The organism is Microcoleus sp. PH2017_12_PCY_D_A (genome assembly GCF_020738565.1).
GTDB lineage: Bacteria > Cyanobacteriota > Cyanobacteriia > Cyanobacteriales > Microcoleaceae > Microcoleus.
In genome coordinates this window covers 1-57,671 of the sequence record NZ_JAEQCI010000038.1, presented here as the reverse complement: position 1 = coordinate 57,671, position 57,671 = coordinate 1, and the positions used below count along the sequence as shown (strand labels likewise).

The window sequence follows — 57,671 nt, the reverse complement described above, 5'->3', positions numbered from 1 at the left end:
AATGGCCCGCCAGCGCTACCTTAATACGGCGTGAGAAAATACATTCGACGTTGAAATGGATCGCGCCAGTCTTGGACTCCACTTTCCTCCAAGGGGTGATGATGACCTTGCCAAAGCCTTCTGCATCGATGATGGTCTGCAATGCGTGGATGATGCACTGTTTGACTTCGACCATTGCTGAGTGATGGGGAATACGACATTGAGCAAGAGCCTTGGGGCAGAGTTCCAATTTATTATCGTTCCAGGTCATTTGGACTTGCGCTTTTCCCTTGCAGGGATGAACGTGAATCGTGGCTGACCGTATATCTCCTTCTTCCCACCTGCTTAGGCGGTCAAGAATGAGTTGTAGGAACTGACATGGCGTTATCTCCATAGGGCACAACCTCACTTTTTGCGTAGGCGGGGAACGCTTCTCGTATACCTATCTTAGCACTGCCATCCAGAGTTGTCAAGACTTATTGTAAAATATTTTTGCAATCTAAGATAGTTATAACCATCTTTCAATGACATGAACAGAGCGTCAATCCCATAGATACTACTACAGGACTTACGCACTAACAACGTAATGATGTCATTCTGAGGCTTAGCGAAGAATCTCAAACCCTTGCAGCAACGTTACAGTGCGTAAGTCCTGCACTAATGATGCATATTATGATGACCCAGTTTTCCTACCAGGCTCTAGTCTAAGTCATAAGTCTTTTGCCTTGTGTTGCTTTCACGCACTTGTCGGGTGAGTTAATCGAGCGAGGTTGGTTTTCCAAGCCTTTTGTCAATAGACTCTCCAATAATTCTTGTGGGGCAGACAGGATACCTGCCTTTGACTGGCTTTTCTGGAGAGGTCTAATTATTATGCCAAATAAGACTATCGTTTCACGCTTTCCGGATTTTGCAAAATGAGTATGTTTAATTATCTTAGGTACGGCATCCACTCATGACGATCGAGCATATGTCTGTTAGGATTGGGGCAGATGGCAAATGAATCTGTCTTATCAAGATCGTCAAAACTTACAGTTGCTACGCTCAAAGGCTAGCTATATGGTGTAAACTCTTGTGGGCTTAGCACACAGCTAGCCGCAACGACCCAAGCTTGACCTCTGAAGTGCAAGCAGGACAACTAGCACCTCGCAGCAAGTCAGCTTTATTGCGAGTGTATTGGTTTCAGAAAAAAAAGGAGGGTAAATAATCTCAATGGCACGCCCAAAACGCACTCGTTCTGAAGATACCGCGTCCCAGTCGAAATTTGTTCAGGTTGTGGAAGGCTATCTTACCAAAGCAAACTGGACAAAGCAGCAATTTATGGCTGAAATCCAGGTTGGAGAAGCTCAGTTCTATCGGTGGGCGAGGGGCGAAAACGTTCCGTCAAAAGCAATTGTTAATCGTATTGCAGTATTTTTAGGTCGTCGCTTAGATGAAGTCTATCAGAATCTTCCTCATAATCCCTTTCCAGTTTCTGATACGATTGATGGCTTGTTGAATGAACTGCTTGAAGCGGCAGGCTACAGCGCCAGTATTCGGGGAAAGGGAGTTGATTCTAGCTGGCAAGAAATAGCTCATAATCGCTCATGGAAACTTGGGTACACTCTTGTTTATCCAAATTGGGCAGAGCCTCCGGAAAGGTATGGAGAAAAGCCTATTGGTATTGCCATTGACTGCGCTGAAAGAGTAGGTGATTTGCTTGGGATAGACACAGAATGGCAATACTTAACTTGGCAAGAAATGCCTCTTGCAATTGCTGAACGTAAAGTTCATGGGATTGCCCCTTTCATGCTGGCTGCACCAGGCAGATTTTTTGATTACCGCTTATCTGATCCGTGGTATTCAGGGGGAAAACTTAAACTGACCGCAGTTACTCTACCAATAGAAATTGATGCAGACTTTCTAGAAGATTTACCACATAAACGTGTTCGGTTGGTTTACATAGAAAATGAGATCGGAGATTGGGTAGTCAGTATGCTCGGTAATTCTTACGAGCGAGAGGCATTTGCAGACAAAGCAAAAGCTTTTAGTTATATGAAAGCCTTTGAGTCCAAGGAAAGTGATGTGATTCCTATTCTATGCTCTGACCACGTTCTTTGTAAAAGTGTAGCTGATGAGAATAACTGGCAAGTTCTCAACATAAGATGTGTGAAGGATTTGGAATTGTATCCAGCATTTGCTTTTCACCCAAATGAAGAACAATTAACCGCCTCTGTTAATGCTGTTTTGAAGTTGGTTAATCAAGTTTCATAAATCATCAGTGCAAGGAGCTAGTCAAATTGTGAAAATTTCATTTAGTCTGTTAGCAGAACAAATAATTAATGACGAAGAACGAATTCTCAAAGAATTGGCGGTGGAAAAATCTCTGTGTGATATTACAAGTAATATTGAGGGCTTAAAGCAATTTGCTGAAGCTTTTCACTTTATCCGCTATGACTTCTGCCACCTCAACTTTATTGTGGGTGAGCGGTGCTGCACCAATGAATTTTTGTGGGAGGGAATAGCGAAAAATCTGTACGAAGAATTGGGCGGAAAAAGTGGGCAGAGCCACAACCAGTTGTACCGAGATTTTTTAGCTTCCGTTGGCGCTCGGGAAGAAGATTCTCTAAAGGAACCTGCATTTGCCTCCCTGTTTAATCGGGCGCTGCAAACCTACTGTCGGCAAGCGCCCGTTGCAGAAGCCCTGTTTACTATCGCAATCTATGAAGCTTTTGACATCCCCGACTACCAACTACTACTACGGGTTGTGAAACAAGCAGATGTCTCACAGCAAGGGCTACGTTTCTTTCAGCTTCATGCTGTCGCCAACCACTTTGAAATGTTTGAAGATGTTGTAGCTTGGCTTAGAAAACAAGAAGGTGGAGAAAGTGCCTTCAATCGGGCAAAAGAATTTGTTTTTCAGACACAAACCGAAATGTGGCGTGGATTAATAGCGCACTTACAAGAACAAACAACCGATTGCTGTGTTTAAAACTTTTGATTTTTTTTGGAGGAACGCAATGGGCATTAAAACACTTAGAAATCGCTGGTTTACGATCGCCATTTCACTAGCAATAGTCTTCTTGGTCAGCTTGGCTTCATGCACAAAAAATTCTGCACAACAAACCAGTCCAAATACCACCAGCACGTCAACCTTGGGGCAAATCGCAGCCAGTAGCAAAATCAAAGTCGCCTATCTCGTCTTTCCGCCAACCATCACCAAAAACCAAACCACTGGAGAATTGGGCGGGCATTTAGTGGATACCATCAAAGAAATTGCGCGGCTCAACAACTGGACTCCCGAATTCATCGAAACCGACTGGTCGGGCTTTGCTACCGGGCTGGACTCCCGTCGGTTTGATGTTTCGATCGTCCCCACCTTCGTCACCGTCCCCAGAGCCTTATCCGTCTACTTCACCAATCCCCTCTTCTACGCAGGCAACAGCGCCATCACTAAAGCCGACGAAACCCGCTTCACAACCCTGGAAAGCATCGACCAACCCGGAGTCACCGTTGCTGTCACCCAAGGCGAAGCAGGCGACGAATATGCCAAAGCCAACTTCAAGAAAGCCAAAATCACCCGCTTCTCTGGTGGCGACCAATCCCTTGCCTTCCAAGCTGTTGTGGCAGGTCGCGCCAATATTGCCCTCGGTGATGCCTACGTGACCTCCCAATTCGCCAAAGCCAACCCCCAAGTCAAAGACCTTTTTGCCAAAGCCCCCTACAATCTCACTCCTGTCTCCTGGGCAGTGCGTAAGGGCGACACTGAAATGTTGAACTTCCTCAACAGCAGCCTGGAATCCCTGGATTACCAAGGTCGCCTCCGGGAGTGGGAACAAAAAGCAGGCGCAAACTGGCTCCACATTAAAAAAGTCTGGGAATTTACTAAATCGTAATTCATCAATGAACTGGAACTTTTCCATCATCTGGAATAACCTTTTACCCCTATGCTTTGCCTTACTAACCACGATCGGGATTAGTCTTGGTAGTATTGCTCTTGGAACGATCGTCGGCGTGTTAGTCGGGGTGCTTTCCCTCACATCCTCCCGACTCATTTCTGGGTTCGCCAAATTCTTCATCGAACTTTTCCTCGCACTCCCCGCCTTAGTCCTACTCGTTTGGCTTTACTACAGTCTGCCTCTACTCATCCCCGGCTTTATCCTGGACGGGCAAAGCTGTGCCGTGTTGGGGCTAGGTTTGAGCCTCGCTGCCTTTGTTGCAGATATCATCCGGGGTGGGATTAACTCCATCCCGCCCGGAGAAATTGAGGTTGCCTATTGCACGGGAATGACTCGCTTAGAAACGATTCGCTATATCCTGATTCCCCAAGTTTTTCGCAAATCCTGGCTGCCCCTCATGGGACAGTACATCACTACCTACAAATTCTCCACCCTGGCATCGGTCATTGCCGTACCAGAAATCCTTCATACCGCCAATTCAATCATCGCTCAAACCTACCGCCCGATCGAGATTTATTCAACGGTTGCCGTGATGTTCATCGCTACCGTTGTTCCCCTCAACCTCCTACTAAGACGGGTACAGCAAGTCAAAGAACTGGGTGGTACGGAGACAATATAAGCAAGCTCTCAATCCTACAATGCAAAGTTCATTCCTAAGCATCGAAAATCTGGGCAAACGGTTTAATAATGCCAATATTCTAGAGAATGTCAGCTTCTCGCTAGAAAAAGGTGAGAGTATGCTGATTCAAGGCAAAAGTGGCTGCGGGAAAACTACCCTGTTGCGCTGCATTGCGTTGCTCGAAGCGATCGATCGAGGTCGAATTATCTTCAATGAAAGAGTCGTTTCCCAAGCAGGTCATCTCGATCGTGCGAACAGTCGGCTAGAAATTGGCATGGTTTTTCAACAACTATACCTCTGGTCGCACATGACTGTTCTAGAAAACGTAGCACTACCCCTTTGGTTGCGTAACGGTAAACGTAAAAAGCTAGCAGATGAGGTTGCCAAGCATCAGCTAGCCCAGCTTGGGATTGAAGATAAAGCGAATGAGTACCCCAATCAACTATCAGGAGGACAACGGCAACGGGCAGCATTTGCCCGTGCGCTGGTACACTCTCCTCAACTCCTGCTACTCGATGAAATTACAGCAAATTTAGATCCTGAAACAGCTTATAAAGTTGTAGGCATTGTTGAAAAAATTATTGAAGCAGGTACATCTGTCATTTGGGTGACGCATTCCGAGCTACCTTCTGCGATCTGGTCTTATGTTCTGCGTTTTGGCGATCGCACCTGGCTCAAAGAGAAATATAATTAGGGATTAGTTGGAGAAAGCGAATTGAGTCAAAGCATAATGACAGAAATTTTTGAGAGAGAGCCAGAAATTAAAGACTACATTATTCAAGCATCTTTGAACTCGGAAAATATGTGAGTGTCGCTATTTCGGACTCTCAACTTGAAGACTGCATAACCCACTCCAGCAATTCGATCTCCTGGCAGTTCTCCCCCTATGAGTTGTTCGATAATGGGTTGAATATCATTGCGAATGCTGCGGTATTTTTTTGCAAGAGTGCGTAAATTGCGATTGAAGGTTGGCGAAACTATAACTTGAATTAAGGGCAAGTCAGTCATTCTCAATTCCTTCCCACATTTGAGCAACCGGAATGGTTTGCCCACTCATGGCTTCGTGCCAAGCTTGCCGAAAATCTTGTAGAAGCGCTGCTTTAGATTCGCCCTCCCCGTCAATTTCTGAGGGTTCTGAAATACTAAAAGAATTAGCAGCAGGCATCTCTTGGATTTCTGCTGAGAAAACCTCTGGCAGATTATTTTGCGAAATGATTACCCCCTGATGTTGCTTTTGGCTTAGAAACTCTATAAAACTCGCAACCAATGCCAGATGTTCTGGAGAAAGTCGATCGATGGCTCGATCGATTTGATGTCGAAGTGCCACTACATTCATAATGCCATCAGACCTGTTAATTTTACCTTCATTTTAACGTAAACCCGCCCCGCCTTGAATATCGCTCTTCCCTCTGCTTTCTCTGGCACTGATGCAGTTCAAAACTCTTCTCCTCCCTTCTGTGGCACAATCATAAATAAGATCAAACCCTGAAGCCACCATGACCGCAAACCTACCGCCCCAATACGACCCCAAAGCCACCGAAACCAAGTGGCAAAAATACTGGGAAGACAACCAAACCTTCAAAGCCGATCCAGAAGCAGGCGGCGAACCCTACTGCGTCGTCATTCCGCCGCCCAACGTGACCGGCAGCCTCCACATGGGACACGCCTTTGAAGAAACCCTAATTGATGTCCTCGTCCGCTATCACCGCATGACTGGACGCAATACCCTGTGGTTGCCGGGAACGGATCATGCTAGTATCGCAGTTCAAACTATTCTCGAAAAACAACTCAAAGCACAAGGCAAAACTCGCCACGATTTAGGTAGAGAAAAATTCCTAGAACGGGCTTGGGAATGGAAAGCTGAGTCTGGCAATACTATTACTAATCAATTACGCAGTTTGGGCGTGTCTGTTGATTGGTCGCGGGAACGCTTTACGATGGATGAAGGCTTATCCGCTGCGGTTTTAGAAGCCTTTGTCCGCCTCTACGATGAGGGGCTGATTTATCGCGGCAATTACTTGGTGAATTGGTGTCCGGCGAGTCAGTCTGCTGTGTCGGATTTGGAGGTTGACCAGCAGGAAGTTGAGGGCCATTTGTGGCATTTCCGCTATCCTTTGACGGATGGTTCTGGTTATTTGGAGGTGGCGACGACTCGGCCGGAGACGATGCTGGGCGATACTGGCGTTGCGGTGAATCCAGAGGACGATCGCTACAAGCATCTTATCGGTAAAACTGTCACTTTGCCAATTGTCGATCGCGAAATTCCAATTTTTGCCGATGAATTAGTTGACGCGACTTTTGGAACAGGCTGTGTCAAGGTGACTCCCGCCCACGATCCGAATGACTTCGAGATGGGTAAGCGCCACAATTTGCCGTTTATCAACATCATGAACAAGGACGGCACTTTAAATGAAAATGCCGGAGAGTTCCAAGGACAAGACCGATTTGTTGCCCGAAAGAATGTCGTAAAACGTTTAGAAATAGACGGCGTCTTAGTTAAAATTGAAGATTACAAACATACAGTTCCCTACAGCGAACGCGGCAAAGTTCCCGTCGAACCGTTGCTATCTACGCAATGGTTTGTGAAGATAGAACCGCTTTCTGGGCGCGCTTTGGAAGCCTTAGATCAAAACAATTCACCTGTCTTTGTTCCTGAGAGATGGACAAAGGTTTATCGCGATTGGTTGGTGAAGCTGAAAGATTGGTGTATTTCCCGACAATTGTGGTGGGGACACCAAATCCCGGCTTGGTATGCTGTTAGCGAAACTCACGGCGAAATTACTGATACAACGCCGTTTGTGGTGGCGAAAACTGAAGCTGAAGCTAGGGAAAAAGCTACTGCTAAATTTGGTGAGGATGTCCAGCTAGCAAGAGATCCAGATGTATTGGATACTTGGTTTTCCTCGGGGTTGTGGCCTTTCTCAACTTTGGGCTGGCCGGACGAAACTAAGGATTTGGATTTTTACTATCCGACAACTACTTTGGTTACGGGTTTTGATATCATCTTTTTCTGGGTTGCGAGAATGACGATGATGGCAGGACATTTTACTGGAAAGATGCCTTTTGAGACTGTTTACATTCACGGTTTGGTGTTGGATGAAAATGGTCACAAAATGTCTAAGAGTAAAAATAACGGTATTGACCCGCTGCTGTTGATTGGCAAGTACGGGACTGATGCTTTGCGCTACACTTTGGTTAAGGAAGTGATTGGGGCCGGGCAGAATATTCGCATGGAGTACGATCGCAAAACTGATGAATCTAAATCAGTCGAGACTTCGCGGAATTTCACTAATAAGTTGTGGAATGCGGCCCGGTTTGTGATGATGAATCTGGAAGGACAAACTCCTCAGCAGTTGGGTAAACCTCTCACTCAGGTTCGTAGTGAGGACTTTAGTCCGCAGGGGGAGAGGACTGAAGTCCTTACTACAAACCAGGTTCGTAGTGAGGACTTTAGTCCGCAGGGGGAGAGGACTGAAGTCCTTACTACGAACCTTACTACAAACCTTAGCGATCGCTGGATTCTTTCTCGCTATTATCAAGTTGTACAACAAAGTCGCACTTGTTTAGAAAATTACGGTTTGGGGGAAGCGGCGAAGGGACTTTACGAGTTTATTTGGGGCGATTTTTGCGACTGGTATATTGAGTTAGTCAAGTCTCGCTTACAACAAGATGCTGAACCCAATTCTAAGAAAGTTGCACAGCAAACTTTTGCTTTTGTGTTGGAAGGAATTCTGAAATTGCTGCATCCTTTTATGCCGCACATTACTGAGGAGATTTGGCACACTCTGACTCAAACGGGCGAGGATGAATGTCTGGCTTTGCAAGCTTATCCTGAACCAGAACCATCGCTGATAAATCCTGAATTAGAACAGCAGTTTGAGTTGTTGTTCGGGACAATTCGCACTATTCGCAATTTGCGGGCGGATTCGGATATCAAACCGAGTGTGAAGGTGACGGTGATTTTGCAAAGCGACAATGAAAAAGAACGCCAAATTCTCTTGGATGGAGGCGTTTACATTCAGGATTTGGCTAAAGTCGAAAATCTGACGGTGACAGCTAGTTTAGATGCAGAACCAACCCTTGATAAGGGGGGGTCAATTGCTGGGGTTGTCGGTACTGTCCAAGTCTTGATTCCTCTGGCTGGTGTGGTCGATTTGGTGGCTTTGCGCGGTAAGTTGGAGAAGAAGCTGGCTAAGGTGGAAGCTGAAATTAAGCATACGGCGGCGCGTTTGACTAATCAGAAGTTTGTGGATAAGGCTACTCCTGATGTGGTTCAGGGGGCGAGGGATGCTTTGGCTGAATCCGAAAAACAAGCTGAGATTTTGCGCGATCGGCTAAAGTTGTTTTAAGGAGTAATTAGTCATTAGTCATTAGTCATTAGTCATTAGTCGCGGGTGGGGTGAGAAACCGGGTTTCTACGAAATTTTGTGTTTAGTCACGATAAATCTCGAAAGAAACCCGGTTTCTGAGGTTATTGCCGAAATTACCAATTACCAATTACCAATTATCAATTACCAATTACCCCCATGTTATATTTAGCCCAAGTACAAAAGAAGGAAATTTCAGGTGAGATAAGTCTGCAATTGCTGGCTTGTCAAAATTCTGATGATACTTGGGCTATGCTTTTTCAAGAAACTGTTTTGACGCTACCGCCAGATTTCGATCGAAATGTTTTAAATGAAGGGATGCTAGTCTTAGCACATCTTGGCGAAAATAGCAAGGTTTTGCACATTCAATCAGCTACAAACTGGGTGCTAGAATTAGTTCAGAAGTATTTAACAACGGGCTTTACTCCCGATTTTTTGCAGCAAGAAGCCCAGAAGGCGGAAGGGTGGCGGCAGTCTCTCACTTTGCAAAGTCAAGAGTTGTCTCGCCGATCGATCGAAGTTGAAGCCCGCCGGGAACAAATTCAAAATTTAGAGGCAAAACTCCAGCAGGAAAAGGAATTGCTGGAAAGTACGATCGCCCAATTGAAAAATTCACCACAACTACCGGAATAAAATTGGTTTGATCGTTCGGACTTTAGTCGTCATAAAATCAGAGGACTAAAGTCCGAACGATCAAACACCTTTATTACGGGTAATTTGCTGGACATGATATAGTTTGTAACCTCACAAATACCCCTTACCCGTTGCTGAATCGCCAGCCAAATTGCCCGCTGCTAAAGCACTTTTGACTTCAACCAAGCGGCGGGGAGACACAGCAGTTTCTGAGAATTGGTAACATAAGCCCGCTTCTGAAACACATCGTACTGATTGCGTTCGATCGCATTTAATATCTTACTGTACAGCATTGTCGCAGCCCAAACTGTCCAGCGGATATCGGGACTGAGCACTTTAATTCCCGGTTCCGCGCTGGCGTACAATTTGCGAGCTCGCTGAATTTGAAAGCGCATCAATTCCCGCCAGCGGTTGTCAATTACACCGTTGAATAAGTCTTCCTCAGTGTAGTTAAACAAGGCTAAGTCTTCTAGGGGAATGTAAATGCGGCCGCGGCGGGCGTCTTCTCCCACATCGCGCAGAATGTTAGTTAACTGCTTGGCAATACCGAGAGATATGGCTTCTTCTTTGGGAATTCTATTCCCCCAGTGCCAATTCCAGTTAGCAGCGGAGTTGGATTCGTCTACGCCCATGACAGACATTGACATCATCCCGACAGTGCCGGCTACTCGGTAACAGTAAAGATTGAGCTCTTCAAAAGTTTCGTAACGGCTGCGGTACAAGTCCATTTGCTGGCCCGCAATCATTTCGCGAAACGGTTGAATGTCGATCGGGAAACGAGACAGCGTATCCACCAAAGCCACGTCATAATCATCGTGGGGATGGCCCGCAAACACAGATTCTAGGCGTTTTTCCCACAAATTTAGCGTTTCAGGGGTCGTAGCCTCAGAACCAGGCCCGTCTACGAGTTCGTCGGTGCGGCGGCACCAGACGTAAATCGCCCAGATTGCCCGACGCTTGGCTTCGGGCATGAGTTGAGTGCCTAAATAAAAATTTTTGGCATAACTCGCTGTGATTTGGCGGCACAGTTCGTAGGATTCATCCAAAGAGGCCAGAGTTCTCATGCACTGGAGTTTTGACAGTTGCAGCATCCGAGAATAAGAAATTTAAAGATTAGAACTGACATTCCCCCGTTTAGAAAACGGGAGATTCTTTTACGTCTTGAGGACTTACGCATCTGAACAAAGAAACTGGGTTTTTGAACCGAGATTGAGGGTTCTAAGCAAATATTTTGGCTAAAAACCCGGTTTCCGGTCGTCCGTGCGTCTGTCCCAGTCTTTATGAAAAATTCTTAATTTTTCATTTTTTATTGGCCGTTGAAATAGCCTGCGCTGTCAGCTTACCAGAAAGCACCGCACCTTCCATACTCGCAAGATAACGCTGCATTGTATAATCCCCCGTTAGATAGAAATTTCTAATCGGAGTTGTTTGGGTGGGACGGCACTCTTGGCGGCCTGGAGTGGCTTTGTAGACGGAACGTGGGGTTTTGACTACGTGATATTTGAGTAGTTTTGCGGGTTCTGGGATTTGGTCGGGAAAGAGTTTTTCTAACTCGGCCATTGTGGCTGCGACGATATCTGCGTCAGATTTGCCGATCCAGTCTTTGGCGGGTGCGAGTACGAGTTCCAGCATGGATTTGTCGGGGTTGGCATATTCCCGGCAGGTGTTGCTCATGTCGGCGTAAACGCTTAGCAAGGGCGATCGCGAGAACAGCAAGTGGTCGATATCTGTGAGCTTGCGATCGAACCACAAGTGTACATTAATCACCGGTACTCCCTCCAAACCTTCGAGCTTTTTGAAATAATCCATTTCGCCCCAAGGTTTCGGCATCATCAACTTCAGCGGGTCAACCGGCATCGCCGAAACGTAAAGATCTGCCGTCAGAACTTCTGACTGTGCTCCCTTGACGCCACCAATCTGGAAACCGCGCACCGTGTTGTCATCTTCGAGCAAAAACTCTCTGATGGGTGCATTCAGCCGGACTTCGCCACCGCGTTCAGTTATGTAGTCTACCATCGGCTGACACAACCTCTCCGTAGGGGAACCGTCTAAAAAGGCCATTTTCGAGCCTTTTGTCTCTTGCAAGAAGCGGTTGAGGGCTGTCAGCAGAATGGTTGCAGATATTTCGTGGGGGTCGATAAAATTCAGCGCCTTGGACATGGCGATGAATACTTCTTTTTCGACTCTGGGGGGGACATTTTGCTTTTTCAGCCAGTCGGAAAACGAGTATTTGTCCATTTCTTCGACGTATTTCTGGCCTTGAAGTATCGCCGGAACCAAACCGATGCCGAAACTGATTTTTTCAGCCCAGGTGAGCATATCGTTGTTTCTGAGGATAGCCACAAGACCGTTGAAGGGGGCGGGAATATTGGGAAAGTCAAACCTGGAATAAGTTCCGGGGGTTTCTGGCTGATTGAAAATCATCGAGTGCTCTTTCCATTGCAGCCTGTCTTCAATGTCGAGTTCTTTGAAGAGTTGCAGCATATTGGGGTATGCACCGAAGAAGATGTGGAGGCCGGTTTCGTACCAGTCGCCGTCTGCATCTTTCCAGGCGGCGACTTTACCGCCGAGTACGTCCCGACTTTCTAGGAGGATGGGGGTATGACCCGCATCGGTGAGATATTTTGCACAGGATAACCCTGCTAGGCCGGCTCCGGCGATCGCAACTCGCATTTAATACTACTGCCCTCTGTTCGCTTCGCCTTAATTATACGTTACAACTCGTTACATTTTCCACGAAATGTCTGGGGATGTGGTTGTGTCCGTTGGTGTTGGGCCCGAGTCCGACAGGGACTGAAAGTCCCTGTCTCATAGCGCAAGTCCTCTCAAAGAGGACTCAAGAGTTTATTACCCGAAAGCCCGCCAGGGACTGAAAGTCCCTGTCTCATAGGGCAAGTCCTCTCAAAGAGGACTGAAAAATGTATTAGTCCTCAGTCCTCTTTGAGAGGACTTTTGCTTTGAGGCAGGGGTTTAAACCCCTGCCGGACTCAGGGAACTGCGGGCAATATCGTTATTCAGCAGTCAGCAATGTCCTGTTTTAAAAGACTGAATACTTCAAGTATTTGAGAAAAATTTAGCAAGCTTTGCTATCATAAATAAAAAGCAAATTTAATAATTTAGTTAAGTTTATGGTACAAACAATTCAAGCTAGAAATGTCGCGCTGACAGATTTGGAAAGCCAATTCAAAATAGAGTGGGTTGAGGACGATCGGTTCTTTCGCGAGTGGCAAGACGATCTGCCAGAAATTAGCGCTTATGAAAAACAGCGGCTGGACAGAGTGAAAGCAAGTTACAGGAATTTGCTCAAACATCCGCCACTTCTAGAAAATACAGTCAAAATGGTGGTGCTGTCTCCGTTTTTGGATTTGGCAGATTTTTATCTCGAACCTTTTCACGTCTCTTCGGAAAAATCTGTTGAAATTATTGACGAAGATGAAGGACTACTTGTGAGGGGACAGTTGGATGTTTTGGCTTTGTGTCGGGAGTTGTGGGTAGTAGTTATCGAATCTAAAAAAGCGGCGTTTTCTTTGGAGGTAGGGATTCCGCAGTTATTGGCTTATATGTTAGCTAGCGTGACGGGCGATCGACCTGCTTACGGCTTGTTAACGAATGGTTCTAATTTTTTGTTTGTCAAGTTAGTTAAGGGGGAAACACCGCAGTACGCTTTTTCTCGCTGGTTTTCTATGTTCAATCCGGGAAACGATTTGTACGCGGTATTGAGTATTTTAAAGCGCCTCGGTGAGTTGAGTGTTGGTAATCTGGTTTAGTGGGGGAATCAGAAACCGGGTTTTTTTACGAAAATCTTTGGTTTTCACCCACAAACTCGGTAAAAAACCCGGTTTCTCGGCCGCGCAACTGCGGGTCAGAAACCGGGTTTTTTCCGACAATCTTTCGCTGTCACCGACTGATTCGGAAAAAAACCCGGTTTCTTTGCCACCAATAGTAACCATCGAATTTTTGCCATTCAAGTTTGTACTGAAAACTCTTCTGGATCGACTCCCCAATTAGTCCAGCGAATTGCTTCCCGTGCTGAGTTAATATCCGGCGGCACTCGCAAAGCGTGAATAAATCCGGTGCTGGGACAAGTCATCTTTAACAGATAAATTGGCTCTACGTCAAAGTTTGTATCAATTTTTAATAAGGTGTATTCCTGCCAAGTATCTAATTCAACTGCTGCTAATTCGCGGGCTATGCGATCGTATCCAATTCCTTGAATTAGCACTCGCCGCAGTTCGGCGTTTTCTTCTTCTAAAAGCCATTGAGGCTGCCATTCGCGGGGGTGCAGTTTTCCGTATTTTTCGGGTAAGGTGACGCCGTGATAGGAGTAGATGCTGTATCCGTCGGCAAATTGAATTGCGGGCCCTCCTTCGGCGTGGAGGCGGTGTTGGGAGTCGAAAGATAGGATGCGGGGGCGATCGCACACAATACAAATTTTTTCATAGGGAAAAATCCAGCCGCATTGCGTTGTAAAAGATTGAAGTGCTTGCCACTTTATGGGGTTGTGTTTACACTTTAATACGGAAAAGCAGAAGTCACAATCTGCCGCAAATTCTGCCCATACTATAGAATCTAGAGGCGCATAATTTTCTTCGTCACTGAAAAATTCTACATGACCAATACTTGTTTCTAATAGTTTCTTAAAAATATCAGAAAAGTTATTCCATGCTTCCGGGTAAAACGTGCCAGATAACTCATCTGAAAGCTGTTCGCTTATATTTTCCCAAGTTTCATTGTACAGTTGCTCTGCAAATTGCTTAAAAAGGTTGACTCCGAATTCCTCGTATAACTGAGGAAGTGATTCGCAGCCAATAACAAGATTAGCAGCTTCGTAGGGGCTGCCACAAAAAAGAATTTCCGGTTCTTTTTCGTCAATTGCGAGGTAAGCTTGTTTAACTGCTTCTGCTGATTTGTCGCGATCGATCGGCTCAGTGGAGTACATGATTTGCCTCCACTTTACATCATAAACTTCCATTAAATCTTCTTGTTCGGGAGTAAGTGTTTCAATCATCGTTCTTCTCTCAATTCGATCGACCCCTGCACGCAGCAATTCAGTCATTGCTTTGTAAAATTATAGTTGAAAGCTACGACGAGCGCAATTGCATATTTTTAAGTGCGATCGCTCCCTAGTTTTCCAGTCGCTAAACTTACAAATAAATCACAACAATTCCTCTCGTTCTTCATATTCTCCCTGTTCTCCACGCACTAAAGGCTCATCGCGAAAACATCCTAAAGTTCTCTCAAAAAAACCGGGCGGCCAGCCTAAATCTTCCGGTGTTTTAGCCTCAGTTGCTGGTGCTACGGGCTGGAAAACTACAATAACTTCCAAATCTGTATCTTTGATACCACCGGGGATTTGCAAATGCAACATCCCGTCGGAACCAACTCGCGATCGCACTTTAATACTTTGCATAACTCTTGCCTCCTTAAGTTTGTCGTGAAATTTAATCTTGTTCAGGCGTCAGCTTTGGAATAATCATTCCAACTCAGCTAACAAATCAAGCACATCGTCATAATCATAAGGCGGACGCTTCCTGATAGCCAAGACCGCGATTTGTTGAAATTCATCATCAACAGCGTAAATGATTCTCCACAAATCAACTCTAATTCGCCTGGGTTCCCAATTCGCGTTTGCATAAAACCGAAGCATAATGCTGTTGTCAGGACGTGGATTTTCACCCAGCGCCTCAATTATTGTCTTAATTCGCTGGCGAATAACTCCTGGTAAGTTTCGCCTCTCCTCGTGAGCAGATGCCAATAGCCGAACTCGATACATCTAATAACCTCAATCTTCATCCCATTCATCTTTAACGGCTTCCCAATCAAGCCAACCCGCCTTTTCTGGACTACCACCGACTTTTTGCAATTGATCCATTGCCGTTTTAAAAATCTGTTCGTCTTCCCGATCTTCGATCCAGTCCAGCAAAGCTTCCCAAGCTGATATGCTCAACTGTGCGGCTTTCTTTTTGCCGTTACCATCCACCACAAATTCAACTGATTTTAATATTTCTTTGAGCCTCGTCATTTTTTCTGACCAGTTTTAGCTATATTTGTTTTCTATTATAGTCTCTGATTGATGGGGATTGGTGTATCTCATTACTCTTCCACGCGCACCCGGGTGGGGCCAAAAGCAATTAATCGCGCTGGGATATTTCGCAAAATAGGCAACTGCAAGAACGCTGGAGGTGTAAACTGTCTATTAGTATCCAACGCTCCTTTAATAATTTGCTCTTGCATCAAGGACTGAAATCCTTGAATAATGCGCGTCGGCCATTCCCGCTGTCGCTGCACCTCTGCCAAATCCCACAGGTGCAAGCTATGATTTTTCAGGGACGTACTGAGTACGTTAGCCGCAACGACAGCATCTTGAATGGCATAGTTAATTCCCACACCGCCTATGGGTGACATGACATGGGCGGCATCCCCAATTAACAGCAATCCGGGACGGTACCAGCGGGGAAGACGGCTCGATTCTACTGATAGAAATGATATTTGCGACCAATCTTTGATTAGCTCGACTCTATCTGCAAATTCCGGTGCTAATTGGGCAACGGATTTTTGCAAATTTTCTATGCCTGAATCGCGCAATTTCTGATAGCTGCCTTTGAGAATTACATAACCTAGCTGCCAGTAATCCAAGCGGTCAATAACCACTAATAAATGACCTCCGGCAGCTCGCCCTACCACCCCTAAATCTTTGGCATCGCCCGGATGGCGCGGCAAACGGAACCACAGAACGTCCATCGGCGGGGAAGTTTTTATCGGTTCAAAACCTGCTAATTGGCGCAGGCGGGAAAAGCGACCGTCGGCACCGACAGTCAGGACCGATCGCACTTCATGACATCCCCCATGTCCGCGATAGCGAATTCCGCACACTGCCCCATTTTCTACAATTATTTCTTGGACGTTAGCTCCCATTACTAGCCCAAAATTGGGGTAGCGCTGGGCTTCGGCGGTGATGAATTCCAGAAACTTAACTTGGGGAAGAATCGTAATGTAAGGGTATTTGGTTTTCAGGCTGCTCAAATCAACGAGGGCCGCAGTATTTCCCCCAGCTTGGATGGTGAGGCGGCGCATTTTTGTATGGGGCAATTCCAGTAATTTGTCGGCTAGTCCCAATTGCTCCATAATTTCCATTACTGATGGATGCAGGGTATCGCCGCGAAATTCTCGATCGAAATCTTTGTGTACTTCTAGCAGCATTACGGGAATGTTTTTCCGCACTAAAAGCAATGCTAAAACAGCGCCAGCGGGCCCGCCTCCTACTATGCAGCAGCTTGTTTCCTGCGAGTCAATGACAGAATGAGTTGTAGTGAATTCTGAATTCTCAACCGAGTTGACAGCCATATGTTTCTGCTCCCGCTTGATGAATAAGTTTGCTAATTACTTACATTGTATGGCTTTGTTAGAGAATGGGAGTTATATCCTGTGCGATCGTTCGATCGTTTGGACTTCAGTCCGCAGGCTGTTACGGACCCAAGTCCAAACGATCGAACCGTTTGGGCCGCGAGTGAGAGAACCCCCCGCAGCCCCGTGGCTCGACGCGGTACAATAAATGCGATCGAACTTAACGCTTATATTGAAAAAGCTACACACAACGCCACAGGAGACAACGGACGTATGGGAAAAGTAGTTGGCATTGACCTCGGAACGACAAACTCAGTAGTAGCCGTCATGGAAGGCGGCAAACCGGTTGTGATTGCCAGCGCAGAAGGGATGCGGACAACTCCTTCGGTGGTGGCTTTCACAAAAGAAGGAGAACGCCTTGTCGGACAGATGGCCAGACGCCAAACTGTTCTCAACCCCCAAAACACCTTTTACGCTGTCAAGCGGTACATCGGACGCAAGTATACCGAACTGACTCCAGAAGCAAAGCGCGTCCCTTACACAACTCGCCGCGACGACAACGGAAACATCAAAATCAAATGTCCCCGCCTGAAAAAAGATTTCGCCCCAGAGGAAATTTCGGCGATGGTGTTGCGGAAGTTGGCCGATGAAGCCAGCCGCTACCTCGGACAAGAAGTCACGGGGGCTGTAATTACTGTTCCTGCTTATTTTAACGATTCGCAGCGACAGGCGACGCGGGATGCTGGCAGAATTGCCGGACTTGATGTTAAACGGATTTTAAATGAACCGACGGCGGCTTCTTTGGCCTACGGTTTGGAAAGACGAGAAAGTCAAACAATCTTAGTTTTTGATTTGGGCGGCGGTACTTTTGATGTATCTATCTTAGATGTTGGAGATGGAGTATTTGAAGTTAAGGCAACTAGCGGCGATACTCAGTTGGGTGGTAATGATTTTGACTCTAAAATTGTTGATTGGTTGGCTGAACAATTCTTAGAGAAAGAAGGCGTGGATTTGCGAAAAAACCGCCAAGCTTTGCAGCGCTTGATTGAAGCGGCAGAAAAAGCGAAGATTGAGCTTTCGGGAGTTGGCGTCACCGAGATTAATTTACCGTTTATCGATGCGAATGAAGATGGGCCTTTGCATTTGGAAACGCGCTTGACTCGCGGTCAATTTGAGGGGCTGTGCAGCGATTTGGTGCAGCGGATGCGCCGTCCGGTGAAACAAGCTTTGGCTGATGCCAATATGAGTCCTTATCGGATTGATGAAGTTGTGTTGGTCGGCGGTTCGACTCGCATTCCTTTGGTGCAGCAAATTGTTCGCAGTTTGATTGATAAAGAACCGAATCAAAATGTGAATCCCGATGAGGTTGTGGCGGTGGGTGCTGCTATTCAGGCGGGGATTTTGGGCGGGGATGTCCGGGACGTGCTGCTGTTGGATGTGACGCCGCTGTCGCTGGGTTTGGAAACGATCGGCGGGGTGATGAAAAAACTGATTCCGAGGAATACTACTATTCCTGTTAGGCGATCGGACATTTTTTCGACTGCTGAAAACAACCAAACTGTGGTAGAACTTCACGTGATCCAAGGGGAACGGGAATTAGGCAAGGATAATAAGTCTTTGGGACGGTTTAAATTAACTGGAATTCCGCCGGCACCGCGAGGGATTCCGCAGGTACAAGTGGCTTTTGATATTGATGCTAACGGGATGCTGTTGGTGACTGCTTTGGACAAAACAACGGGCAGGGAACAAAGCATTACTGTGCAAGGTGCTTCGACGCTGAGCCAGCAGGAAGTGAATCAAATGATTCGCGATGCGGAACAGTTTGCTCAAGCTGATAAGTTGCAGCGGGAAAGGGTGGAAAAACGCAATCGCGCTGAGGCTTTGGCTTATCAAGCTGAGCGGCAGTTGCGGGAGGTTGCCCTCGATCGCGGAATGCAGTTTGCTCAAAGAAGCCGACAGCGCATTGAAACGTTAATTCGGGAATTGCGAGATAGTTTGGAACGCAAGGATGAGCGCGGAGTTGACCAAGTTGGCTCGGATTTGCAGGATGCTCTTTATGATTTGAGCCGGGAAGTTGCAGCCTTTGCTCAGGATGACGATGATGATGATTTCTTTGAGTCTGTGAAGCGGACTTTTACGGGCGACGGTAACAAGCGACGCAGCGATGACAATAGCTATTATCAAAATGCTAGGCCGTACAGGCGATCGACTGTCGATCCAATTCCCGATCGCCCTTACGATCGCTCTTACGATCGCGATCGGATGCCAGATCGCGATCGCTCCTACGATCGCGATCGCTCCTACGATCGCACACCCGATCGCAGAACCAACAGTAACCGCCCGACTCGCCCCTATCAAAATCAAAGCGACGACTGGGATGATGACGACGATTGGCTGTAATTAATCATTAGTCATTAGTCTTTAGTTTGAAAGTATAAGCAGGATGACTAATGACTAATGACTGATAGCTGATGACTAATGACTAATAACTAATGACTAATGACTAATAATGCAAAACTTTCGTAATTACTATCAAATACTGGGAGTACCCAGAGATGCTACGGCTGACGAGATAAAAAAAGCCTATCGACGACTCGCGAGACAGTTGCACCCTGACGTGAATCCGGGGGATAAATCTGCTGAAGATAGGTTTAAAGATATTAATGAAGCTTACGATATTCTTTCCGATGTCGAAAAGCGCGCTCAATACGACCAGTTTAGTAAATTCTGGAAACAAAAGGGATTTCAAGGCAAACAAGGCGTAAAACTTCCGAATTTTACAAGTTGGGGAAACAGTAAAAATAGCCGCAAAAAACCTGCCGAAGATATCGATTTTAGCGATTACTCAGATTTTAATAAATTTCTCGATCAAGTGCTCGGAAGGCGCCGGGAAGTGAGGATGGCGACAGAGAACGATGCACCGCGAGTTCCCGCTTCGGAACCGTGGCATACGGGTTCTAAGAAAACGAGTTATGTTGCTAATTCTCGGGAAGAGAGAAGGGATTTGGACGATCGCGAAATTCGACGCGAAACTCGCGAAATGGACGATCGCGAAATAAGAAGAGACATTGATGCTAGACTGACTCTGCCCTTGGAAAGAGCTTATTCCGGCGGTACCGAGCGCATCCGGTTAGATGACGGGCGGTGGATCGAGGTAAATATGCCGGGGGCGATGGTATCGGGCCAGCGAATTCGCCTGCGAAATCAAGGTATTGGCGGCGGCGATTTGTACTTGAAAATCACCGTTTCTCCCCATCCATTTTTCCGCTTAGAAATGTCGGATATTTGCTGCGAATTGCCGCTGACGCCCTGCGAAGCGGTGCTTGGTGGAGATATTGAAGTACCGACTCTAGACGGCTTGGTGAAGATGAAACTGCCGCCTGGAGTCACGTCTGGGAAGCGGTTGCGGCTGGCGAATAAGGGCTATCCGACGGTCAATGGCGATCGGGGCGATCAGCTAGTAGAAATTATGGTGTTAATTCCCAAGGAAATTAGTGACGAAGAACGGGAATTGTACGAGAAGTTGCGAGAAGTTGAGTCTTTTAAACCACGTCAAGATTTGTCTGTTTATTGGTAGGGTGCGCACTGCGCACCTTACCAATAAACAATAAACAACAAATTACCCATTACCCATTACCTATATGTTTACATTCATCAATCCTAAAACTGATTTTGCCTTCAAAAAGATATTTGGCTCTCAAAATAGCAAAGACATTCTCATTAGTTTTTTGAATGCCTTGCTGTATGACAATCAGCCCACCATCGAAAGTTTAGAAATCGTCGATCCTTATTCATTGCCCCTAATTCGAGGTCTTAAGGATACTTACTTAGATATTAGAGCCAACTTAAATGACGGCACAACTGTCATTATCGAGATGCAGGTTTTGAACGTAGAGGCTTTTGAAAAGCGAATTTTGTACAATGCAGCAAAAGCTTATTCCACTCAATTAGAAACAGCCGATCAATATGTAATGTTGAATCCAGTGATTGCCTTGACAATCACTGATTTTGAAATGTTTGAGGATTTTGACAAAGTAACTTCGCGGTTTGTTCTGAAAGAAGTAGAATTTTTAAGTGATTATCCTATTTACGATATCGAATTAGTTTTTGTTGAGTTACCCAAGTTTAAAAAAAGTCTTGAGGAGTTAGAAACTTTGACAGACAAATGGCTTTATTTTCTCAAAACAGCCAGAGACTTAAACACAGTACCTCAAACAATGGAAGTTGTGCCAGAAATCAATAAAGCATTTGCAATAGCAAGTAGAGCTACTTTGAATCGCGACGAGTTAAGTGACTTGCTAAAACAGGAGATTTATATCCAAGATCGGCGAGGTGCAATATCTAAAGCAGTGCGAATAGGAACAGAAAAAGGCAGAGAAGAAGGCAGAGAAGAAGGCAGAGAAGAAGGCAGAGAAGAAGGCAGAGAAGAAGGAATCAAAGTAGGACAAATAGCACTGATTGTTCGTATGTTGGAACGTCGGGTAGGTGCTATCACTCCCGAAGTTCAAAGTCAAATCGGGGAATTGTCGATCGCCAAATTAGAAGATTTAGGAGAAGCTTTGCTCAATTTCACCCAAATCTCAGATTTAACAGCGTGGCTGGAAACACCAGATTTAGCCGCCCAATAGCCGTTAGGGCGGCCCTCGAAGAGGATCGCACTTTCAGCAATCCCGGATAACATAAGTAAAATTACTGTTGCAATTATTCCTGAACTAGCCGAAGATTAACAACAAGCTAATTTTCCCACAATCAGGAGCAGTCTGCAGCAATGACTCAAATGCCGCCTCAATGCAACAACCTGCAAGAGCAAGTTGACTCTCTACTGCAACTGCTGCGTCAGGAATCGTCTTTGCGACAACAAGATATCACGGCGGTACAAGCTTCTCTGAAAAAGGCAATTTCTCCCGAGTTTGAGATTGTGTTTGCGGGCGCTTTCAGTGCGGGAAAATCGATGCTGATTAATGCTTTGCTGGAGCGAGAATTGCTATACAGTGCGGAAGGACACGCAACGGGTACTGAGTGCTATATCGCCTATGCTGAATCTGCTGATAAAGAGCGCGTTGTTCTCACTTTTTTGAGCGAAGTTGAGATTAAATCTCAAGCGTATGCTCTTTGCACTCAGTTGAATTTAACTACTGAAATCGATGTTAATCAAACAGATGTAGCGACGAATTTATCTAAGGGATGTCAGACAATTATTCAACTAGAAGGTGGAGAAAATAAATCGGAGCGAGCTAAAAAAGCTAAGGCTTTGATACTGTTGCTAGAAGGGTTTGCAGCGAATCGCGAGCGCATCCAAACTGTCGCAAATGCCACATATTCGATGGCACAGTTTAACTTTTCCAATCTCAAGGAAGCTGCTAGTTATGCGCGGCGCGGTAGCAACAGTGCTGTACTCAAGCGAGTTGAATATTATTGTTGTCATCCGCTGCTGCAAGATGGCAATATTATTATTGATACGCCGGGAATTGATGCGCCTGTCAAACAGGATGCGGAATTGACCTATGATAAGATTGAAAGCCCGGATACTTCGGCGGTTGTCTGCGTTTTGAAGGCTGCGTCGTCTGGGGAAATGACGACGGAAGAGACGGAGTTGATGGAGAAAACGCGATCGAATCCCGGAATTCGCGATCGGCTGTTTTACATTTTCAACCGCATTGACGAAACTTGGTACAACGCGCAACTGATCCAGCGCTTGGAAAATCTGATTAATTCCGACTTTCGCGACACCGCCAGAGTCTATAAAACCAGCGGGTTGCTGGGATTTTACGGGAGTTTGATAAAAGGGACAACGGGGCGCGATCGTTTTGGTTTGGATAGCATATTTGTCGAAAGTCGCGATCGGGTAGATGCGAGTGATGGCGCGATCGCAAACAGTGAAAAAACACCGCAATTCGTCAGCGAATTCAACCGCTACTGCGCGAATTCCGGGAAACTATCTCCCAGCAAATTTCGGATTTCAGTTAACAGCTACGAAACGCCAAGTCAAAACTACGTGCGGATTCTGGCGGAACAAGGTCAACCGTTAATTCAGCAATTAATTCAAGATAGCGGCATCGAAGATTTCCGTACAGGTATTACCGATTATCTCACCAAAGAAAAGCGCCCGCAACTGTTCAGAAATCTCGCTGACGATTTAGAAGATTTGTGCATTCAACTGCGGAAACAGTACCAAACAATTCAGCGGAATTTAGACAGCCAGCCCCGCGAAATAGAAGCGATGAAAGCGCAGGAACTTTTGCGCTTAAATCAAGAATTGCAGCAAGTCGGACAGGAATTTCGCGAACATATCGCCACAGAAATCAATGAAATGATTATGAATAAATGCGATATTTTCGATACAGATTTTCGCCAACTGCAATCTCGGATGATTCGCCGCTTGGATGAATTGTTAGACGGATTTTCGGTTGAGGCGGCTTACGGACGCACTTTGATGACTCATCCCCGCAATGCTACTGCACCTTTAATTGCGGTTTTAGTTGAAGCGCTTTATTATTTAGCGAATCAGTTGGAAGATATTTTAGTAGAGGCTACTAAGTCACTGGTTGAGAATTATTTCCAGTATTTAAAAGACAGTGTTCGCAAGTCGGAATACTATCGATTGCTTTATCGGTTGTTGGGGAATGACGGGGGAATTGAACAGCAGTTACAGGAGTTGTCACAGCAGGTTTCTCGTGCTTTGGTGAATGCGGCGGGCGTGGAGTGCGATCGCTACGTGCGAGAAAGTCCCCGTTTTTACGACGAAGGGACGTTTTCGATTTACCAATTCCGGGAAACATTGCAGCAAACATCCCAAGGTTTTGACTGCGAAAACATGGTGGACGCGCAACCAGCAATTCGGCAATTATTGAGGCTAGATTTCGAGCCGAAAGTGTCTAAAACTATTCGGCAAACTTTCCGCCAAACTGTGAATCAAACGCTGAAAGAGCATTTGTTACCGATGGCGGAACAGCAAGCTGATGATATTTTGCAGAAATACAGTCAAGCCCGCGATTATTTGGAGCAAACTTTGGCGCAGGAAGCTGAGGATAAGATTGCTAAGAATCTGCGGCTGCAAGCTGAGAATGAAGAGAAGATTCAAGAGTACGATCGGGCGGTTTCCGGGATTAATAGCTGTTTGCAGGCGATGAAGTTGCACGAGCATTTGTTGCCTGTAATTGGAGATAATAATAGCGTGGTTGTGGATTGTGAATGATTGAAATTAAGGCGATTGAAAATCGCGTCTACACAGGCAAAACCCGCCGACCCGGGTTGAAGAGATTCTTATTCCGCGGAGGCGGACATTGTTTGTATAGGAAACCGGGCGATTGGAAATCGCGGCTACACAGACAAAACCCGGATGGTGCGCGGGTTGAAGACATTCTTAGTCCGCGCACCATCCGGACATCGTTTGTATAGCCGCGGTTTCTAACCGCCGGGATTCTTGCCAAAACAGAGATGCTACTCTAAAATAGTTAGGATAACATTTGAAAAGACTTAAAGATTAATATCGAAGATAAATTTGATTTTCACAACTGCGGTAATGATGATGCTTTATCTTTTAGTCATGCAATGCTTAAAATAGAAAAACTTAAGGAAACAGTAAATAGAGTTTTGCCTGAAAATGGGTTAGGACAAACACTCAATCAGTTCTTAAGCCAGCAAGCCCTAAATATTGATGTAGCTTTAACTACCGATCAAACACGTCGTTTATATGAGAACTGGTTTGGTGAAGGTATAGATTGTGAAATTCTCAGAGTGGGTGCTCAGGGCTGGAAGAAAGGAAAGATTAAACTCAAACTCAATGTCACTATAGAGTTTTGCCCAGACGAACCTGAAGTAGAAGAAACACCAGAAAACGACGAGTCAGAAGCTAGCCAACCAGAATCCCCCCTCGATGATTTGCGCCGCCAACTACTAAACCCTGAAAATCAACCGAACAATTCATGAGTAAAACCCCCAGTAGGGTGCGCAATGCGCTAAACCCTGAAAATCAACCGAACAATTCATGAGTAAAACCCCCAGTAGGGTGCGCAATGCGCACCGGTGCGCATTGCGCACCCTACATAATCTGGAAAATTAGCAGATAATAAAGCAAAACAAGATGAGCAAAACCCCCAGAATTCCCATCCCCCCAGAAGTCAGAAAATACGTATTCACTCGCAATAAATACCAGTGCCAAAGCTGCGGCCAAACCAAACTAGAAGCAGAACTGTCGATCGATCATATCATCCCCCTAGCCCGCGGCGGCAGCAACGACATCAGCAACCTGCAAACCCTCTGCCGCACCTGCAACCAACAGAAAACCGACAAATTAGACCCGCGCTTTAAGCGACACTTTGACCTGTGATATTTAGTTCGATAGAAATACAAATTACTGTTTGTAGTGCGGACTTCAGTCCGTTAGATCGAAATTTTTGCCCAATGCGGACTAAAGTCCTCACTACAAACCTCAATTATCTGTTTGTAGCGCGGACTTCAGTCCGTTCTGAGAAATTTTGACCCAATGCGGACTAAAGTCCTCACTACAAACCTTATAAATTCTACCATCGATAATACCGATAAGGATCGTCCCCATTCTCAAAATCCGTCTTGTAATCCGGGTGATAAAACTCCTGGCTCGAACCGTTAAATACAGCACCATCCGCCCTAAAACTCGCCCCTAAATTAGCCAAAATCTGAGCATTTGCCCGAGTTTGCCGCCAGCGAGTAAAACGCAAATAAGTCTTAGCATCAGCATTCAAACTATCCGGGTCAATTTGAGAGAAAATCGCCACCCCCTTACCTACAGCAACCCGGCTTAACAAACCGTCAGCACCGATTTCTCCCCCAGACTTAATCAACCAAGTATCATAAAAAGAGCGCGATCGCAAATCCGAACCGCTAAGCCCCTTCACCTCATCCCAACCCGGCACCGCCAGCGAACCTCCGAAATCCTTCGCCTGCTGCAAACCCACGCCTAAACCCGCAACAGGTACTTGACGCGGCAAGAAAAACGCATTCCCCCCACCATTCAAATAAGCGCGCAAATCTGCATCTTTCAGATTCGCTTCGGCACCCACAACCGCCAAACCAACATCCTGAGAAAGCACACTAGCCCGCTGATAAATTACCCCCAAACTGTCCAACTTCTTGGCATCCTTGTCTCCCCCAATTAAAACCACTTTATTCGGCTTTCCAACCACCGGAGAATTCATCCCGTAACTCACAATTTGTTGGACTAACTGCGCCGCCCCACCATCTACAGAATAATGGTCTTCCACATCCAACTCGTTTAAAATCAGTCGCCCTTTTCCATAATCCAATTCCATCAGCGGCGAATAAGCTAAATCAAACTCAGATTCCAAAATTGGCCGCCAACCGCTGCGGTGCGGCTTCTCCATTGAAGCGCTGCTGACTGCGCCGCGATTTCCCCAATGCCAGCCGTACCAAGGCATATTTGCCGGACTCAATCTTGACCCAGTTTGAGTTGTATCTGGATAAGCTTCAACCAGCGTGCTTTCCCCCATCCAATCCCGCAAATCTTCACCGTCTAAACCGCTAATTGCTGGATGGTTGCTATCTACTGGATAGGCGCGGCGGCTGACGTGTTCGGCCACCCGCAAACCCATGTTTTTTAGCCATTCCCGGCGCTGAGCAAATACCATTGCTTTGCCGCCGTTTCGCACGAAATTTTCTAAATTTCCGGGAAAATTTTGCCCGCTAGAAAAGGCTTCCCGACCGATAATTAATAGCGATGAAACTTGGGAACCGTTCCAAGGCACCAGACTATAACCTAGCTGCTTTAACATGGCTGATGTTTTGCCAACAGGATCGAAGATTGTCAGCGTATCCTTGATTTTGGCTTGATTGGCAAATACCCGGAAAGCAAATGTATCGGAATGCGGCCGATCGCCAATTCGTGCAGTTAAACTAATTTCGCCGTCAGCTTTGCTAGAAATTGTATTTGGCAATTTCACGTCAATTGGGAAAAATAGCGTGCCTGCCGTCTCAATTTTCCCCTTCTTCTCGCCAGTGCCGACCTCTTCTCCCCCGACCATAACTCGCCAATTTAATGCAAAATCCTGCGACCCTCTGGTATCGTTAATTAATACTATTTGCTTAGCCAATTTTCCGCCTGCAAAAAAGCTGCGATCTTTCGCAGCAAAAGCCTGATTAGAACCAGCAATCCAAGCCAAAGTCGGGCCGTTATTATTGATAATTGCCTCCCCTGCCGGATAAATTTTGTAAGCTTCGGGCTGCAAATGATTCATCAGATTCTTCGACACTTGCTTCAAATAAACGCCCCGGCGACCCGATTGAAATCCCCCAATATCCACCTTAGTTCTGCCAGCATCCGAAACATCCCAACCGTGTCCTTGCTGCCAAGGAATCATCCCTCCAGACATTCCAAAAGTCCGCCAAGTCCGCCAAGTATTTGTACTAAATAACTGCTGCAACTTTTGAAAAGCTGGGGCAAAATCTAAATCCTTGCTCATATGCCAGCTTTTATACTGCATATCCTTGACAAATTGCTCGCGAACTTTATTTCTATAACCCGGAGTTTCTAACTCGTAAGCCTGTTTTCCCAAGTAAATTGCTGCAAATTCAGTCATCCAAGGTTCGCTAACAATCACTTTATCAAAACCTTGGCGGTTTCGCATCATTGTCGCGTGCAGGGGCGTGCCAAATTCTACCACCATATAGGGCATTTCTCCGGTTTTGCTCCACTCGGAAATCCACTCTTCCCTTTCTTGCAACGGTATCACATTTAAATAAGAGTTCAGCGAATAAACATCGCCAAAAGTGCCGCCTTGATGTACCATTACAGGTCTGGTTGGGTCTACGGATTTCATAGCAGCAAAAGCTTCATTTCCTAAGGGAGTTTTTGCCCGCAACCGTTGGTCTTCCACGGGGCCGATTGTTCCTTCTACTGTTTTCTTGCCGATGCGGCGGGGATTTTGGTCGTCGCCGTTGCCGAAATAATTGGGACTTGTCGCCCACATTAATACTGAGGGATGATTGCGGTAGCGGCGCATTTCTGCTGTCATTCGTGCTTTCCAGCGATCGATAATTTGGCGGTTATTCCACTGTTCGCTCCAAGCTATGGGGGTAATATCTAATGCGGGAGCCATAATTGGAAAACCTTTGAGATCTGCGCGTTCTGAAAATAGTTCTCGGAAGTGCCATCTACCCCGTTCGTCGTGATTCCAAGGCCAGATTTCTGCTATATTGAAACCGGCTTTGACATAGGCGTCTATTAAACTGTCTGAAACTTCTATTGTGCCGCCTTCCCAAGTGTCGGAATGCAAGGTTGGGCGGAGGCGAAATTCGGTGCCATTTAAGAAAAACTTGCGCCCTTCTACCCAAAATTCTCGGAAGCCGAAGGGTTGGTTGTATTGCGTTTTTACGCCGCTGCCTGTTACTTCTAGTTGCAGGGTGTAGAGGTTGGGTTTGCCGGCATCCCAAAGGCGGGGATTTTGCCAATCCCATTGGACTTTTACTGTTTGAATTGGTTTGGCTTGAACAGTGGCACTGCCTGTAAATTTTTGTTCGACTTTGCCTTTTTCGTCGAGCATTTGCGCTACAAGCTGAACTTGACCGTTTTGGGTAATGTCTTTGAGTTCTACATCTAATTTAATTTGTTTCTTTCTGGTGGAAGTTTGGACGTATACGTCGCTAATTAGCGGGCCTGGGGGAAGGCTCAAAACTCTGACTTCGCCGATGATTCCCCGCGATTGCAAGTTGGATTTTGTGGTGTAGATTTCTGTAGGACTCATAATCACGGCTTTGTCTTTTTCGTCGGAGACTGCCGCGACTAAAATAGATATTGTATTTTGACCGGGTTTGGCTACTTTGGTAATTTCAACATTGCCGTAGGGCCATTCGATTTGACCGCAGTTAATGCCGTTGACAAAGATAATTGCATCGGTGCTGACTCGGGCTAAGTCGATAAAAATTCGGCTGTTTTTCCAGTCGCCGGGAATGTCTATTTTTTTCTGATACCAAGCTTTTGATAGTTGTTTGCTGTTGAAGTTTTCCCAGTCTTTGCCGGTGCCGCGAGTGATGATTCCGGGTATGAATTCGTTTTTTTCTTCTTGCCAGTCTCCGGGTACTTGGATGGAGCCCCAATTGGGGGAGGCGGGGGGATTTTGGGGGTTGCCTGTGGCGGGGACAAATTGCCAGGTGCCGTTGAGATAGATTTGGTTGCGCTGGTTGTCGATCGCGCTGGCGGTAGCTGGGGTAAGATTGGGAAAGCCGATCGACATTACGGACTTGCTGACCGAGTAGGGATTTTGCAGGGCGTAACCGATGAATCCGAAGACGATGGCGGCTGCGAAAAATAATCCGATAATTTTTGCCAGCTTGTGATTCATCCTAAGTTGCTCCCTGAAATCAGCTTATCCAGTTTGTCGCTTCATTTATCATAAGCTGCTGCGTGCATCAATTGCTTGGTTTAGACGAGTGGAGAAAGGGGAGAGGGGGAGAGGGGGAGATGGGGAGATGTGGAAGAGGGGGAGAGGGGGAGAGTGGGAGAGGGGGAGAGGGGGGAGAGTGGGAGCATTTTTCTTATTCCCTTTGACTAATGACTAATGACTAATGACTACTGACTACTGACTACTGAGGGCGGGCACGCACCATCCACCGCCCCTACCTACTGACTAATGACTAATGACTAATGACTAATGACTAATGACTAATGACTAATGACTTCGGCAAATCTGTCTGTGGGAAGATGGCAGGGTTCCCACAAATGTGGTTTGGTATAGAAAAAACACCTAATTAGTTTTAACAGTGTTGTTTTAGAGGCCCAAAAAGAAATAGTGCGATCGCGCCATCGCTACAGGTTAAAAAAAATGAGTCGGTTTCAGGTCTTGCCCTTACCCATTAAATCTTATAACATTGCTACATTTAGCGCAGGCACGGCCTTACTGCTGACAACTCTGTTACTATTTGCACTCCAGGCAACTGCTGCAATCTTACTTTTTGCCGCTGCCATGGTTGGCGCTTGGTATTTTGGCTTAAAGTCAGCAGAAAAAGAACTAGAAATAGAACGCCAGATTATTTCAAAAGTAATTGACACGACGGCTTGCTTAATTGTAGTTCTCGACAGCCAAGGACGGATTGTCCGCTTCAACGAAGCTTGCGAAAAAACCACAGGCTACTCGGTAGCAGAAGTTCTGGATAAATATGTTTGGGATCTGTTCTTGATTCCCGAAGAAGTTGAGCCAGTTCAAACAGTTTTTTCTAACCTCAATACCGAAGTTGTTTACACCGAATATCAAAACTATTGGCGCACTAAAAATGGTGATAAGCGCTTCATTTCTTGGTCGAATACTGTGATGCTGGGTGGCGATGGTTTGGTAGAATATGTGATAGCAAGTGGCATCGATATTACCGATCGCAAATCAGCAGAAATAGCCCTAGCTTCATCCTACGCCCAGCTAGAAACCCGCGTCAAACAGCGCACGGCTGAGCTAACAGTAGCTAAAGAAGCGCTGCAAGCTCAAGAAGAACGATTTCGCTGTTTGAGTTCCTGTTCGCCGATGGGAATTTTTATGGCAGATTTCGAGGGGCGCTACACCTATGCAAACCCTCGCACTCAGGCGATTTGCGGCTTGAGTTTGGCAGAACTTTTAGGAGAAGGTTGGGAGAATTGCATTCACCCGGAAGACCGATCGCGCGTATTGAGCCAATGGCTGGATTATACTCGGGAAGCTGGGGAATATGCGATCGAGTATCGCCTGCAAACAGCAGACGGGATTGTCCGCTGGATTAACGTTTGTTGTGCGCCGATGTTCTCCGACTCCGGGGAACTCATCGGACACGTTGGTACGGTGCGAGATGTCACGGAAAGACAACAAACACAAGCAGCTTTGGCTAGCAGCGAACAGCAACTGAGAACGCTGCTAGAAAATACGCCCGATGTGATTATCCGCACCGACAAACAACAGCGTTATATTTATGTCAATCAAGCAGTTGCCAGAAGCCAAGGAAAACCAGTTTCATTCTTCCTCGGGAAAACCAGTCAAGACCTAGGAACGCCGCCGGAACTGTGCCAGGTGTGGGATGAAACCCTGCGAAAAGTGTTAGAAACAGGTCGAGAAGAAATCATCGAATTTCAGGCTTATTCAACCGACGGTATCAGAAGTTATCAATCTCGTGTAGTTCCTGAATTTGACAAAGACGGCGTACCAGAATCGGCTTTAATTGTCGCCCGCGATATCACAGAACTCAAACTTGCAGAAACTCAAAGATTGCAGTTGACAATCGAGCAAGCAGCCCGGGAAAAAGCCCAAATAGAACAGCAGCGATCGGCATTTTTAGCAGAAGTTAGCATTTTGCTGGCTGATGCGTTTGACGGGGAAACGGTGCTGCAAAAAGTAGCAGAATTAGCAGTAAATTCCGTTGCTGACGGGTGCTACATTGATTTGACCGAAACCGACTCAAAAGTGCGCCGAGTCGCTGTAGCTCACGCAGAAGCCTCTACGGTTGATACGATTAATAACTTGAGAATCCGCAGCCCCTTAGCCGACAATGCTGTTAACGGCTATCCGCTGGTAATTTGCAGCGGAAAATCCGAGCTAATTGCCGAAGTGGATGAGGAAATTTTAGCAGCAGCAGCCGAAAATGCTGCTGAAATGGAAATACTGCGTGAAGCGAAGCTATCCCGTAGGGAATCGCTCAATATTGGATCTCACGCTTGCGTACCGCTGAAAGCGCGCGGGCGGGTAATGGGTGCGATCGCTTGCTTTACCTCAAAGTTGGGGCGCCGCTACAGCGCCGAAGACATGGCAATGCTAGAAGATTTAGCATACCGCGTGGCGATCGCCCTGGACAACGCCAGACTTTATGCAGAAGCGCAGCAAGCACTATCACAAACAGCTCAATCCTTTGCCTTAATTGACTCGCTCCTAGAAGCATCTCCCCTAGCGATTTGTTTTCTCGATCGCGAAATGCGTTTTATCCGCATCAATCAAGTATTAGCAGAACTCAACGGTTTACCGGCCGAACAGCATATCGGTCAAGACTACCGCCAATTGTTGCCAGAATCAGCCGCCCAAACTTGTTTATTTATTGAGCAAGTTCTAGAAACTGGCGAGCCTGTTTTAAACGTAGAAATCAGCGGCGAACATCCTGGAAAACCGGGAGCTTTCGGCTACTGGCTCGCCAACTACTACGCGGTGAAAAATGAAAGGGGAGAAATCATCGGAGCAGGCTTAATTCTCGCAGATGTTACCGCAGCCAAACAAACAGAATTAGCGTTGCGGGAAAGCGAAATGCGTTTCCGCAGCGTGGTAGATTCTAATATGATCGGCATCGGTTTCTGGGATGGGGGCGGCGCAATTACTGAAGCTAACGACGCCTTGCTGGAAATGATCGGATGTACGACGGAAGACTTAGTTTCCGGACAAATCCGCTGGGTCGATATCACGCCGCCGGAATACGCAGAACTCGATCGCAGCGCCATCGCCCAAATCGCAGAATTCGGAAGTTGCACGCCTTATGAAAAAGAATACATCCGCTCTGACGGCTCGCGCTTCCCGATATTAATCGGCGCCGGAAACTTGCAAGGATGCACAGACAAAGGAGCATTTTTCGTACTCGATATCACCGATCGCAAACAAGCTCAAAACCAGATCCGAGAAAACGAAATTCGCATCCGCCGCCAACTAGCAGAACTCGACTTAGTTTACAACACCACACCAGTCGGGCTGTCCTTTGTCGATACCAATTTGCGCTACGTCCGCATGAACGAATGCCTCGCTGCGATCAACGGCCGCACGATCGCCGATCACATCGGGCGCACAGTCAGAGAAGCGATTCCAGAAATCGCCGATATGGTAGAGCCGATTTACCGCCAAGTGCTGGCGGCGCAAACCCCCGTGCTCGACTTGGAAATTAAGGCTGCAACCCTCCAGCAGCCGGGAGTTGTGCGGGATTGGCAAGTCAGCTTTTACCCCGTGATCGATGAATCGGGAACGCTGTTGGGAGTCAGCAGCGTAGTTGCCGAAATCACCGATCGCAAGCAAGCAAAACGGGTAATGCAGCAAAGCGAAGCCATATTCCGGCGTTTGTTTGAGTCCAATATTTTCGGAGTCGCGATCGGCGATTTTACCGGCCGCATCGCCTACGCCAACGACTGCCTGCTCAACATGGTCGGCTACACCCGCTCAGACGTGCTCTCGGGTCAAATGCGGTGGGACAGGATGACCCCCCCCGAATACCTCCACCTCGACGCCTTGGCGGCCGGGGAACTGCGGGCTACGGGAGTCGCAACTCCTTTCAAGAAAGAGTACATCCGCAAAGATGGCAGCCGCGTCCCGATTTTGATGGGAGGGACGACTTTGTGTCCTGATAAGGGCGAACCGGAGACGATCGTCGGATTCTACATCGACTTGACCGAGATCGCGCGGGTGGAAGCAGAACTCAAAAACAATCAAGAACGCCTGCAAATCGCTCAGCAAGCAGGCAAAATCGGAACTTTTGAATGGAACGTCCAAACCGGCTCCGTCGCGTGTACGCCGGAGTTAGAGGCTTTGTACGGGCTGCAGGCCGGCGGTTTAAACAGCTATGAAACTTGGCTGGAAATGGTGCATCCAGACGATCGCGCTTTCACCGAACAGCAGGTGCAGGCGGCGGCGGCCTCCGGGGAGGAATTAAACATTGAGTACCGCATCTGCCGCCCGGACAAAAGCGCGGGCTGGATTGCTTGCAGGGCTAGGGTGTTTCAGGACGATCGCGGTTTGCCCCTGCGGGCGATCGGCGTGAACGTCGATATCAGCGATCGCAAACAAGCAGAGGAAGCCCGATCGCAAATCAATCAAACTTTAGAAGCCTTGATCCGGGCTTGTCCCCTAGCAATTACCGTTTTTAGCGCTGACGACGGGATTGTGAAAATGTGGAACCCAGCCGCAGAGAGGATTTTTGGCTGGTCAGAATCAGAGGCGGTAGGTCAATTCGTGCCCAGCGTTCCCCCAGACAAGCGGGAGGAATTCAGGGCGAAGTTGAAAGGAATTCGCGCCGGACACGCGATCGCCGGCATGGAAACCCAGCGCCAAAGGAAAGACGGCAGCTCGATCGACATCGGTTTGTGGGCAACTCCAGTCCGCGACGGCAATGGTAACATTAACTGTATGTCGATCGTCGCCGACATCAGCGATCGCAAGCAAGTCGAGGCAGAACTCGCTCAGTTGCTCGATCGCGAACAAGCCGCGCGGGCCGAAGCAGAAGCCATCAACCGCCAAAAAGACGAGTTTCTAGCCACTCTTTCCCACGAACTCCGCACGCCTTTAAACGCGATTCTGGGCTGGGCCCAGATGCTGCGCGGCCGCCCGTACACGGAAGATTCTTTAGCTTCGGGTTTGGAGGCGATCGAGCGTCAGTCTAGGGTGCAGGCGCAGCTAGTCGAAGATTTGCTCGACGTTTCCCGGATTATTCAAGGCAAGCTGGTTCTGAAACCCGGCTGGTTCGTCATGAGAAAGACGCTCGAAGTTGCTCTGGATTCAGTTTGTTTCGCCGCTCAGGCTAAGTCGGTGAATATTTCCTCGGAATTTGACCCCGCAGTCAGTTTGATGTGGGGAGACGCCCAGAGGTTGCAGCAGGTAGTGTCGAATTTGCTGACTAACGCCGTGAAGTTTACGCCTTCTGGGGGAACTGTGGAAGTGCGCTTGGAAGCGTTAGCTGTGGCTAATTCCCCATCACCTAATTTCGTGCAAATTACTGTTAGCGATACCGGCAAGGGCATTTCTGCTGAGTTTCTGCCCTACGTGTTCGATCGCTTCCGACAAGCAGATGGCTCCATTACTCGGGCTGACAGCGGTTTGGGACTGGGATTGGCGATCGTCCGCCACTTGGTGGAACTCCACGGCGGCACTGTACGCGCCGAAAGTCCGGGTAAAGACAAGGGTGCGACATTTACGGTAATGCTGCCCCTGAAACAGCGCCGGAGTCAGCAGCAGCAGTTGAGAGAGGAAAGGCAATTAGCGGCCGTGAGTCCGGGTAATTTGGCGGGTTTAAAAGTGTTGGTAGTTGATGACGAACCCGACAACCGCGACTTTTTGGTTGTGGCGCTGCAACAGTTGGGGGCGACGGCGATGGCTGCTGCTTCAGCCGTCGAGGCGATCGACATTTTACAGCAGTCGCCGCCGGATATTTTAGTCAGCGATATCGGGATGCCAATTGAGGATGGCTATTCGCTGATCCGCAAAGTGCGATCGTCGGAAGCTGACAAAATTAAGCGCTTGCCGGCGGTGGCCCTGACAGCTTATGCTAGCGAACAAGACCGGCATCGGGCGATCGAGGCCGGTTACGACGAACACTTAGCAAAGCCGATCGATTCTGCTCGATTCGCCACAGTTTTAGCTCAGTTAAAAACCTTACACTAACAGAAGGTACGTAGTTGCGCTTGAGCGCTTGAGCGCTCCTCCAGGTACGTAGTTGCGCTTGAGCGCTCCTCCAGGTACGTAGTTGCGCTTGAGCGCTCCTCCAGGTACGTAGTTGCGCTTGAGCGCTCTGAGCTTATATATAACCAAGAGCGCTTAAGCGCAACTACATACCTAAATCAAGAGCGCTTAAGCGCAACTACATACCTAAATCCAGAGCACTTAAGCGCAACTACATACCTAAATCAAGAGCGCTTAAGCGCAACTACATACCTAAATCCAGAGCGCTTAAGCGCAACTACATACCTAGAAATTAACCTCGCAGAAGACTGCAAAAGTTAAAATTCGATCGCCAGCCCAACTCCTCGATCGCGCCATGCCGATTTATCCCCTCAACCACCCAGCAGCCGAAATTTTCAGCAAACCTCGCCTGGGAACAGTTGTGATTGTTCCCTTTGTGTTGCTAACAGTCAGCGCCGTCGGGCTAGTCGGTTATCTTTCTTTCAAAAGCAGCCGGGAATCCGTCGAGGATCTAGCACAGCAGTTAATGGAACAAGTAGGAGAGCGAATTGGCGATCGGCTCACCAACTACCTCAACGCCCCCCAGAATGCCGTAGCAGCCAACCGTCTAGCAGTAGAACAAGGAATGCTGAACCTCAGCAACACTGAGCAACTGCGACAGCAACTTTGGCAGCAAATAATCTTCAACCCCGCTCTGCAATCGAGCTTTTTTGTCAATGAGCGAGGAGAACAAATTGGGTACGGGCGCCTGATGAGCGAGGAATTTGTGCAACAAGTCACAAAAGAGACAGGGGAGAAATTCTCAATCGGTACGCGTTTTTTTTGCAGTATGAAAAGTACCGACTTGGGTAAAATGAAATACTACTCGGTTGACTCCAAAGGCAATCCCCTAAAACTGCTCTATAGCATCCCTATGGATAACCGCGAAACAGTTTGGTTTCGCCAGGCCAAAGCCTCCAACAAACAAACTTGGTCGCCAATTGTTGTTTTCAACGTTATGCCGAAGTTAGGAATTGTTGCGGTGTCTCCCATCAAGGATGCTGCGGGCAAATGGCGGGGGGTTTTTACTTCAAATTATGGGCTGTCGGCAATTGGCAGTTTTCTCGATCGCCTCTACTTCCCTAAATCGGGACAGACCTTTATTATGGAGCGATCGGGCAATCTGGTTGCTACATCCACCCTAGAAACGCCCTTTGTCAAGCAAGGAAAACAGCCACCGACGCGATTGCTAGCCACCAATAGCCAGGATACCCGCACCCGAGACATTGCTCGGCAACTCACCAACCGCTTTGCCAACTTGAGTTCGCTGGATAGAGCTCAGCAATTTACCATGACGAGCAACGGATCTCGGCAGTTTGTCAGCGTCGCTCCTTATGGAGATGCCTATGGCTTGGATTGGTTGATTGTGGTGGTGGTGTCAGAGTCGGATTTTATGGCTCGCATTCAAGCGAATACCCGCAATACATTGTGGTTGTGTGCAGGTACGCTGGTGTTGGCGATCGCGATCGGATTTTTGACTGCCCGTTGGCTAACACAACGCATTTTGCGCTTGAATACCGCCGCCAAAAATTTAGGAAAAGGAGAATGGCATAGACCTTTAGAAATTAGACGCTTCGATGAACTCGGAGACCTCACCAATTCCTTCAATCTGATGGCAGAGCAACTGCAACAGGCTTTTTCCGAACAAAAATCTTTAACAGAAGCTTTAGCGCAAAGCGAGAGCCAACTCAAGCAATTTTTAGAAGCCATACCAGCCGGGATATCTATCCACGATGCCTCGGGTAAATTCGTCTACTTAAACGAAACTGCCAAGCGTTTGAGCGGCGTACAAAATATTCCCGATGCGACTTTAGAAAAAATGGCAGAAGTTTATCAAATCTACTACGAAAACCAGCTTTGTCCAACTGAAAAAATTCCGGCCTTCCGAGCGCTGCGGGGTGAAACGGTGCTTGTTGAGGATTTAGAAATTCATCGAGATGGGGAAATTATTAAGCTTGAGGTGCGCGCCACACCAGTTTTCGATGCAGGCGGCAAGATTATTTATGCCATCAATGCTTTTAGTGACATCTCAGGGCGCAAACAATCTGAAAAACTATTAACTGACTACAATAGCACTTTAGCCACCGAAGTTGCAGAACGTACTGCTGACCTAGCTCGTGCTAACGAACTATTACATGAGGAAGTCGCCGAACGCAAATTGATAGAACAAAAACTTGACAGTTCTACTCAAAGAATTCTAAAAATATTTGAGTCAATTGCAGATATTATACTAATTTTAGAATTGCCAGAAAAAACAATTCAAGTTATACCAACTAGGGGAATTTTTCAAGACTACACTCAGACAGAGCAGCTCGACTCTATCCTAGAACAAATTTTTAATGAGAGTTCCCAAGACATTTATTTCACTCAAGTTCGAGAGGCATTAGAAACCCAGCAAACTATAAATTTTGATTACAGGATGCAGATTAACAACCAAGAAGTTTGGTTTGCTGCTAAAATTTCGCCATTGTCCGATCGCTCTGTGGTTTGGGTAGCTCGCGACATTAGCGATCGCCAGTTGGCCGAAGCCCGACTGCTGGAAGCCCAAAAAATTGCCAGGATTGGCAGTTGGGAATACGATATAGGCCAAGCAACAAGCACTTGGAGTGAAGAACTCTATCGTATGTTCGAGATCGAACCGACTCAAAAACCCGTAGCAACCCCAGAATTAGTCGATCGTTTTCATCCCGAAGATCGATCGCCCTATCTAACAATGCTTCAGGAGCGATCGATCAGTAAAAAAAGCTTTGAACTCGCTCTGCGCCTGATCCGCAGAGATGGCTCGCTCACTTACATGGAAGTCAGAGGGAAACCCGTTTTTGATAAAAAAGGGCAGTTGCTCCGTTGGTTTGGCACTGTCTTGGATATTACCGCTTACAAACAAGCCGAGGCAGCTTTGCGAGAAAGCGCCCAGCGGGAACAAGCAATCGGGCGATCGATCGATCGCATCCGTCAGTCCTTAGATATTGATACCATATTCCAAACCACAACCTCAGAATTGCGAGAAACACTCAAATGCGATCGAGTCGCTATCTATCGTTTCAATCCAGATTGGAGTGGCGAATTTGTTGCCGAGTCAATGGGGGAGGGCTGGATATCTGTGATACAACAATTGGACAAACTTAATTTACCAAACAATCTCGCCACCGACTTTCGCTGTGCGGCGACAAACTTACAAGCCTGCGGTGAAGGAGTACGAGATACCTACCTACAAAAAAATCAAGGCGGTATCTACGAGATAGGTGTTTGTTACCGCATGGTTGAAGACATATACACTGCTGGATTTACTCCTTGTTACGTGGAAGTGTTAGAGCAATTTCAAGCCAGAGCCTACATTATTTGCCCCATATTCTGCGGCAGTCAACTTTGGGGTTTGCTCGCCAGCTATCAAAATTCTGGGCCCCGCACTTGGCGCGCAGCAGAAATCAATATCGCGCTGCAAATTAGCACTCAACTCGAAGTCGCCTTACAACAAGCTCAATTACTCGAAGCCACTCAACAGCAAGCCGTACAGCTCCAACAAGCCGCCTTAGCAGCAGAAGCTGCCAACCTCGCGAAAAGCACTTTTTTGGCCAACATGAGCCACGAATTACGTACCCCTCTCAACGCAATTCTGGGATTCTCCCAATTGATGCAGCGAGGGGCCAACCTCAACCGCGAACAACAGGAAAATATCGGCATCATCAACCGCAGCGGAGAACACTTGCTAACTCTGATCAATCAAATATTAGATTTAGCCAAAATAGAGGCGGGACGCATTACTCTCAACCCAACAGACTTTAAATTAAGCAGACTGCTAAACGAGGTGGAAGAGATGTTCCAACTCCAGGCGCGGGAGCAACAATTGGAGTTAATATTTAGCTGTTCTAGCGATATTCCCCAATACGTGCGTACCGATCAAGTTAAGTTGCGCCAAGTTTTAATCAATCTGCTTTCTAACGCCATTAAATTTACGAAAGATGGAGGAATTGCAGTAAGAGTAAGTTTGGTTAAGGAGCAGGAAAATCAGCAATTACCAATCAATTACAAATTACATTTTGAAATAGAAGATACAGGCTGCGGCATGGCTCCCGATGAGTTAGCTCGGCTTTTTCAAGCCTTTGTGCAAACCAAATCAGGGGAAAAATCGCAGCAGGGAACCGGTTTGGGGCTGGCCATCAGCCAACACTTTATTAAGCTGATGGGCGACATCATTACTGTACGCAGTAAAGTAGGACACGGTACCACCTTCGCCTTTAATCTCCCCGTCAGCGCGGTTGAGGCGGCGGCGATGGCACCCGTACAGCCGTCGCGTCGGGCGATCGCCCTAGAACCCAACCAACCGCGCTATCGTATATTGATTGTGGACGATCGCACTGACAACCGCCAACTGCTGTTCAAAATCCTCGCAGCCTTTGACTTCGAGCTCAAAGAAGCCAGTAATGGTGTAGAAGCCATTGAAGTGTGGGCGAGTTTTGAGCCGCACTTAATTTTTATGGATATGTGGATGCCCGTGATGGATGGAGGCGAAGCCACGCAACGCATTAAAGCCACCGTTAAAGGTGAAACTACCGTCATTATTGCCGTGAGTGCCGCTAACGCCGAGGAAGCGCGAAGCGTTACTGTATCAAATGATTGGGATGACTTTATCCACAAACCCTTTCGAGAGGCCGACATCTTTGCCACCCTCCACAAACATCTCGGAGTGCGTTACATTTACGATGAACCCGAGAGTGTGCCGGCGCCAACTCAAATCGAGCCTCCGACTCCAGAAAACGTTGCAGCTTTACCAGCGGATTGGCTGACAGCTTTAGAAAAAGCCACTATTGAGTGCGATTTAGAGCTGATTCTCAGTCAAATAGAGCAAATTCGCGATCGAAATAACTCATTAGCTAGCGCTCTCGCCGCCTTAGCTAACGAGTTTCAGTTCAATCAAATACTAGCTCTCATCCGTCCCTAAACCAAATAAAAATGATATTAGATCGGGTTCGTAGTGAGGACTTTAGTCCTCATCAAACTTTGAGGACTAAAGTCCTCACTACAAACCTACAAAGGTTATTTTACCAGACTAGATATGAATTACGAAGCAACTCCCGTCTTAAAAGGGAATATTTTAATTGTTGATGATGTTCCGAATAATTTGCACCTTCTAGCTAAAATACTATCGAGGCATGGCTACAAAACACGCACTGCACCCGACGGTCAACTAGCCCTAAGGTCGATCGAATCAACACCTCCTGACTTGATTTTGCTGGACATCATGATGCCCAGTATGGACGGCTACAAAGTCTGCGAAATTTTAAAAGCTTCTGCCACCACCAAAGACATTCCCGTCATTTTTATCAGCGCTTTAAATGAAGTGTTAGATAAAGTCAAAGCCTTTGAAGTTGGCGGTGTAGATTATATCACAAAACCCTTTCAAGAACAAGAAGTTTTGGCCCGCGTCTCAAATCAACTCTTACAGCGCCAGTTGTTGCAGCAAACACAATCCTACGCGCAGCAACTCGAAGAAACTTTAACTGAACTCAAGAAGACTCAATCTCAGTTAATACAGAAGGAAAAAATGGCTTCTTTAGGGCAACTAGCCGCAGGGATTGCTCACGAAATCAACAATCCAGTCAACTTTATCTCCGGCAATATTACTATGGCTGCTGACTATGCACAAGACTTGGTTCGCCTCATCAAATTATACCGACATTACTACCCGCATCCCGTGGCAGAAATTGTCGGCGAATTGGAAAAAATTCAACCCGAATTCATTGCAGATGATTATCCAAAACTGCTAAGTTCGATGAAAGAAGGTACTTCTCGAATTAGCGAGATTGTGCTGTCTTTTCGCAACTTCTCCCGCCTGGGCCAAGAAAAGTGCAAGCCAGTGGATATTCATGAAGGCATTGACAATACTTTAGTTATTTTGCAACACCGCCTCAAAGGAGCCAACAATATCGGTGAGATTGAAGTGAGAAAACACTACAGTAAACTGCCAAAAATCACCTGTTATGCCAGTCTATTAAATCAGGTATTTATGAATCTGCTAATCAATGCTATTGATGCGCTGGAATCTCAACCTTATCCCCGAAAAATTACCATCAGCACTTCAGTAAGTTCAGATTCAGAACCTGCGTTGTACAATCCAAATTCAAACTTGGCAACTCAAAAGTTTCAGTCCGTTATGATTTTAATTGCCGATAACGGTTGCGGGATTTGCGAGGCAGTGCGCCACCGGATATTTGACCCATTTTTTACTACCAAGCCTGTCGGCCGGGGTACTGGATTGGGCTTGGCAATCAGTCACGATATTATAGTAGAAAAACATGGAGGTAAAATCAGTTGTATTTCAGCTCCCGGCGGGGGGACAGAGTTCATTTTGCAGATTCCGATATCTGTTCAATGTGACTTATTAAATGTTAACATTTAAAGATGAAATATCCAATAAAGGTACGTAGTTGGGCTTTAGCCCTCTTTATAAGATTAGGAAAGAGGGCCCAAGCCCAACTACGTACCTAATTTGTCTGACGACAATAAAACCACTCTGCTTCTTAAGGGAGATGCGAGGGGGATCTAGACTCGGCTGTGAACGACAGATAAAAGGCTTTCAGTCTTAAGTTGATAATCCTTGGGAATTGCCGTTTCCTCGCGGTTCGCAGTCAGGACTATTGTAGTTACTTTAAATCCAGCAAGCCGCTAGTTTTCAGCTTGGGATTAAACCGGATTTCTTCAGTTACACCGCGAGATTTGAGCAGCGCTAAAATTTCATTTTCTACGCGGCGCGCTACATTTTTCAACAATTTATCTTTGGCAAGTTCATCGGCGACTATACCTTCATAATTTGCTACTTCTTGCGAAGTCATGACAGTTTTGGTATCGATGGGATCGTTCCACTTGGTAGCATCGGCACCGTTGCCCTGGGGCTGGGAACCGTTTTCGGCAATCCAACTCGCTCGGATGCTTTCTAGAATAGTGCGGCTGGGCTTGTCGATAGTTTGGACTTTTAGCCAGTAGCAATGTTCGGGTTGGCGTACTAAATGCTGTTTGAGGCTGAGGTAAGTATCCCGGGAATAGCCGACAAATTGCAGCACTTTCTCGCTGTCAAAAATCGCGTAGACGCCGATTTTACCCTGGACAAATTCAGGCAATTTCCCTTCTGAGTCAATGTATGGTATGAATTCTAAGCTGGCGAGAGGTTGAATGTCTTCTGTCATCCGATTTTAGATTTTAGATTTTAGATTTTAGATTAAACCACAGATTAACTAGCCTTTAGCTAACTTTTGAAAACGCGATAAATGGCACAGAGGCGGCTGGGTTTAAATATTTTGGCTTGAAACATGAAGTTAGGCGGGACGTTGACGATCGCAAAATCGATCGATTCGTGATACTTTTCAAATTCCGCAGGCATTCCCTTGGGCGTTTCGCTGCTGTAGGGCACGGGCTGAAAAAGCAACTCGGCAAACTCAATCCGCGAGCACTGCAATTGTACGGCTATTTGTTGGAGAAAGCTTTCATTTGTTAACAAACCGAACAGTGCGGATTTAGCATCCGGTTCCAGGACAAAACTGCTATCGTAGCTTTCAATAATCTTGAGACCCATTTTCTGTATGCTCCTGACAGACGGCGGTTAACGGTTGTCGGTTAACTTTTAGACGATCGACATATCCTGAATTTTACCTGACACTGACCCTGTTGGAGTTATTCGGCTTTCGGCTTTCGGCATATAGAAATATGACAATCCCGAAATTTTGACAAATAGCCCTGATTTATTGGCCGAGGTCTTTTATCATGTCCCTATCGCAATCTATCAGACTACGACTAAAAGGCTATGCAGAAGATCGAAGACGCATCATTCCCAGCTTTGAGAATTTCCCCAAACCAACAGGATTGGCTAGAATTGGCAGAATACGCCTCTGTTGCCGGTTCAGCGATTGGCACGATTGCTGCGGCGTTGTCGGGGCAAATTCTTTACGCTGCTGCCCCGCTAACCGCAGCACTATCGCTAAATCTCGCCAATCGCCAGCGTTTTGAGCAAAAAATGCAACAAAAGGCAAATTTTGCGATCGCAGAGGTACAGGCCGCAGCAGAAGGTCGATCGCAGCAAGTTCAGAAACTACCTGGAGAACTTGCCAAACTTGATTCTACCGTCTCCGACCTGAAACAAAAACTCGGTATTTTGGAATCCGGCGCCATCGCCGACATACAAGCTGCGGTAGCCTCCCTCGAACGCCAAGCGCAGGCACTTCCTGCCGATTCTCAGGAGCTCTACAGCATTTTGTCGGATTTGCAGGAAAAACTCCGGATTCTGGAAAATAGTGCCCTCAGAGAGCATGATTGGGAAAATGTTAACGTCCGATTTTTATTGCTCGACGAAAGGTTAACTGAGGTTAGAAGTATTACAACTCAGTTGCAGGAGCGATCGACTCAAGTAGACTTGAATGAAATCCAAGGTTCTCTGAAGCAATTGCAGGATTTGCTCGATCGACCGACAATAGACACAGCGACGCTGCAAACCGAGATTCAGCATTTGCAGGAGCAAGTTTCCGAGTTGCAGCGGCAAAATCAAGAAATTGTCAAGCCTTATTTGCTGCGCCTGACTCGCGCCGTCAAGAAACTATCAGAAAATTAGTCTTTCGTAGGGTGCGCACTGCGCACCGAACCCAAGTATTTCTTGGGTGCGCACCAATGACTAAGGACTAATGACTAAATTTTTGCCAAGCTTGCCAGAAAATATAGATTGATAAAATTGCTAAGAGCGATCGAAAGGCTAAACTAATAGTGCGATCGGACAATCTCGGCAAAAACCTGGTGCTGATTTGTGCGCCCAACAAACCGCCACACCCAAGAATCAACCCCACAACCCACAAAACATTCCCGCGCGCCGCGTGTCCCGCCGTCGCCGAAATTGCCGTAATCACGATGACGCCCAAACTCGTTTGAATTGCCTTTTTAATGCTTTCCCCTAACAGCAAAATTTGCAGGGGAACCATAATTACACCGCCGCCTACGCCGAACAAACCTGCTAATAAACCTGCCGCACTGCCAGTCGCAATTTTAGCAAAAGTTGGATTGAATAAGATATTTGAATTGTTGGGTAATTGGGCATTGGGCATTGGGAATTGGGCATTGGGAATTGGGCTTGATTCTTCCCCTTCTGCTTTCTTAGCAGTCAAGCGCTTGCGAACTTCAATCAAATAAATATTCAGCCACAGCAACAACCCAAAACAAACTAACAGCAAGTAAGGAGGAAATATCCCCGCCAAATAAGCACCGAGTTGTGCTGTGATGACGGCGGGAAATCCGATGCCTGCGACTTGACTCAAGCTGAGATAGCCCATGCGCCAATTCTGGATGCTGCCAGAAATAGCTGTAATGACGATCGACAAACCGCTAGTAGCAACCGCTTCCACCGGAGCATACTTGAGAGCCACCAACAAAGGCACAAGCACCGTACCGCCGCCGATACCCAAAAAACCAGCTAGGATACCGGCAAACAGTCCGGCCGCACCCAGAATCAATAATTCGCTAACATTCATCAGATTTTAGCTTGTAGTAATGAGTAGAAATTTTAACTCAAAACTCAAAATTTACAAGTCATATCATGTCTAGTCGATTACCCTAACAAAAACGGTTCGTAGTGCGGACTTTAGTCCGCATTTTTGAAGGACTAAAGTCCGAACGATCAAACCAGATATAGATCGTTAACGGTTCGTAGTGCGGACTTAAGTCCGCATTTTTAAAGGACTAAAGTCCTGACTACAAACCAGATTTATCCCAGTCAATCTATCGAACACGATCTCAAAAATCAACCTTAAAAACTGCGCCGCATTACCAAGGGCGGCGCGGCAATGTAAAAACTATTGAGAATCATTAGTGGCCCCGTCAGGCATAATTGCCCGCCTCAAATCGGCATCGCGGAAGTTAGTTCGATTGATATTAGCATCAATCAAAACCGCTTCCACCAAAACAGCTCCGCTCAAATTAGACCAACACAGCTTCGCCCGGTACAAATTAGCACCGCTCAAGTTAGCACCGCGCAGAGTTGACCAACTCATATTGGCAACTCTCAAATTAGCATTGCTCAGATTAGCTTCGCTGAGATTAGCTCCAACCATCGTGACTTGGCGCAAGTCTGCACCAGTCAGGTTGGCCCCGCTCAGCATCGCCCCACTGAGAATTGCCTGAGTCAGATTGGCTCTTTCTAAAAGCGAATCGCTGAGGATAGCATTTGTCAGGTTTACAGCTTTGAGAGTTGACCAACTCAAATTGGCCTTCATCAAATTAGTGCGAATCATACTAGCTTCGGTTAAGTTAGCCGCAAACAAATTCGCTTCGGTAAAGTTGGCTTCTGTCAAATTTGCTTCCGTCAAATTTGCTTTAGTCATGTTGACTTCTCTCGCCATTGAGCCGCGGAGGTTTGCTCCCATCAGGTTAGCCCCGCTGAGATTGGCGCGGCTCAAATCGGTACCGATGAGATTTGCTTCGCTGAGGTTGGCTTCCGTCATGTCCACCCCACCCAATTTCACCTCGCGCAAGTTCGCTCCCGTCAGGTTAGCGCCTTTGAGGTTTGCGTTTTGGAAATTTGCTCGGGTAAAATTAGCCTCGCTGAGGTTTGCCCCTTTTAAGTCGGCGCCCGCGAGGTTAATCTCTCGAAAAATTCTTTCTCCGGCCGCATATTGCCTCAGAATTCGATCGGCCTCCATGTCATTCGCCTCGCAATTTTTGTTTCAAACGTTAGAGTGATGGGTTTTACACATCATCCCAGATAACCACGGTATTCACCCTGCACACTATAATATCTGTATAATTTTTGCACTCTGCTGTGCCCGGAAAGCAGTACGGCTCCATTGTCAAGGGCCTGACAAATATCAGCGATTCTGAGAAAATCAAAAATAGTGTAAAACTCTCGGTACTGGGCAGTCAGTCAGTCGATTTTCCATTTTTCGATTTTCCATTTTTCGATTTTAGAATTGACTCCACAGATTAATCTGAGAGCTTGAACTAGGGTATAAAATTAGGGGTTCTCCACGACGATTGTACGTGGGACTGTATCCGTTTTTGGGCGGGGTCAACAGCGAACAGCAAACACAAGACTAAGACCCAAAAATGGTTTGACGCGCAGACGATAGCGGTAAAGTGTGCAGTGCACAACCTACTACATCTATACTACATACAGATGTTCTGCGTCCAAGACAGAAAGAAGAACAGACAACAGACAACAGACAACACAACAACAGACAAAGGAAGTTTGAGAATGCCTGAAAATTTAAGAAGCCAAGCCGTGACTGGGGGCGTACAGCGCGCACCCAACCGAGCCATGCTGCGCGCCGTCGGTTTTGGCGACGGCGATTTTACTAAGCCCATTGTGGGGATTGCTAACGGGTACAGCACGATTACGCCGTGCAATATGGGATTGAACGACCTCGCTTTGCGGGCTGTTGCGGGTGCAAGGGAAGCCGGCGCGATGCCGCAGATGTTCGGTACGATTACTATTAGCGACGGAATCTCGATGGGAACCGAAGGGATGAAATATTCTCTGGTGTCGAGAGATGTGATTGCAGATTCGATTGAAACGGTTTGCAACGGTCAAAGTATGGACGGCGTGCTGGCTGTGGGCGGTTGCGATAAGAATATGCCGGGGGCGATGATTGCGATCGCCCGCATGAACATTCCTGCTATTTTTGTCTACGGTGGCACGATCAAACCGGGACACCACAACGGACGCGATTTAACGGTTGTCAGCGCTTTTGAAGCAGTCGGTCAATTCAGCGCGGGCAAAATTGACGAAACAGAACTCAACGCAGTGGAACAAAAAGCTTGTCCCGGTGCGGGTTCCTGCGGCGGAATGTTCACAGCAAATACGATGTCCAGCGCTTTTGAAGCTATGGGCATGAGTTTGCCCTATTCTTCGACAATGGCTGCTGAGGATGCCGAAAAAGCCGACAGCGCTGAGGAATCTTCAAAAGTTGTGGTGGAAGCAATCCGCAAACAGTTGTTACCGAGCCAAATTTTGACTCGCAAAGCCTTTGAAAATGCGATCGCCGTAATTATGGCGATCGGCGGTTCAACCAACGCTGTGCTGCATTTATTGGCTATTTCAAATGCGATCGGCGTTGAGTTGTCCCTGGACGATTTTGAAACAATTAGAGCCAAAGTTCCGGTACTGTGCGACCTCAAACCAAGTGGCAAATACGTAGCAACCGACTTGCACAAAGCTGGCGGCATTCCTCAAGTAATGAAAATGCTTTTGGAATGCGGCTTGTTGCACGGTGACGCCCTGACAATTACAGGCAAAACAGTTGCCGAATCCCTAGCAGATATTCCCGCCGAACCGCGCGCCGACCAAGATGTAATTCGCCCTTTTGACAATCCGATGTACGCCCAAGGACATTTAGCAATTCTCCGGGGAAATCTGGCAACAGAAGGATCGGTTGCTAAAATTACAGGTGTTAAAAACCCGCTAATCACCGGCCCAGCGCGGGTATTTGAATCCGAAGAAAATTGTTTGGCGGCAATCTTGGCTGGCAAAATTCAAGCCGGAGATATCATAGTTATCCGCTACGAAGGGCCAAAAGGCGGGCCGGGAATGCGCGAAATGCTAGCACCAACTTCGGCAATTATTGGTGCAGGTTTAGGCGATTCTGTCGGGTTAATTACTGACGGCCGCTTTTCCGGCGGAACCTACGGTATGGTGGTCGGTCACGTTGCACCAGAGGCGCAGGTTGGCGGCACAATTGCTTTGGTAAATGAGGGCGATTCGATTACGATTGATGCTAACAATCGCTTGTTGCAGCTCAATGTTGATGATGCAGAATTAGAGCCGCGGCGCGCTCTTTGGCAAGCTCCTAAACCCCGGTATACTAAGGGTGTTTTGGCTAAATACGCTAAGTTGGTTTCTTCTAGCAGTGTGGGTGCTGTGACTGATTTAGGTTTGGGTTGAAGAGGAAAGCCTGTTTTTAACCGCAGATAAACGCAGATAAACGCAGATGAAATTCTATCTGCGTTCATCTGTGTTCATCTGTGTTCATCTGCGGTTATAAAATCTCGATCGCTCCGCTAGCTAACATACCTGACAAATTGCTAAAATAATCGAGATAAAACTGTCAAGAATAGATACTGCGATTGCTTCGTTCCTCGCTAGGGCAATTCTCACCCAAGCGTATTGGTTTTTAAGTCGCGAGAATCCTATGGGACTGGACTGTTGGTCAAATGCTCGGTTGGCTGACCCCGTAGCGTAATCTGGATTTATGATTTTTTTTACCACAGAGGCCACAGAGGGCGCAGAGTTAGAGAGGAGAGGGTATGTTACGGATTTGGTTTGAGCGAATGTGCAGTCGATCGCCGATCGCACGATAACACTGTTTGAACAATCGGGCGCGATCGCCTCCCTGTTCCCGCCTTTGCTGAATCCCTGAATCTGACTGTTGGTCAAATGTTCGGTTGGCTGGCTCTGTAGCGTACTCTGGATTTATGAATGTTTTTTAACCGCAGAGGCCGCAGAGGGCGCAGAGTTAGAGATGAGAGGGTACTTTACGGATTTGGTTTGAGCGAATGTGCGGTCGATCGCTTATACTGGAATATCTAGTTGTCTGCTCTTCAAGCACAAGAGAGGACTAAAGTCCTTACTACAAACTTAATTATGATTATTTAACCTGACTTGATAAGTAAGTCCACCTAACTAAACTTAAGATATTGAGGGCTAAAAAATTTGCTTTATAAGCATTCTTTCTTCCTTCTTCCTTCTTCCTTCTTCCTTCTTCCTTCTTCCTTCTTCCTTCTTCCTTCTACTAACAACTAAGTACAAAAAACGTTTCTGAACAATGGAAGCTAAATCCTACAAAGACACCGTAAATTTGCCCAAAACTAAGTTTGATATGCGCGCCAACGCCACCAAACGCGAACCAGAATTGCAACAATTTTGGGCAGATCAAGAAATATACGATCGCCTTTCCCACAATAACCCAGGGGATTTGTTCGTCCTCCACGACGGCCCGCCCTACGCTAACGGACAACTCCACATCGGCCACGCCCTCAACAAAATTCTCAAGGATTTTATCAACCGCTACCAAATGCTGCGCGGTAAAAAAGTCCGCTACGTACCCGGTTGGGATTGTCACGGATTGCCGATCGAACTTAAGGTATTGCAAAACATGAAGTCGGACGATCGGCTCAATCTTACTCCGATCGAACTCCGCCGCAAAGCCGCTGCCTTCGCCGAACAAACAATGGAACAGCAGCGCACATCCTTCCAGCGCTACGGCGTTTGGGGCGACTGGGAACATCCGTATTTAACCCTGAAACCTGAATACGAAGCGGCTCAAATCGGCGTTTTCGGTCAAATGGTGCTCAAAGGCTACATCTTCCGCGGCTTTAAACCCGTGCACTGGAGCCCGAGCTCGAAAACAGCCCTCGCCGAAGCAGAATTAGAATATCCCGAAGGCCACGTCTCGCGCAGCATCTACGTCGGCTTCCATGTGAGAAAATTGTCAAAATCGTTGCAATCGAAGGTCAAGCGCTATATGCCGAGCCTCTGGGCGGCGATTTGGACGACTACCCCCTGGACGATTCCGGCTAACTTGGCGATCGCAGTTAATCCCGAACTGACTTATGCAGTGGTGGAACCGCCGGCAAATTCCCACATCGCACAACAATTTATGTTAGTTGCTGTCGATGCGGTCGATCGACTGTCAGCAACTTTGAATACTGAATTAAAAATCCTGGCTACCTTCCCAGGTAAAGATTTAGAAGGTTCCACCTACAAACACCCGTTGTTCGATCGCGAAAGCCCGATCGTTGCCGGCGGCGATTACATTACGGCTGACTCGGGAACCGGATTGGTGCACACCGCACCCGGCCACGGACAAGAAGATTTTATAGTCGGAAAACGCTGCGGTTTGCCAGTTTTAACCCCCGTTGATGAAAACGGAAATTTCACCGCCGAAGCCGGACAGTTTGCAGGTTTAAATGTCCTCGGAAACGGCAATGCCGCAGTCATTGATGCCCTTGTCGAAGCAAATTGTTTGATTAAAGAGGAAGCTTATCCTCACTCCTATCCTTACGATTGGCGCACTAAAAAGCCGACAATTTTTCGGGCGACGGAACAGTGGTTTGCATCCGTTGAAGGGTTCCGCGATGAAGCCCTAAAGGCAATTTCCGGTGTGAATTGGATTCCCGCCCAAGGGGAAAATCGGATTACCGCCATGGTTGGCGATCGATCGGATTGGTGTATTTCTCGCCAGCGGACTTGGGGCGTGCCGATTCCCGTCTTTTACGACGAAGAAACCAACGAACCGCTGTTGAATGAAGAAACGATCGCCCACGTACAAGCTATTTTTGCTGACAAGGGTTCCGATGCTTGGTGGGAAATGTCGATCGCCGAATTGCTACCGGAATCTTACCGCAATAACGGCCGCACTTACCGCAAGGGTACAGACACGATGGATGTGTGGTTTGACTCCGGTTCTTCCTGGGCTGCGGTGGCGAAAGGGCGATCGGAATTAAACTATCCTGCTGATATCTATTTGGAAGGTTCAGACCAACACCGCGGCTGGTTTCAATCGAGCTTGCTCACCAGTGTAGCAACTAACGGCATTGCTCCTTACAAAACAGTTTTGACTCACGGTTTTGTACTCGATGAAAAAGGCCGGAAGCAGAGCAAATCTGAAGGCAATGTCGTCGATCCGGCTTTGGTAATTAAGGAATACGGCGCCGATGTTTTGCGGTTGTGGGTGTCTTCGGTAGACTATTCCGCCGACGTGCCTTTGGGCAAAAACATTCTGAAACAGCAATCGGATGTTTACCGCAAGATTCGCAATACAGCTAAGTTTTTGCTGGGGAATTTGCACGACTTCGATCCTGCCAAAGATGCTGTTGCTTTCGAGGATTTGCCGGAACTCGATCGCTATATGCTGCACAGAATGGGCGAGGTTTTTGCGGAAGTTCAAGATGCTTTTGACAGTTTCCAATTTTCCCGATTTTTCCAAACAGTGCAGAATTTCTGTACCGTGGATTTATCTAATTTTTACTTGGATATTGCCAAAGATCGACTTTACATCAGCGCCACAGATGCGCGCCGCCGCCGCAGTGGTCAGACGGTGATTGCGATCGCAGTCGAAAATTTGGCACGGGCGATCGCACCTGTGCTGTGTCACATGGCTGAGGATATTTGGCAGTACCTTCCCTATCCAACTCCCTACAAGTCGGTGTTTGAGGCTGGTTGGGTGCAACTCGATGCTTCGTGGCACAATCCAGAATTGGCTGCGCGCTGGCAGTATTTGCGCCAAGTACGCGCCGAAGTTAATAAGGTTTTGGAACAGGCGAGGACTCAAAAGGCGATCGGTTCTTCTTTGGAAGCTAAGGTTTTATTATACGTTCCTGATGTCGCAAAAAGAGCGCAATTGCAAGCTTTGAATCCCAGCAGCGAAGAATTGGTGGATTACGTGCGATCGCAAAATGCAGCGATCGAACTAGCAGCAGAGGAGAAAGCCAAAGCAGTACAAGACAAACAGGAAGCACAAGCAGCAAGTGTTGCCAAAGTCTTGACAGAAAAGACAGTTAATGTAGAGGAAGAAACTGTCACCAAAGGCGATGCAGCTTCTGAGATAGTAGAGTATTCTGCCCCGGAAGCATCGGCTTTAGATTTGCAGCAAATGTTAGATAAAAGCGCCCAGTTTGTGGCTGATTTGCCTAACAATGCGGGCAACTTTTTCACAGAATACCAAACAGTGCTGGTAGCGCTGGGGCTGTTAGGTGCGGTGGCGATAACCGGTAGAGTCACCCTGGCGGTTTTGGATACGATGAATCAAATTCCTGTACTGGGCGGCTTGTTTGAAGTCATCGGTATCTTGTTTACAATGTGGTTTGCTTTCCGTCACTTGCTGTTTGCAGAAAGCCGCCAAGAAATGGCACAAACAATTGATTCGCTCACAGCAGATGTGCTTGGAAAGTCAACGGCGCTGGTGCTTGTAGAAACACAAGCGATCGTCCTTTCACTTCCAGTAGAGACAGCCATTGTACCAATACAGGCGATCGCACAAACAGCCCCAGCCGAACAAGTGTTTGCAGAAATACCCGAAATCCCGAAAGCAGAATTAAGTGCGATCGCGCCCAAAGCAGAAATTCCTGCCCAAATAGCTGTACGCCACCATTCTGCAAGTGCTAGCAACGGTGTAGACGAACTGCGCTACTTGTTCATTACTTCGGAAGTGGAACTGATAGAATCGAATGCAGCGATGCAGGAATTGCCTTACAGTTACCAGTCTCCAGAGTTGGCGATTGGTGTAGTTAAAGCAGACGGCGAAAAGTGCGATCGATGCTGGAACTATTCTACTCATGTCGGAGAGTCGATCGAGCATCCGGTAATTTGCGAACGTTGCGTATCAGCAGTTGACAGCAAATTCTAACCCTAGGATGTACACAAGTACCGCTGTAATTGTCATTAGTGGGATGGGCTTCTAGCCCGTCCCAAACATACAATTTAAATGCGGAACACCCGAACAATATTGACCCTAGATGATATCAAATCCGGTAGCATCTGAATTATTGATTTCTCTATTCTCTCCCTCTGTGTCCTCTGCGCCCTCTGCGGTTAAATAATTCCGATACAGCCGGAAACAAAATGATTCATTTCTGATTATCATCATCGCTTTCTGTAACTCTACATTTCCCCCAGAAATTCAAGCATAAAAGCACAACAAAAGACAGGAAAAACACAACTGCTGGAACTATCCAAAAAGCACCACCGCCAATCAAAATATCGCCATCTGGCGTGATACAGCTAGAATTAGCCGCCTCGATACAATCCCGCCATTTCCAGTACCGCACGTAAAAAAGATAAAAGAAAAATGAAGATAAAAACAGACAGATAGCCATTAGAATATGAGACATCTGATTAGAACAAGAGTTAATTGAAGAACTTTTCTATTTTTTATTAAAAAAACGGCAGACAAATTCACCAGGATTGTTTTGTCCAAACGCCAAAACAGTGCCATCTTGCTTAACTGTACTGTGGCTGCGGCAATTGTAGACTTCCAGAGGCTGTTTGACTCCATCCACACTCAGAATCACCCTGTATTCCCAGTAGTTTTTCGCACTGCGCTTGATATCGACAATGCAAATCTCGCGCCCTTGATAGTTGCGGCATACAGAAGCAGAAGCCTCAGCCGGAAGGGCGGCGCAGCAAAAACAGATTAATAGCAGCAAGTAGCAAACATATTTCATCATAGGCTATCTATTCTACTGCATAACCAGTATACTTTCGCATAAACGGCGGCCCAAATCCCCAAACAATATCCTCCTTTGGAACTCCGGCTATTACTAAATCTTCAGCAATATCATCTTCAGTCGCATTCCATTGCAGCCAAATTTTCCCGCCCTTGATATCAATGTGAACGCTACAGTGATGCACCCTAGTCTGTTTGTCCCAGCCCACATAGAAGATTTGGTAATGATCTCGTTCTGTATCAAGAATTGTCTCGACTTCAATGTCTCCGTGGGCAGGTTTGCGGTTGCCGTACTCCATTAACATTTGCTGCACAATTTGCCGATATTTGATTATTTTTTCCAGGTGAGAAACCGCATCGAGGCGAGAAACCGGGTTTCTATGAGTTTTTGGTGATGTGACGAGAAATATCGAGAGAAACCCGGTTTCTGAGATTCACGCTTGGGGCGAGAAACCGGGTTTCTATGAGTTTTTGGTGATGTGACGAGAAATATCGAGAGAAACCCGGTTTCTGAGATTCACGCTTGAGGCGAGAAACCGGGTTTCTATGAGTTTTTAGTTGGGCGACGAGAAATATCGAGAGAAACCCGGTTTCTGAGATTTACGCTTGGGGCGAGAAACCGGGTTTTTGACCATTGCATAAATCCTATTTATGTCAATGGGAGATGAAGAATCTGGTCTTGATATTCATCATCGAACGAACCATCAGCAATCAAAATTAATTCCTCAATATTTTGTCCAATAGTTAAATCTGAGTTCAAAATGAAAATTCCTGGAATATGCCTACTTTCAGCCATATGATCTGTCAGATGAACTGGCATTGACTTGCGGTTGTTCGTCACTAAAATAAAATTATGCTCCTCACACCACACCAAAATATCAGGATCGAGCGTACTTTTCGGAGGCGTACCAGTATCGCCCACTGACCAAACTACTAAATCGGGGCGTTTCCGGCGAAGCTGCGTAGCATAAATCGGTGTAACATTCTCATCCATCAAATATTTCAGCGCCATTTCTTAAGCACCCTGATTCGCAGTTTGCTTTTCCCGTTCTGCTTTCAATCTTCGCAATCTTTCCGCAGCAGGATGGGGATTTGCTGCTTGCATTTTTCGCTGCTGATGCGACCACTCTAACCAATCTTGTAAATATCGACTTACTGATTCTTTGTTCAGTAAATAATACAAAATAGTCCTATAAACTTCTGCCAAAGTTAGAGAAGGGTATAATTGCTGAATTTCTTCGGCGGTGCGTTCCCGATACAGATATTCATACAACACCGTCTCAATCCCGATGCGGTGTCCTTTGATGCGAATATCATCCGGTGCTAAAAAGTCAAAATAGTCATTAAAATTCATATCTAAAATTCCTCTTTTAGCTATATACTATTATACTCATGAGCGCCAAAATTTTCATTAGAATACAGTTTCACCCTTTCAATCATCGATTTGATGGGAAACAATCATACCATCGATTTGTTCGCGGTGGCGATCGCCCCAACAAGCATATCAAATTTCCCCTGGAATCGGATTACCCCGCAAATCGAGTTTTTCCAGATTGTCCATACAGTCGATCGCCCTTGGGATTGCTGTAATCTGATTATCATTCAGGTAAAGCTGTCTCAGATTCAACATTTGGCCGAGACTCTCAGGAATTTCTGCAATCTGATTGCTGCTGAGGTAAAGCTGTGTCAGATTCGAGAGTTGGGCGAGATTCTCAGGAATTTCTGTAATCTGATTGTATCGGAGGTTGAGCTCTTTCAGATTCGAGAGTTGGGCGAGATTCTCAGGAATTTCTGTAATCTGATTATCATTGAGCTTGAGCCCTGTCAGATGCGACAATTGGCATATCGCCTCTGGGATTTGGGTAATCTGATTGCTCATCAGGTAAAGCAGTGTCAGATTGGATAATTGGGCGATCGCCTCTGGAATTGCTGTAATCTGATTTTTATCGAGATCGAGTCGTGTCAAATTCGACAGTTGACATATCGCCTCTGGGATGGTTGCAATCTGATTGCCGAGAAGGTCAAGCCGTCTCAGATTAGATAGTTGGGCGAACTCCTCCGGGATTGCTGCAATCTGATTTGTCATCAGGTAAAGCTGTGTCAAATTCGACAGTTTCCCTAATTCCTCTGGGATAACTGCAATCTGATTGTTGCTGAGATTAAGCTGTGTTAAATTAGACAGTTGACCGAGAGTTTCCGGGATTGCTGCAATCTGATTGTTGCTGAGATTGAGCTGTGTTAAATTAGACAGTTGACCGAGAGTTTCTGGGATTGCTGTAATCTGATTTTTACTCAGGTTAAGTTCTGTCAGATTCGATAATTTACCGAGATCCTCTGGGATTGCTGTAATCTGATTGTTCGTGAGGTAAAGCCTTGTCAGATTGGATAGTTGGGCGAGAGAGTCTGGAATGGCTGCAATCCGATTATTATACAGGTCTAGGTCTGTCAGATTCGCTAGCTGGGCGATCGCATCTGGGATTTCGGTAATCTGATTGTAACTGAGATCGAGCAGTTTCAGCTTTGACAGTTTTCCGAGTGCCTCTGGGATGACAGTAATCCGATTATTATAGAGGTCAAGGTCTGTCAAATTCGATATTTGGGCGAGAGAGTCTGGGATTTCGGTAATCTGATTGTAACTTAAGTCAAGCACTGACAGATGCGAGAGTTGGCCGATAGTTTCTGGGATTTCTGTTAAGCCAATACCGCTTAAATCTAAGCTTTCAAGTTGCGTACATTTGACAATCTCCGGTGGCAATTCCGACAATTCCAATCCCGACAAATCAAGTTTGGTAAATTTTTCATCAGTAGCTAGATTAATTCGTCGTAGTGCTTCTTCGCGCGTCATATCCTTAGTCTCCGCGTGTGTTTCCCCGCTATCTTGTTTCTATTCTAGTAGGAATTTGGAAGATCCGGAAAAATTGCCCAATCGAGATGAGAAACCTGGTTTTTATTAATTTTTGGTTTGGTGACGAGAAATATCGAGAGAAACCTGGTTTCTGAGTTTCTGAGATTTTTTGCAAGGGGCGAGAAACCGGGTTTCTACGAGTCTTTGGTTTGGTGACGAGAAATATCGAGAGAAACCTGGTTTCTGAGATTTTTGCAAGGGGCGAGAAACCGGGTTTCTATGAGTCTTTGGTGATGTGACGAGAAATATCGAGAGAAACCCGGTTTCTGAGGTGTGCGTTACCAATAGATGACAAATGATGGTACGCTTGGAATAGAAACTTGTTTGTTTATGAATCAAATTAAACGTGTTGCCATAGTGGGAGGAACCCACGGAAATGAACTCACAGGAGTATACCTTGTGAAGAAGTTCGATCGCGCGCCAGAGTTAATTGGGCGATCGACTTTTGAAACAATTACCATGCTAGCCAATCCCCAAGCCTGCTCCATGGGGAGACGCTACATCGATATCGACCTCAACCGCTGCTTTCGCCAGCAAGACTTAGAAAATCCCCACCTCTCCAGCTACGAAGCCCAGCGGGCCAAAGAAATATATCACATTTTTAGCTCAAAACACACCGAGCAACAAAGCTTAATCATCGATTTGCACAGCACCACATCGAACATGGGGCTAACATTTATTCTCGCCAGCCAGCATCCATTTAACTTGCAACTAGCAGCTTATTTAACCTCTGTATATCCGCACCTCAAGCTACTGGCTTCGACAACCAACCATCAAGATAGTCCTGTGCTGCGATCGATTTCCCAGTTAGGCGGTACGCTGGAAGTTGGTGCAGTGCCGCAAGGCGTGTTAGATGCGTCTTTGTTTCAGCAAACCGAGCAAGTTGTCGGCACAATTTTAGATTGCACAGAAGCTTACAATCTAGGCACTATGCCTGTTGTAACAAATCCCCTGACTGTTTATCAAAGCATTCGGGCGATCGACTATCCGAGAAACGAAAAGGGAGAAATTCAGGCAATGATTCATCCTCAGCTACAATCCAGAGATTATGAAGCATTGAATCCCGGCGATCCGATGTTTTTGACCTTTAAGGGCGAGTCTGTATTGTATGGAGGTAAATCGATTGTTTATCCAATTTTTATTAACGAGGCGGCTTACTACGAAAAAGGAATTGCGATGTGTTTTACCCAAAAGCAAATTATTCTTCCTGGTTCGTAGTGAGGACTTTAGTCCTTCTGATTGCGGACTGAAGTCCGCACTACTAACCTTATTCTTCCTGGTTCGTAGTGAGGACTTT

General features: G+C 46.7%; 42 protein-coding genes (1 of these 42 running past the window's edge). 21 read left to right on the top strand and 21 right to left on the bottom strand.

Features of this window, described 5'->3' with window-relative positions:
- Positions 1-250 carry the 5' portion of a hypothetical protein gene (locus tag JGK39_RS11765; RefSeq protein ID WP_293296534.1) on the bottom strand. It extends 8 nt beyond the left edge of the window, so 250 of the gene's 258 nt are visible here — the first part of the coding sequence; it begins with the start codon at positions 248-250; its stop codon lies beyond the left edge, outside the window.
- Between the two features lie 938 nt (positions 251-1,188).
- Here JGK39_RS11765 and JGK39_RS11760 point away from each other — a divergent pair.
- The 5 genes from JGK39_RS11760 to JGK39_RS11740 are packed head-to-tail and all read left to right on the top strand — an operon-like array spanning position 1,189 to position 5,227.
- Positions 1,189-2,229: a transporter substrate-binding domain-containing protein gene (locus JGK39_RS11760; RefSeq protein WP_293296532.1), complete on the top strand. Its 1,041-nt coding sequence runs from the start codon at positions 1,189-1,191 to the stop codon at positions 2,227-2,229.
- A gap of 28 nt (positions 2,230-2,257) precedes the next feature.
- Positions 2,258-2,947, top strand: coding sequence for an iron-containing redox enzyme family protein (locus tag JGK39_RS11755; RefSeq protein ID WP_293296530.1), 690 nt, complete (start codon positions 2,258-2,260; stop codon positions 2,945-2,947).
- Positions 2,948-2,975: 28 nt separating this feature from the next.
- Positions 2,976-3,851, top strand: coding sequence for a transporter substrate-binding domain-containing protein (locus JGK39_RS11750; RefSeq protein WP_293296529.1), 876 nt, complete (start codon positions 2,976-2,978; stop codon positions 3,849-3,851).
- A gap of 7 nt (positions 3,852-3,858) precedes the next feature.
- The gene (locus JGK39_RS11745; RefSeq protein ID WP_293197163.1) at positions 3,859-4,533 is read left to right on the top strand and encodes an amino acid ABC transporter permease; all 675 of its coding nucleotides are present in this window, start codon (positions 3,859-3,861) and stop codon (positions 4,531-4,533) included.
- A gap of 19 nt (positions 4,534-4,552) precedes the next feature.
- On the top strand, positions 4,553-5,227 hold the full coding sequence (locus tag JGK39_RS11740; protein WP_293296528.1) for an ATP-binding cassette domain-containing protein: 675 nt from the start codon (positions 4,553-4,555) through the stop codon (positions 5,225-5,227).
- An 83-nt stretch (positions 5,228-5,310) separates the two neighbouring features.
- Here the strand turns inward: JGK39_RS11740 and JGK39_RS11735 are convergent, their stop codons facing one another.
- Together JGK39_RS11735 and JGK39_RS11730 are read right to left on the bottom strand one after the other, a co-directional pair.
- Positions 5,311-5,541: a hypothetical protein gene (locus JGK39_RS11735; protein WP_293296526.1), complete on the bottom strand. Its 231-nt coding sequence runs from the start codon at positions 5,539-5,541 to the stop codon at positions 5,311-5,313.
- Positions 5,534-5,860, bottom strand: coding sequence for a hypothetical protein (locus JGK39_RS11730; protein ID WP_293296524.1), 327 nt, complete (start codon positions 5,858-5,860; stop codon positions 5,534-5,536). The genes JGK39_RS11735 and JGK39_RS11730 overlap by 8 nt, the downstream gene beginning before the upstream one ends.
- Positions 5,861-6,029: 169 nt before the next feature.
- On the opposite strand from JGK39_RS11730, the gene JGK39_RS11725 reads away from it, so the two are divergent.
- Positions 6,030-8,882 (top strand): valine--tRNA ligase, encoded by a 2,853-nt coding sequence (locus JGK39_RS11725; protein ID WP_293251405.1) that lies wholly within the window; start codon positions 6,030-6,032, stop codon positions 8,880-8,882.
- Between the two features lie 177 nt (positions 8,883-9,059).
- Positions 9,060-9,533 carry a hypothetical protein gene (locus JGK39_RS11720; RefSeq protein WP_293251403.1) on the top strand — a complete coding sequence of 158 codons (474 nt, stop codon included), beginning with the start codon at positions 9,060-9,062 and terminating at the stop codon, positions 9,531-9,533.
- Between the two features lie 161 nt (positions 9,534-9,694).
- On the opposite strand, the gene crtB is transcribed toward JGK39_RS11720, so the two are convergent.
- Positions 9,695-10,624: a 15-cis-phytoene synthase CrtB gene (gene crtB, locus JGK39_RS11715; protein ID WP_293251401.1), complete on the bottom strand. Its 930-nt coding sequence runs from the start codon at positions 10,622-10,624 to the stop codon at positions 9,695-9,697.
- Positions 10,625-10,832: 208 nt separating this feature from the next.
- A complete protein-coding gene (gene pds, locus JGK39_RS11710) occupies positions 10,833-12,206 on the bottom strand; it encodes a 15-cis-phytoene desaturase (protein WP_293251399.1) in 1,374 nt (457 codons plus the stop codon).
- Between the two features lie 455 nt (positions 12,207-12,661).
- On the opposite strand from pds, the gene JGK39_RS11705 reads away from it, so the two are divergent.
- A complete protein-coding gene (locus JGK39_RS11705; protein WP_293296522.1) occupies positions 12,662-13,300 on the top strand; it encodes a restriction endonuclease subunit R in 639 nt (212 codons plus the stop codon).
- Between the two features lie 197 nt (positions 13,301-13,497).
- On the opposite strand, the gene JGK39_RS11700 is transcribed toward JGK39_RS11705, so the two are convergent.
- The 5 genes from JGK39_RS11700 to JGK39_RS11680 form a co-directional block, all read right to left on the bottom strand.
- Positions 13,498-14,541, bottom strand: coding sequence for a DUF6745 domain-containing protein (locus tag JGK39_RS11700; RefSeq protein ID WP_293296547.1), 1,044 nt, complete (start codon positions 14,539-14,541; stop codon positions 13,498-13,500).
- Positions 14,542-14,688: 147 nt separating this feature from the next.
- Positions 14,689-14,943 (bottom strand): hypothetical protein, encoded by a 255-nt coding sequence (locus JGK39_RS11695; protein WP_293296520.1) that lies wholly within the window; start codon positions 14,941-14,943, stop codon positions 14,689-14,691.
- A 63-nt stretch (positions 14,944-15,006) separates the two neighbouring features.
- Positions 15,007-15,306 carry a type II toxin-antitoxin system RelE/ParE family toxin gene (locus JGK39_RS11690; protein WP_293296518.1) on the bottom strand — a complete coding sequence of 100 codons (300 nt, stop codon included), beginning with the start codon at positions 15,304-15,306 and terminating at the stop codon, positions 15,007-15,009.
- 9 nt (positions 15,307-15,315) lie between these two features.
- Positions 15,316-15,555, bottom strand: coding sequence for a hypothetical protein (locus JGK39_RS11685; RefSeq protein ID WP_293296516.1), 240 nt, complete (start codon positions 15,553-15,555; stop codon positions 15,316-15,318).
- Positions 15,556-15,626: 71 nt separating this feature from the next.
- Positions 15,627-16,877, bottom strand: a complete 1,251-nt coding sequence (locus JGK39_RS11680) for an FAD-dependent oxidoreductase (protein WP_293296514.1) — start codon at positions 16,875-16,877, stop codon at positions 15,627-15,629.
- Between the two features lie 273 nt (positions 16,878-17,150).
- On the opposite strand from JGK39_RS11680, the gene dnaK reads away from it, so the two are divergent.
- The 6 genes from dnaK (at position 17,151) to JGK39_RS11650 (ending at position 25,206) form a co-directional block, all read left to right on the top strand.
- A complete protein-coding gene (gene dnaK / locus JGK39_RS11675) occupies positions 17,151-19,277 on the top strand; it encodes a molecular chaperone DnaK (protein ID WP_293251463.1) in 2,127 nt (708 codons plus the stop codon).
- A 109-nt stretch (positions 19,278-19,386) separates the two neighbouring features.
- Positions 19,387-20,454: a DnaJ C-terminal domain-containing protein gene (locus JGK39_RS11670; protein ID WP_293251389.1), complete on the top strand. Its 1,068-nt coding sequence runs from the start codon at positions 19,387-19,389 to the stop codon at positions 20,452-20,454.
- Between the two features lie 64 nt (positions 20,455-20,518).
- Positions 20,519-21,505, top strand: a complete 987-nt coding sequence (locus tag JGK39_RS11665; protein ID WP_293251387.1) for an Rpn family recombination-promoting nuclease/putative transposase — start codon at positions 20,519-20,521, stop codon at positions 21,503-21,505.
- Between the two features lie 140 nt (positions 21,506-21,645).
- Positions 21,646-24,072 carry a dynamin family protein gene (locus JGK39_RS11660; protein ID WP_293251385.1) on the top strand — a complete coding sequence of 809 codons (2,427 nt, stop codon included), beginning with the start codon at positions 21,646-21,648 and terminating at the stop codon, positions 24,070-24,072.
- 287 nt (positions 24,073-24,359) lie between these two features.
- Positions 24,360-24,806, top strand: coding sequence for a KGK domain-containing protein (locus JGK39_RS11655; protein WP_366048871.1), 447 nt, complete (start codon positions 24,360-24,362; stop codon positions 24,804-24,806).
- Positions 24,807-24,960: 154 nt separating this feature from the next.
- Positions 24,961-25,206, top strand: coding sequence for an HNH endonuclease (locus JGK39_RS11650; RefSeq protein ID WP_293251383.1), 246 nt, complete (start codon positions 24,961-24,963; stop codon positions 25,204-25,206).
- 193 nt (positions 25,207-25,399) lie between these two features.
- Here JGK39_RS11650 and JGK39_RS11645 read toward each other — a convergent pair whose 3' ends face one another.
- Positions 25,400-29,212 (bottom strand): sugar-binding domain-containing protein, encoded by a 3,813-nt coding sequence (locus JGK39_RS11645; protein ID WP_293296512.1) that lies wholly within the window; start codon positions 29,210-29,212, stop codon positions 25,400-25,402.
- A 480-nt stretch (positions 29,213-29,692) separates the two neighbouring features.
- Here JGK39_RS11645 and JGK39_RS11640 point away from each other — a divergent pair, with 480 nt between their 5' ends.
- From JGK39_RS11640 to JGK39_RS11630, 3 genes are all read left to right on the top strand, one after another.
- Positions 29,693-35,224, top strand: a complete 5,532-nt coding sequence (locus JGK39_RS11640) for a PAS domain S-box protein (RefSeq protein WP_293251379.1) — start codon at positions 29,693-29,695, stop codon at positions 35,222-35,224.
- Positions 35,225-35,597: 373 nt separating this feature from the next.
- The gene (locus JGK39_RS11635; protein WP_293251377.1) at positions 35,598-40,220 is read left to right on the top strand and encodes an ATP-binding protein; all 4,623 of its coding nucleotides are present in this window, start codon (positions 35,598-35,600) and stop codon (positions 40,218-40,220) included.
- Between the two features lie 114 nt (positions 40,221-40,334).
- On the top strand, positions 40,335-41,678 hold the full coding sequence (locus tag JGK39_RS11630) for a response regulator (RefSeq protein WP_293251375.1): 1,344 nt from the start codon (positions 40,335-40,337) through the stop codon (positions 41,676-41,678).
- Positions 41,679-41,922: 244 nt separating this feature from the next.
- Here the strand turns inward: JGK39_RS11630 and JGK39_RS11625 are convergent, their stop codons facing one another.
- Positions 41,923-42,462 carry a GIY-YIG nuclease family protein gene (locus JGK39_RS11625; protein WP_293251373.1) on the bottom strand — a complete coding sequence of 180 codons (540 nt, stop codon included), beginning with the start codon at positions 42,460-42,462 and terminating at the stop codon, positions 41,923-41,925.
- Between the two features lie 59 nt (positions 42,463-42,521).
- A complete protein-coding gene (locus JGK39_RS11620; RefSeq protein ID WP_293251371.1) occupies positions 42,522-42,848 on the bottom strand; it encodes a hypothetical protein in 327 nt (108 codons plus the stop codon).
- Between the two features lie 228 nt (positions 42,849-43,076).
- On the opposite strand from JGK39_RS11620, the gene JGK39_RS11615 reads away from it, so the two are divergent.
- Positions 43,077-43,877, top strand: coding sequence for a hypothetical protein (locus JGK39_RS11615; RefSeq protein WP_293296508.1), 801 nt, complete (start codon positions 43,077-43,079; stop codon positions 43,875-43,877).
- Between the two features lie 67 nt (positions 43,878-43,944).
- Here JGK39_RS11615 and JGK39_RS11610 read toward each other — a convergent pair whose 3' ends face one another.
- Entirely contained in the window at positions 43,945-44,784 is an 840-nt protein-coding gene (locus JGK39_RS11610; protein WP_293296506.1) for a sulfite exporter TauE/SafE family protein, read from the bottom strand.
- A gap of 321 nt (positions 44,785-45,105) precedes the next feature.
- Entirely contained in the window at positions 45,106-45,951 is an 846-nt protein-coding gene (locus JGK39_RS11605) for a pentapeptide repeat-containing protein (RefSeq protein ID WP_293251365.1), read from the bottom strand.
- Between the two features lie 551 nt (positions 45,952-46,502).
- Here JGK39_RS11605 and ilvD point away from each other — a divergent pair.
- Together ilvD and ileS are read left to right on the top strand one after the other, a co-directional pair.
- A complete protein-coding gene (ilvD, locus tag JGK39_RS11600) occupies positions 46,503-48,188 on the top strand; it encodes a dihydroxy-acid dehydratase (RefSeq protein WP_293251363.1) in 1,686 nt (561 codons plus the stop codon).
- A gap of 880 nt (positions 48,189-49,068) precedes the next feature.
- Positions 49,069-52,650, top strand: a complete 3,582-nt coding sequence (ileS, locus tag JGK39_RS11595; RefSeq protein ID WP_293251361.1) for an isoleucine--tRNA ligase — start codon at positions 49,069-49,071, stop codon at positions 52,648-52,650.
- A 220-nt stretch (positions 52,651-52,870) separates the two neighbouring features.
- On the opposite strand, the gene JGK39_RS11590 is transcribed toward ileS, so the two are convergent.
- The 6 genes from JGK39_RS11590 to JGK39_RS11565 all read right to left on the bottom strand — a co-directional run bounded on the left by JGK39_RS11590 (position 52,871) and on the right by JGK39_RS11565 (position 56,314).
- Positions 52,871-53,134 carry a hypothetical protein gene (locus JGK39_RS11590; protein WP_293251359.1) on the bottom strand — a complete coding sequence of 88 codons (264 nt, stop codon included), beginning with the start codon at positions 53,132-53,134 and terminating at the stop codon, positions 52,871-52,873.
- 33 nt (positions 53,135-53,167) lie between these two features.
- On the bottom strand, positions 53,168-53,470 hold the full coding sequence (locus JGK39_RS11585) for a hypothetical protein (RefSeq protein WP_293251357.1): 303 nt from the start codon (positions 53,468-53,470) through the stop codon (positions 53,168-53,170).
- 7 nt (positions 53,471-53,477) lie between these two features.
- Positions 53,478-53,774, bottom strand: coding sequence for a XisI protein (locus JGK39_RS11580; protein ID WP_293251459.1), 297 nt, complete (start codon positions 53,772-53,774; stop codon positions 53,478-53,480).
- Between the two features lie 344 nt (positions 53,775-54,118).
- Positions 54,119-54,481, bottom strand: a complete 363-nt coding sequence (locus JGK39_RS11575) for a DUF5615 family PIN-like protein (RefSeq protein WP_293251355.1) — start codon at positions 54,479-54,481, stop codon at positions 54,119-54,121.
- 3 nt (positions 54,482-54,484) lie between these two features.
- Complete coding sequence (locus tag JGK39_RS11570) at positions 54,485-54,823, bottom strand: DUF433 domain-containing protein (RefSeq protein ID WP_293251353.1); 339 nt, start codon at positions 54,821-54,823, stop codon at positions 54,485-54,487.
- Between the two features lie 150 nt (positions 54,824-54,973).
- The gene (locus tag JGK39_RS11565) at positions 54,974-56,314 is read right to left on the bottom strand and encodes a leucine-rich repeat protein (RefSeq protein WP_293251351.1); all 1,341 of its coding nucleotides are present in this window, start codon (positions 56,312-56,314) and stop codon (positions 54,974-54,976) included.
- A gap of 390 nt (positions 56,315-56,704) precedes the next feature.
- Between JGK39_RS11565 and JGK39_RS11560 the strand changes: the two genes are divergently transcribed.
- Complete coding sequence (locus JGK39_RS11560) at positions 56,705-57,592, top strand: aspartoacylase (protein ID WP_293296504.1); 888 nt, start codon at positions 56,705-56,707, stop codon at positions 57,590-57,592.
- The last annotated feature ends 79 nt before the right edge of the window (positions 57,593-57,671 follow it).

Excerpts from the sequence above, each read along its gene's own strand:
- JGK39_RS11615 (WP_293296508.1), top strand. The coding sequence starts at position 43,077 with ATGCAGAAGATCGAAGACGCATCATTCCCAGCTTTGAGAATTTCCCCA.
- JGK39_RS11605 (WP_293251365.1), bottom strand. The coding sequence starts at position 45,951 with ATGGAGGCCGATCGAATTCTGAGGCAATATGCGGCCGGAGAAAGAATT.
- JGK39_RS11650 (WP_293251383.1), top strand. The coding sequence starts at position 24,961 with ATGAGCAAAACCCCCAGAATTCCCATCCCCCCAGAAGTCAGAAAATAC.
- JGK39_RS11735 (WP_293296526.1), bottom strand. The coding sequence starts at position 5,541 with ATGACTGACTTGCCCTTAATTCAAGTTATAGTTTCGCCAACCTTCAAT.
- JGK39_RS11700 (WP_293296547.1), bottom strand. The coding sequence starts at position 14,541 with ATGATTGAAACACTTACTCCCGAACAAGAAGATTTAATGGAAGTTTAT.
- JGK39_RS11685 (WP_293296516.1), bottom strand. The coding sequence starts at position 15,555 with ATGACGAGGCTCAAAGAAATATTAAAATCAGTTGAATTTGTGGTGGAT.
- JGK39_RS11760 (WP_293296532.1), top strand. The coding sequence starts at position 1,189 with ATGGCACGCCCAAAACGCACTCGTTCTGAAGATACCGCGTCCCAGTCG.
- JGK39_RS11745 (WP_293197163.1), top strand. The coding sequence starts at position 3,859 with ATGAACTGGAACTTTTCCATCATCTGGAATAACCTTTTACCCCTATGC.
- JGK39_RS11580 (WP_293251459.1), bottom strand. The coding sequence starts at position 53,774 with ATGTTAATGGAGTACGGCAACCGCAAACCTGCCCACGGAGACATTGAA.
- JGK39_RS11660 (WP_293251385.1), top strand. The coding sequence starts at position 21,646 with ATGACTCAAATGCCGCCTCAATGCAACAACCTGCAAGAGCAAGTTGAC.
- JGK39_RS11610 (WP_293296506.1), bottom strand. The coding sequence starts at position 44,784 with ATGAATGTTAGCGAATTATTGATTCTGGGTGCGGCCGGACTGTTTGCC.
- JGK39_RS11750 (WP_293296529.1), top strand. The coding sequence starts at position 2,976 with ATGGGCATTAAAACACTTAGAAATCGCTGGTTTACGATCGCCATTTCA.
- JGK39_RS11625 (WP_293251373.1), bottom strand. The coding sequence starts at position 42,462 with ATGACAGAAGACATTCAACCTCTCGCCAGCTTAGAATTCATACCATAC.
- pds (WP_293251399.1), bottom strand. The coding sequence starts at position 12,206 with ATGCGAGTTGCGATCGCCGGAGCCGGCCTAGCAGGGTTATCCTGTGCA.
- JGK39_RS11620 (WP_293251371.1), bottom strand. The coding sequence starts at position 42,848 with ATGGGTCTCAAGATTATTGAAAGCTACGATAGCAGTTTTGTCCTGGAA.
- JGK39_RS11665 (WP_293251387.1), top strand. The coding sequence starts at position 20,519 with ATGTTTACATTCATCAATCCTAAAACTGATTTTGCCTTCAAAAAGATA.
- JGK39_RS11640 (WP_293251379.1), top strand. The coding sequence starts at position 29,693 with ATGAGTCGGTTTCAGGTCTTGCCCTTACCCATTAAATCTTATAACATT.
- JGK39_RS11690 (WP_293296518.1), bottom strand. The coding sequence starts at position 15,306 with ATGTATCGAGTTCGGCTATTGGCATCTGCTCACGAGGAGAGGCGAAAC.
- JGK39_RS11740 (WP_293296528.1), top strand. The coding sequence starts at position 4,553 with ATGCAAAGTTCATTCCTAAGCATCGAAAATCTGGGCAAACGGTTTAAT.
- JGK39_RS11720 (WP_293251403.1), top strand. The coding sequence starts at position 9,060 with ATGTTATATTTAGCCCAAGTACAAAAGAAGGAAATTTCAGGTGAGATA.
- JGK39_RS11705 (WP_293296522.1), top strand. The coding sequence starts at position 12,662 with ATGGTACAAACAATTCAAGCTAGAAATGTCGCGCTGACAGATTTGGAA.
- crtB (WP_293251401.1), bottom strand. The coding sequence starts at position 10,624 with ATGCTGCAACTGTCAAAACTCCAGTGCATGAGAACTCTGGCCTCTTTG.
- JGK39_RS11670 (WP_293251389.1), top strand. The coding sequence starts at position 19,387 with ATGCAAAACTTTCGTAATTACTATCAAATACTGGGAGTACCCAGAGAT.
- JGK39_RS11645 (WP_293296512.1), bottom strand. The coding sequence starts at position 29,212 with ATGAATCACAAGCTGGCAAAAATTATCGGATTATTTTTCGCAGCCGCC.
- JGK39_RS11590 (WP_293251359.1), bottom strand. The coding sequence starts at position 53,134 with ATGTCTCATATTCTAATGGCTATCTGTCTGTTTTTATCTTCATTTTTC.
- JGK39_RS11680 (WP_293296514.1), bottom strand. The coding sequence starts at position 16,877 with ATGGCTGTCAACTCGGTTGAGAATTCAGAATTCACTACAACTCATTCT.
- JGK39_RS11630 (WP_293251375.1), top strand. The coding sequence starts at position 40,335 with ATGAATTACGAAGCAACTCCCGTCTTAAAAGGGAATATTTTAATTGTT.
- ileS (WP_293251361.1), top strand. The coding sequence starts at position 49,069 with ATGGAAGCTAAATCCTACAAAGACACCGTAAATTTGCCCAAAACTAAG.
- JGK39_RS11585 (WP_293251357.1), bottom strand. The coding sequence starts at position 53,470 with ATGATGAAATATGTTTGCTACTTGCTGCTATTAATCTGTTTTTGCTGC.
- JGK39_RS11725 (WP_293251405.1), top strand. The coding sequence starts at position 6,030 with ATGACCGCAAACCTACCGCCCCAATACGACCCCAAAGCCACCGAAACC.
- JGK39_RS11635 (WP_293251377.1), top strand. The coding sequence starts at position 35,598 with ATGCCGATTTATCCCCTCAACCACCCAGCAGCCGAAATTTTCAGCAAA.
- JGK39_RS11560 (WP_293296504.1), top strand. The coding sequence starts at position 56,705 with ATGAATCAAATTAAACGTGTTGCCATAGTGGGAGGAACCCACGGAAAT.
- ilvD (WP_293251363.1), top strand. The coding sequence starts at position 46,503 with ATGCCTGAAAATTTAAGAAGCCAAGCCGTGACTGGGGGCGTACAGCGC.
- JGK39_RS11570 (WP_293251353.1), bottom strand. The coding sequence starts at position 54,823 with ATGAATTTTAATGACTATTTTGACTTTTTAGCACCGGATGATATTCGC.
- JGK39_RS11575 (WP_293251355.1), bottom strand. The coding sequence starts at position 54,481 with ATGGCGCTGAAATATTTGATGGATGAGAATGTTACACCGATTTATGCT.
- JGK39_RS11695 (WP_293296520.1), bottom strand. The coding sequence starts at position 14,943 with ATGCAAAGTATTAAAGTGCGATCGCGAGTTGGTTCCGACGGGATGTTG.
- JGK39_RS11565 (WP_293251351.1), bottom strand. The coding sequence starts at position 56,314 with ATGACGCGCGAAGAAGCACTACGACGAATTAATCTAGCTACTGATGAA.
- dnaK (WP_293251463.1), top strand. The coding sequence starts at position 17,151 with ATGGGAAAAGTAGTTGGCATTGACCTCGGAACGACAAACTCAGTAGTA.